Origin of the sequence: Streptomyces sp. NPDC048584 (assembly GCF_043199595.1) — a bacterium.
Taxonomy (GTDB): Bacteria; Actinomycetota; Actinomycetes; order Streptomycetales; family Streptomycetaceae; genus Streptomyces; species Streptomyces edwardsiae.
In genome coordinates this window covers 1-42002 of record NZ_JBICWF010000026.1, presented here as the reverse complement: position 1 = coordinate 42002, position 42002 = coordinate 1, and the positions used below count along the sequence as shown (strand labels likewise).

At 71.8% G+C, this 42002-nt stretch carries 38 protein-coding genes; 13 read left to right on the top strand and 25 right to left on the bottom strand.

The genetic code is table 11. The features are described from left to right. Positions 1 to 116: 116 nt before the first annotated feature. The 4 genes from ACGFR9_RS35010 to ACGFR9_RS34995 form a co-directional block, all read right to left on the bottom strand. Complete coding sequence (locus ACGFR9_RS35010; RefSeq protein WP_393216927.1) at positions 117 to 1691, bottom strand: GMC family oxidoreductase; 1575 nt, start codon at positions 1689 to 1691, stop codon at positions 117 to 119. Positions 1692 to 1872: 181 nt separating this feature from the next. Next, entirely contained in the window at positions 1873 to 2841 is a 969-nt protein-coding gene (locus ACGFR9_RS35005) for an alpha/beta fold hydrolase (RefSeq protein ID WP_393216925.1), read from the bottom strand. Between the two features lie 136 nt (positions 2842 to 2977). Continuing rightward, positions 2978 to 4417 (bottom strand): dihydrolipoyl dehydrogenase family protein, encoded by a 1440-nt coding sequence (locus ACGFR9_RS35000; protein WP_393216923.1) that lies wholly within the window; start codon positions 4415 to 4417, stop codon positions 2978 to 2980. Between the two features lies 1 nt (position 4418). Then, on the bottom strand, positions 4419 to 4979 hold the full coding sequence (locus ACGFR9_RS34995) for a hypothetical protein (protein ID WP_393216921.1): 561 nt from the start codon (positions 4977 to 4979) through the stop codon (positions 4419 to 4421). A 264-nt stretch (positions 4980 to 5243) separates the two neighbouring features. Between ACGFR9_RS34995 and ACGFR9_RS34990 the strand changes: the two genes are divergently transcribed. Then, positions 5244 to 5855: a TetR/AcrR family transcriptional regulator gene (locus tag ACGFR9_RS34990; protein WP_393216919.1), complete on the top strand. Its 612-nt coding sequence runs from the start codon at positions 5244 to 5246 to the stop codon at positions 5853 to 5855. A gap of 302 nt (positions 5856 to 6157) precedes the next feature. On the opposite strand, the gene ACGFR9_RS34985 is transcribed toward ACGFR9_RS34990, so the two are convergent. From ACGFR9_RS34985 to ACGFR9_RS34965, 5 genes are all read right to left on the bottom strand, one after another. Beyond that, entirely contained in the window at positions 6158 to 7027 is an 870-nt protein-coding gene (locus ACGFR9_RS34985) for a VOC family protein (protein WP_393216917.1), read from the bottom strand. Between the two features lie 7 nt (positions 7028 to 7034). Continuing rightward, entirely contained in the window at positions 7035 to 7853 is an 819-nt protein-coding gene (locus ACGFR9_RS34980; RefSeq protein ID WP_393216915.1) for an alpha/beta fold hydrolase, read from the bottom strand. Between the two features lie 107 nt (positions 7854 to 7960). Next, entirely contained in the window at positions 7961 to 8620 is a 660-nt protein-coding gene (locus ACGFR9_RS34975; protein WP_393216913.1) for a TetR/AcrR family transcriptional regulator, read from the bottom strand. A 393-nt stretch (positions 8621 to 9013) separates the two neighbouring features. Then, complete coding sequence (locus ACGFR9_RS34970; RefSeq protein ID WP_393216911.1) at positions 9014 to 10291, bottom strand: MFS transporter; 1278 nt, start codon at positions 10289 to 10291, stop codon at positions 9014 to 9016. Between the two features lie 309 nt (positions 10292 to 10600). Continuing rightward, positions 10601 to 12007 (bottom strand): FAD-binding oxidoreductase, encoded by a 1407-nt coding sequence (locus tag ACGFR9_RS34965; protein ID WP_393216909.1) that lies wholly within the window; start codon positions 12005 to 12007, stop codon positions 10601 to 10603. 238 nt (positions 12008 to 12245) lie between these two features. On the opposite strand from ACGFR9_RS34965, the gene ACGFR9_RS34960 reads away from it, so the two are divergent. Then, entirely contained in the window at positions 12246 to 12884 is a 639-nt protein-coding gene (locus ACGFR9_RS34960) for a TetR/AcrR family transcriptional regulator (protein WP_393216907.1), read from the top strand. A 108-nt stretch (positions 12885 to 12992) separates the two neighbouring features. Here ACGFR9_RS34960 and ACGFR9_RS34955 read toward each other — a convergent pair whose 3' ends face one another. Together ACGFR9_RS34955 and ACGFR9_RS34950 are read right to left on the bottom strand one after the other, a co-directional pair. Beyond that, positions 12993 to 13637 (bottom strand): NADPH-dependent F420 reductase, encoded by a 645-nt coding sequence (locus tag ACGFR9_RS34955; protein WP_393216905.1) that lies wholly within the window; start codon positions 13635 to 13637, stop codon positions 12993 to 12995. Between the two features lie 41 nt (positions 13638 to 13678). Continuing rightward, positions 13679 to 14488 carry an inositol monophosphatase family protein gene (locus ACGFR9_RS34950; RefSeq protein WP_393216903.1) on the bottom strand — a complete coding sequence of 270 codons (810 nt, stop codon included), beginning with the start codon at positions 14486 to 14488 and terminating at the stop codon, positions 13679 to 13681. Positions 14489 to 14612: 124 nt separating this feature from the next. Here ACGFR9_RS34950 and ACGFR9_RS34945 point away from each other — a divergent pair, with 124 nt between their 5' ends. The 4 genes from ACGFR9_RS34945 (at position 14613) to ACGFR9_RS34930 (ending at position 19546) form a co-directional block, all read left to right on the top strand. Further along, positions 14613 to 15527: a LysR family transcriptional regulator gene (locus ACGFR9_RS34945; RefSeq protein ID WP_393216901.1), complete on the top strand. Its 915-nt coding sequence runs from the start codon at positions 14613 to 14615 to the stop codon at positions 15525 to 15527. 224 nt (positions 15528 to 15751) lie between these two features. Then, positions 15752 to 16900, top strand: a complete 1149-nt coding sequence (locus tag ACGFR9_RS34940; protein ID WP_393216899.1) for an NAD(P)/FAD-dependent oxidoreductase — start codon at positions 15752 to 15754, stop codon at positions 16898 to 16900. A gap of 129 nt (positions 16901 to 17029) precedes the next feature. Next, complete coding sequence (locus ACGFR9_RS34935) at positions 17030 to 17926, top strand: RNA polymerase sigma-70 factor (protein WP_393216897.1); 897 nt, start codon at positions 17030 to 17032, stop codon at positions 17924 to 17926. Between the two features lie 102 nt (positions 17927 to 18028). Next, a complete protein-coding gene (locus ACGFR9_RS34930) occupies positions 18029 to 19546 on the top strand; it encodes an MFS transporter (RefSeq protein WP_393216895.1) in 1518 nt (505 codons plus the stop codon). Between the two features lie 23 nt (positions 19547 to 19569). Here ACGFR9_RS34930 and ACGFR9_RS34925 read toward each other — a convergent pair whose 3' ends face one another. Continuing rightward, positions 19570 to 19914, bottom strand: a complete 345-nt coding sequence (locus ACGFR9_RS34925; protein WP_393216893.1) for an antibiotic biosynthesis monooxygenase family protein — start codon at positions 19912 to 19914, stop codon at positions 19570 to 19572. Positions 19915 to 20086: 172 nt separating this feature from the next. Then, entirely contained in the window at positions 20087 to 20734 is a 648-nt protein-coding gene (locus tag ACGFR9_RS34920) for a TetR/AcrR family transcriptional regulator (RefSeq protein ID WP_393216891.1), read from the bottom strand. Between the two features lie 95 nt (positions 20735 to 20829). On the opposite strand from ACGFR9_RS34920, the gene ACGFR9_RS34915 reads away from it, so the two are divergent. Together ACGFR9_RS34915 and ACGFR9_RS34910 are read left to right on the top strand one after the other, a co-directional pair. Next, positions 20830 to 21858, top strand: coding sequence for a hypothetical protein (locus ACGFR9_RS34915; protein WP_393216889.1), 1029 nt, complete (start codon positions 20830 to 20832; stop codon positions 21856 to 21858). Positions 21859 to 21923: 65 nt separating this feature from the next. After that, positions 21924 to 22463, top strand: a complete 540-nt coding sequence (locus ACGFR9_RS34910; RefSeq protein WP_393216887.1) for a GNAT family N-acetyltransferase — start codon at positions 21924 to 21926, stop codon at positions 22461 to 22463. Between the two features lie 272 nt (positions 22464 to 22735). Here the strand turns inward: ACGFR9_RS34910 and ACGFR9_RS34905 are convergent, their stop codons facing one another. Continuing rightward, positions 22736 to 23539, bottom strand: a complete 804-nt coding sequence (locus ACGFR9_RS34905; protein WP_393216885.1) for a class I SAM-dependent methyltransferase — start codon at positions 23537 to 23539, stop codon at positions 22736 to 22738. 4 nt (positions 23540 to 23543) lie between these two features. Next, positions 23544 to 24380: an endonuclease/exonuclease/phosphatase family protein gene (locus ACGFR9_RS34900; protein WP_393216884.1), complete on the bottom strand. Its 837-nt coding sequence runs from the start codon at positions 24378 to 24380 to the stop codon at positions 23544 to 23546. A gap of 206 nt (positions 24381 to 24586) precedes the next feature. Between ACGFR9_RS34900 and ACGFR9_RS34895 the strand changes: the two genes are divergently transcribed. Both ACGFR9_RS34895 and ACGFR9_RS34890 read left to right on the top strand, forming a co-directional pair. After that, the gene (locus ACGFR9_RS34895) at positions 24587 to 25618 is read left to right on the top strand and encodes a protein kinase family protein (protein ID WP_393216882.1); all 1032 of its coding nucleotides are present in this window, start codon (positions 24587 to 24589) and stop codon (positions 25616 to 25618) included. Next, on the top strand, positions 25615 to 26691 hold the full coding sequence (locus ACGFR9_RS34890; protein WP_393216880.1) for an alpha/beta hydrolase: 1077 nt from the start codon (positions 25615 to 25617) through the stop codon (positions 26689 to 26691). The genes ACGFR9_RS34895 and ACGFR9_RS34890 overlap by 4 nt, the downstream gene beginning before the upstream one ends. A gap of 52 nt (positions 26692 to 26743) precedes the next feature. Here the strand turns inward: ACGFR9_RS34890 and ACGFR9_RS34885 are convergent, their stop codons facing one another. From ACGFR9_RS34885 to ACGFR9_RS34850, 8 genes are all read right to left on the bottom strand, one after another. Continuing rightward, the gene (locus tag ACGFR9_RS34885; protein ID WP_393216878.1) at positions 26744 to 27958 is read right to left on the bottom strand and encodes an FAD-dependent monooxygenase; all 1215 of its coding nucleotides are present in this window, start codon (positions 27956 to 27958) and stop codon (positions 26744 to 26746) included. Beyond that, the gene (locus ACGFR9_RS34880) at positions 27955 to 29406 is read right to left on the bottom strand and encodes an MFS transporter (RefSeq protein WP_393216876.1); all 1452 of its coding nucleotides are present in this window, start codon (positions 29404 to 29406) and stop codon (positions 27955 to 27957) included. Before ACGFR9_RS34880 ends, ACGFR9_RS34885 begins: the two co-directional genes overlap by 4 nt. 15 nt (positions 29407 to 29421) lie before the next feature. Further along, on the bottom strand, positions 29422 to 31917 hold the full coding sequence (locus ACGFR9_RS34875) for an ABC transporter permease (protein ID WP_393216874.1): 2496 nt from the start codon (positions 31915 to 31917) through the stop codon (positions 29422 to 29424). After that, positions 31914 to 32741 (bottom strand): ABC transporter ATP-binding protein, encoded by an 828-nt coding sequence (locus ACGFR9_RS34870; RefSeq protein WP_393216872.1) that lies wholly within the window; start codon positions 32739 to 32741, stop codon positions 31914 to 31916. The genes ACGFR9_RS34875 and ACGFR9_RS34870 overlap by 4 nt, the downstream gene beginning before the upstream one ends. A 129-nt stretch (positions 32742 to 32870) precedes the next feature. Beyond that, positions 32871 to 33545: a response regulator transcription factor gene (locus tag ACGFR9_RS34865; protein ID WP_311647157.1), complete on the bottom strand. Its 675-nt coding sequence runs from the start codon at positions 33543 to 33545 to the stop codon at positions 32871 to 32873. Next, positions 33542 to 34762 (bottom strand): sensor histidine kinase, encoded by a 1221-nt coding sequence (locus ACGFR9_RS34860; protein WP_393216870.1) that lies wholly within the window; start codon positions 34760 to 34762, stop codon positions 33542 to 33544. The genes ACGFR9_RS34865 and ACGFR9_RS34860 overlap by 4 nt, the downstream gene beginning before the upstream one ends. A 141-nt stretch (positions 34763 to 34903) precedes the next feature. Then, positions 34904 to 36511, bottom strand: a complete 1608-nt coding sequence (locus ACGFR9_RS34855; RefSeq protein WP_393216868.1) for a hypothetical protein — start codon at positions 36509 to 36511, stop codon at positions 34904 to 34906. Between the two features lie 88 nt (positions 36512 to 36599). Beyond that, complete coding sequence (locus ACGFR9_RS34850) at positions 36600 to 37364, bottom strand: SDR family oxidoreductase (protein ID WP_393216866.1); 765 nt, start codon at positions 37362 to 37364, stop codon at positions 36600 to 36602. A 101-nt stretch (positions 37365 to 37465) separates the two neighbouring features. On the opposite strand from ACGFR9_RS34850, the gene ACGFR9_RS34845 reads away from it, so the two are divergent. Then, positions 37466 to 38314: a helix-turn-helix transcriptional regulator gene (locus ACGFR9_RS34845; RefSeq protein ID WP_393216864.1), complete on the top strand. Its 849-nt coding sequence runs from the start codon at positions 37466 to 37468 to the stop codon at positions 38312 to 38314. Here ACGFR9_RS34845 and ACGFR9_RS34840 read toward each other — a convergent pair. Together ACGFR9_RS34840 and ACGFR9_RS34835 are read right to left on the bottom strand one after the other, a co-directional pair. Further along, entirely contained in the window at positions 38311 to 38454 is a 144-nt protein-coding gene (locus ACGFR9_RS34840) for a hypothetical protein (RefSeq protein ID WP_393216862.1), read from the bottom strand. The genes ACGFR9_RS34845 and ACGFR9_RS34840 overlap by 4 nt on opposite strands. 240 nt (positions 38455 to 38694) lie before the next feature. Continuing rightward, positions 38695 to 39660, bottom strand: a complete 966-nt coding sequence (locus ACGFR9_RS34835) for a LysR family transcriptional regulator (RefSeq protein ID WP_393216860.1) — start codon at positions 39658 to 39660, stop codon at positions 38695 to 38697. A 153-nt stretch (positions 39661 to 39813) separates the two neighbouring features. Here ACGFR9_RS34835 and ACGFR9_RS34830 point away from each other — a divergent pair, with 153 nt between their 5' ends. Both ACGFR9_RS34830 and ACGFR9_RS34825 read left to right on the top strand, forming a co-directional pair. Beyond that, positions 39814 to 40911, top strand: coding sequence for a tartrate dehydrogenase (locus ACGFR9_RS34830; protein WP_393216858.1), 1098 nt, complete (start codon positions 39814 to 39816; stop codon positions 40909 to 40911). Further along, positions 40908 to 41858: an NAD(P)-dependent oxidoreductase gene (locus tag ACGFR9_RS34825; protein ID WP_393216856.1), complete on the top strand. Its 951-nt coding sequence runs from the start codon at positions 40908 to 40910 to the stop codon at positions 41856 to 41858. Before ACGFR9_RS34830 ends, ACGFR9_RS34825 begins: the two co-directional genes overlap by 4 nt. Positions 41859 to 42002 lie beyond the last annotated feature (144 nt).

The following is a 42002-nucleotide window of genomic DNA, read 5'->3' as shown; positions in this document are numbered from 1 at the left end:
TACCCCGGACCAGGGCCTCCACCTCGGCTTCTGTCACAGCGGTACGCGGCTCGATACAGCCGCCTGCCGAATCGGACATAGTCGGGATCCTCCTGTGAGAGGTGCTCATGGATTCCTTACCTGCCCTGCGTGTTCGCGTTGCGCAGGATGTCACCGGCGATCCAACCGACCGCCGTGCTGGGTGCTGTCGTGTCACCGGTGGTCAGCGTCGGCATCACCGAGGCGTCGGCGACCCGCAGTCTGTGGGTCCCGTGGACCCGGAGCTCGTCGTCCACGGCCCCTCCCGGTCCGAGGGCGCACGTACCGACCTCGTGATGCGCGGTGGACCCGTGGTCGAGCACGTACCGCAGGACGCCCGCTGTGTCGGCGACTCCTGGTCCGGGAAGCGTCTCGGTCGCGACGGAGGCGATCGGTTCGGTGGCCAGGATCTCGCGCACCCGGGCGAAGGCCGCGACGGTCAGTTCCCTGTCGTACTCGGTGGACAGGTAACCCGGCACGAGCCTGGGCGGGTCCTCGAGGGCCGGTCCGGTGATGTGGACCGACCCGACGCTGGTCGGCGACTGCGGGTAGAGGGCCACGGTCGCACCGTGAGCGCCGTCCCTCCCGGGTGAGGTTCCGTCGTGGTCCGGCATCGGGACCGGGGTGAACTGCAACGCCATGTCCGGACCCGACCCCCCGGGATCCGAACTCAGTACCGCCAGGACCGCGGTGCCACCGTGCGCCGGCGGCGCCGCGGACCGCCGTAGCAACGACGTCACTCTCGGCCGCGGTCGCGCCGCAGGTGTCACCGGCTCGCGGTCGGCCCCTGGGACACCGTCCAGTCGCAGGCTCAGCACGGCGACCCGGCGTTGGCGGAGGTTGCCGCCGACGGCGGGGTTCGCCGCGACGAGATGTACACCGGCGGTGGTGAGCAATTCCGGGTCACCCACGCCGCTCCGCTGGAGCAGCAGCGCGCTTTCGATCGTCCCGGCACAGACGATGACCTCACGGCGGGCGGTGAAGCGGACCGTGCCCCTTGGGGTCTGCGCCTCGACGCCGGTCGCGGTCGTGCCGTCGAAGAGGATCCGCCGGGCCGTGCAGTGCGGGCGGACACGGACGTTGGGCCGCCGCCACACGTGCCCGCGCAGAAGTGCGCGGGCCGCACGCGTCCGGGTGCCGTTCGACGCCGGCCGCGAAGCGTACGCCGCCCGCCCGGTCAGCTCTTCGACCGCATCCGATCCCTGGCGTGCCAGCGCGTCGATCCACCATGCGCTCGCCGCGTCCGTCGGCTCCCCTGCCTCGGCCTCCCGACAGCCGTCGACGCGGAGGGAGTATCGCTCCATGGCGGTGAAGGCCGCCCGGATACGGGCCCCGTTCCAGCCGGTGACACCTGCCGCCTCCCACGCCTCGTAGCCGGCACCCCCGCCCCAGAGCATCGCGTTCACCGTCGTGGAGCCACCCGTGCCCCACTCCGTGAGCCTCTCTCCCACCCGGTCCGCCCCACATGGTCGGGGGGCGTGCCGGTACCGGTACGGACCGTACGACGCCTGGTCGAAGTGTGCGGGCGTCACATGCCGTTGTTGCCGGTCGGGGCCGCCGGCCTCGATCACCAGAACCCGGTTCTGCGGATTCGCGCCGAGCTGGTGAGCCAACGCCGATCCCGCGGCCCCGTTGCCGACGATGATGTAGTCCACGAGGTTCCTGGATGACACGACAGCTCCATACGCGCTCGGGATCGGGAAGTGCCGCGATGACCACCAGGCTCGCTGTCCCGGTGGTTCACGCGCGGCGGGCGGGAGTACGCGGAGGCGGTGGAACGGAGTACGACGCGCGGGGCGCCGGGTTGGTCGATCCGTGGGTTCGCGTCTCGCGCCACTCGTCGCGTCGGCCGGGTCAGGACGTCCTGTACCTCAGCCGGTCGAGCTGTTCGCCGAGGCCGCCTACGCCGATCGAGATGTGCCCATGGCCACTTTCGACATGGGCCCGGCTGGTCGGCAGATGTGCGGCCAGCCATTGTCCGTGCGCGACCGGCACCATCCGGTCGAGGGCTCCGTGCCACAACTCGACGGGCACGGTGATACCGCGCGGGTCGAATCCCCACGGTGCCGTCAGTGCCTGAAGGTCCTCGAGCCATCCGTCGTCCCCGGCTGCGAGTCCGTGGTTCATGTGGGTGGCGTTGTCCGCGCCGTAGACACCGGTCAGCTCGGCGGCATCCACGTGAGGGAGCAGGCTCGCCATGCCGGCAGCGAGGTCGGAAGGGTCGCCGTCCCGGACGACCGCGGCCATCTGCGACACGATCGCGCGCTCCTTCTGCTCTCCTCGGGACGCGGCCCCGAACAGAACGTGGTTCTGCATTCCCATGCCGTTGACGAACTCAAGACCTTCGGCGTCGTGCGGTGCGAAGGAGGCGATCAACAGCACGCCCGACACTCGCGGAGAGTCCGCCACCGCGGTGGCCAGGGCGTGCGGCCCGCCCGCGGACCATCCGGCGACCAGGTACCGGTGGACACCGAGGTGGTCCATCAGGGCGCGGCAGTCCTCGGCGGTGTCGGCGACCGTACGTCCGGGCAGCGGAGTCGACGCCCCGTAGCCGGCACGGGAGTACGTGACAAGGCGGTACCCCCTCTCGATGGCCGAAGCGAAAACGGAATCCATGGGGACCGCCGAACCCGGCATGCCGTGGTGGAAGAGCACGGCCGGTCCGCGTTCGGGCCCGCGTACCGCGAACTCCAGGACACGGCCCCCCTCCAGGTGCAGCGACTCCATCGCCGCACCCTGGGGGCGCTCGTCGCCCGCGGCTCGGCTGCCCGCCGCGGGCACCGGGCCACCTTCCTCGTACCGACTTGTGGAATCCGCTTCCATGAACTCTCTCCTCTTCGCGGGTCGGTTGTGCCGTGGCCCCGGACCGACACCCGGCCGGCCGGGAACGGCCGTGCATGTCGGTCCTCTGCCTTCTCGTCCCGCCGCGGTCGCTTCGGGACGAGACATCGGCGGACCGTCAGCGGCCGTAGGCTTCCAGCAGCCGCAACCACACCTCGCTGACCGTGGGATACGCCGGAACCGCATGCCACAGCCGGTCCAGCGGTATCTCCCCGACGACCGCGATCGTCGCGGCGTGCAGCAGTTCGGCCACATCGGGTCCCACCAGCGTGAAACCGACGATCACCTTGCGGTCCTCGTCGACGACCATGCGGGCGTGCCCCTGGTATCCGTCGGCGTGCAGGGCCGATCCCGCGACCGCGCCCAGGTCGTGGTCCACGACGCGGGTACGGATTCCCGCGGCCTCGGCGGCGGCGGCGGTCAGGCCGACCGACGCGATCTCCGGCTCGGTGAAGACCACCTGCGGCACCGCGCGCTCGTCGGCTGTGGAAGCGTGACGGCCCCACGGGCTGTCGTCGACCGCTTCCCCCTTGGCGCGCGCGACGATGACGTCGCCCACCGCACGTGCCTGGTACTTGCCCTGATGGGTCAGCAGAACACGCCGGTTGACGTCACCGGCGGCGTACAGCCACCCGCCGGTCAGCGCCTTGCCGTCGTCCCCGACCACCCGCAGCGTGTCGTCCACCGCGAGCCAGGAACCCGGCGTCACGCCAACGGCGTCGAGGCCGATGTCCTGGGTGTTCGGCGTACGGCCGATCGCGACGAGCACCTCGTCGGCTTCGACCTGCTCACCGGTGGTGAGCGTGATGTGCACGGTGCCGTCGCCGTCCCGCTTCACGGCTCCCGCCTCCGCGCCGAGGAGCACCGACACACCGGCCTTCCGCAGCGACTCGGTGACCCGTTCACCGGCGAACGGCTCGGCGAGGGGCAGGACTCCGTCACGCGCCAGCATGGTCACCGACGCTCCCAGGGCGGCGAAGGCCGTCGCCATCTCCGACGCCACCACGCCGCCACCGATGACCGCCAGGCGACCGGGGACCGCGCTCGCGGCGGCGGCCTCCCGGCTGCTCCACGGCTCCGCCGTGAGCAGACCGGGGATGTCCGGCAGCAGCGCGGCGCTGCCGGTCGCGACGACGACCGCGTGTCGCGCGGTCAGGGTCGTCGTGACGCCGTCCTCGCCGGTCACCTCGACGACCCGGGTGGAGCTGATCCGTCCCTGGCCCCGATGGAGCGCGATCCCGGCCGAGTCGAGCCAGGAGACCTGCCCGTCGTCCTTCCAGTGCGAGGCGAAGGAATCGCGGCGCGCGAGGACGGCGGCAGCGTCCAGATCACCGGTCACCGCCTCACGCGACCCCGGTAGCATGCGGGCCGCCCGCAGTGCGGCCGCGCTGCGCAGCAGAGCCTTGGTCGGCATGCAGGCCCAGTAGGAACACTCGCCTCCGACCAGCTCCCGCTCCACGATGGCGGCTGTCAGCCCGCCCTGCACGACCCGGTCGGCGACGTTCTCCCCGACCGGACCCGCGCCGATCACAATGACGTCGTAGGTGTTCGTACTCATGTCATTCACCCTTCGCGGCGCGGCCCAGACGCAGGGCCGAGATGAGGAAGAAGATGGCACCCGGCACGGCATAGCCGATCGCGCTGCTCAGCGCGGGCTCGTCCGCACCCGCCGACACGATGAACGACCCACCGGCCAGGACCGAGATGCCGCCGCTGAGGATCATCGGCCACTGGCCGCCCATCTTGCGCCGGGGAACGGCCACGATCAGCTGGACCAGACCGGCCACGACCGCCCAGGCGCCCCACACGCGCAGCACCGCCGGGATGCCCGACGCGCAGGCGACGGCCAGGCCGACAGCCGTGACAAGACTGACCGCGACGTTCACGTACAGCAGCACGGGCGATCCCGTGTCGCGCGACACCCTCGCGTCGTAGATCGCCGCACCCACGTCGAACAGCGGGTACAGAACCAGCAGCACAGCCCCGACCGGAGTGATCTCCTTGGCCATCGTGAACATCACGAGGGCCCAGACGAGCGCGAACGCGAACCGGACGAAGTACAGCCGCCGCAGAGCGGAGGCGGTCCCGGCGATGCCGGACGGAGCAGCGATAGTGCTCACGGTGTTCCCTTTCGATGGATATACGAACCAGGAGGAGTCCTGGGCTTGCCGTGGCCGGCCTTCTCGACCAGGCCGGCCGTCCTTCTCCCGGGCAGACACGATCGTCCTGTCCTGTCGGCGCCGGGACGACCGGTGCCTTGGGCCACCGCCGAATGCGACAAGTCGCTGGACTCACTTCGGCGAGACTGAACGTTCTGTTCGGTAAGCCTGGCAATAAGTTGGCTCCTTGTCAAGACCGAACGTTCTACCCGCTAGAATGGCGTCATGGTGCGCAGCGAATCCGACAGCCGACCGTCCGAAGCGCGGTCCCGGCTGCTCAAGACGGCCAGTCAGGTGTTCTACGCGGAAGGGATCCACGCCATCGGTGTCGACCGCATCGTCAAGGAAGCTCAGGTGACACGGGCGACCTTCTACCGCCACTTCCCCAGCAAGGAAAACCTCGTGGTCGCCTACCTCAACGAGGCTGACCGCGCCCTTCGCGGCCGCGCCGAGGCAGCCGTCGCCGCGGGGCTCCCGGCCGCCGACACCCTCCGGACCCTTGGCGCGTCCATCGCCCAGGACATCCGGTCACCCGGCTTCCGCGGCTGCGCCTTCCTCAACGCCGTCGCGGAGTACCCCGACCCCCAGCACCCGGTGCACCTGGCCGTCCTCGCGCACCGCCAGTGGCTGCTCGACACCGTCACGGAACTTCTCGCCACGATTCGGGAGCAGCCCGCCGAACGTGCCGCCCGTCACTTCGTGATGATGCGCGACGGCGCGATGGCGGCCGGGTGCCTCTTCGACCCGGTACTGGTGTGCGAAACCTTCCTGCACGGAGTCGACGGACTCCTCAGAGCCCACGCCGCACACGCACAGGCCGAACCAACCGACATCTGAGTCCGGTATCGAGCGTTGCCCGCCGTTCATCGATGAACGTGGCGCTCGTCCGCCCCATCGGGGGTGTGGGTGAACCACATCATGAACCCGGCGCCGTATGACGCGCGCGACTCCCGCGATACGGGACGCGCAGACCTACCGCCCCGCGTCGGACCTGGCCGCAGGGCGGAAGACCGGCCGCCCGTCCCCGTGCGGGGCGTCCGCGGCCAGGTCCCCCGTCCCGGCGGAGTGCTTCCCACCGTGCCGGCGCCGTCCCCGACCCGCATCCGGCGGCCAGGGCGAGCTGAACGGCAGGGTCCCTTCTACGGCGGGGAGGCGGCGAACGGATTGGCCTCGGCGTGCCGGTGCCCCCAGACGTCCGACGTCCCGAAGTCGTGCGGGGTCCAGTCGTCGCCCACCTCGATGCCGCCGTATCCGATCTCGAGATGGAAGCCGCTGGGATTCCTGATGTAGAAGGAGATCGCCTTGTCGTTCATGTGCCGGCCGAGGCTGATGGAGATGGGCACTCCATGGGCCACCGCTCGGTCGTGGGCCCGTCCGACGTCGTCGATCGAGCCGTGCTCGATCTCGACGTGGTGGATGGCCGTTGTTTCGGCCTGTGCGAGGGCGATGCTGTGGTGGGTCCTGTTGCAGCGCAGGAAGTACAGCCCCGGAGAACGGTAGTCGGTCAGCTTGAACTCGAGGACGGACTCGTAGAGTTCGCGGAGCTCATCGAGTCTGGGGCTGGCCAGCACGAAGTGGCCGAGCCCCGTGACACCGGGGCCGGCGTCGACCGGGCGGGCCGGAGCGGACCTGACCTTGCTCTCACCGACCGCCAGTTCCACACGGTGCCCGACCGGGTCGGTGAACCAGCGAAGGTGAGTGGCTCCGCGCAGCACCAGCTCGTCCGCGGAGCCGTCCTGGACGGTGAAGCCCGCGGCCGTCAGCCGTCGGGTGATCCTTTCGAGTTCGGCGGGCGAATCGACGATCCAACCCAGCTCGCGCGTGCTGTTCTCCTCGGACGGGTAGAGGGCGAGGCGGTACTTGAACTCGTCGAGTTCGAGCAGCGCGACGTCCTCCTCTCCTATCTTGTCGAAGGTGACTCCGACGCCCAGTGTGCGACTGAACAGGTCGGTCCACGCGTCGACGTCGGTGACGTTGAGGCCGACATGACCCAGCTTGCGGACACCCATGGCGGGGCTACTCCTTCGTCGCGGCGGCTGCTGCCCCACCGCCCAGGAACTCGCGGACGATGTGGTTGAACTCGGGTGCGCGCTCGTACTGCACCCAGTGCCGGCAGTTCGGCAGCACACGGAGTTCCGCGTCGGGAATGCCTTCGAGGATCTTCGGAGCCCAGGTCAGCGGGACGGTCTGGTCCTCTCGACCCCATACCAGCAGCGTGGGCGCGGCTACCCGGGCCAGGTCGGGCGTCAGGTCGCCGAAGTTCGGCGGTATCGGCAGTTCGGGGTGGGCCGCGAGGCTCGACTCGTACCGCTCGTCGATGAGGGCGTCGGTCGCGAGGGTCTCGTCGTACACCATGAGACGTACGAACTGCGCCATGTCCTCGCGCGAGGGCTCGGCCGCCGCCATGTACCCGAAGAGGTGCTCCAGCCCGATCGGCCACGGCGGTGCGTCCGCCGGGAGGACCCCACCGGGCGCCATGAGAACGAGCCGGTCCACTCGGTCCGGATGGGTCATGGCGATCCGCATGGCCACACCCCCGCCGTAGGAATTGCCGACCAGGTGAGCTCGTTCGATACCGAGAGCCGTCATCGCACGCAGCACTCGATCAGCCGCGTGGAAGATCAGAGGTTCGTCCGTCGTCGGCCTCGGGGAACGCCCCCAGCCCGGCAGATCGACCACGATGTTGCGGTAGTCCTCGAAGGCCGGCAGATTCGCACCGAAGTTGCTCATACCCGTCGCACCCGGTCCGGAGCCGTGCAGCCAGACCACGGGACTGCCCGTACCGGACTCCACGTAGGCGAGTTCCGCGTCCCCGACGTCCAACACGCTTGTCACCCTCGCACCTCCCATCCCATTGTATGTAACGCTCACTATACGCCGATGGCAAGTGAAATCAAGGAACGGACTCCGGGGTGCGCCGTGGCGTCGACGCGCCCGGGCCGTCAGGCCCCGTCTGTTTCGGAGGCGACAGCCCTGGCGCGGGCACGCTGGTCCGCGAGACCGCGGATCAGGGAGACGAACGAGTCGACGTGCGAGCTGTAACTCATGCCGTCGAAGCTGTTGGTGACCGACAGCCCGTCGGTCATGGCCCGGCCGAGAACGGCCAGTTGTGCGACGAAGGCCTCGTCCTCTTCGCCACCGTCCGGCGCGAACACCGGGGTGAGCGCCTGCACCCAGGACGTATGGGCGGAGTCACGAATACGGCGCACGGTGTTCCGTACCATCTCGGTGTCCTTGTGCGGACCGACGCTGATGGCGAGCAGGAGGCGCAGGTAGTCGGGCCGTTGGTCGAGGGATGCGCAGGCGGTCGTGAACCACGTCTCGAAACGCGGGAGCGGTTCGAGATCGTCGAAGGAGGACGGAGCCGGGAACTGGGCGTGCAACTCCTGGAAGGTGCGCTCGAGCAGTGCCGCCAGGACGCCGAGCTTGTTGCCGAAGTGGTAGTAGATCGAACTGGCCGGCAGCCCTGACTCGGTGCACAGGTCCGAGATGGCCATGCCGTCGTAGCCTCGGCTCGCGACGAGGTCACGCGCCGCGTCAAGGATGACGTCGCGGCTGCTCCGGGTGGCAGCGGGCAATGCGGAACCTCTCACCTTGTCCATGGATCAATGATAGGCCCGACACCGTGCGTGGAGTGACTGGCGGGGGACGGTGGCCGGGTGGACCCTTCCTGACGGTGCGTTCGAAGCGGACAACCCCGCGCGATCCCTGCGGCGCCGAGACCGTCGACCTCTCCCCGGCGGCCCTCCGCAGGACGGTCAGCCTTCGGAGGCCGAGGCACGGATGCGTGCACCGGGGCGATGGGTCGCGCCCCGGTGCACGCACCCGGCCGATCGGCGGCCCGACTGTCCGCAGGCCGCCGTCGCCTCGTTCACGAACCGGTCGGCGGCTCGACACTCAGTCAGCGGTGACGCCGGTGAGCACCACCGTCTCGGCGTGATCGGGACGGATCACCGCCGTTTCGCAGACGCGGGTCGTGGCGACGACCGCACGGTTCACGCCGTCGCACCTTTGGAGACCTCGGGCGTGGGAACGGGCGCCTTCACCTCGTCTCCGGCCGGCACGCCGCGCAGCAGCAGAACGGTCGCGCACGCGCCGACGAGAGCCGGTACGGCGAAGACCCGGAACATCGATTCCGGAGCCCATCCGGAGTCCAGCAGGAATCCGGTGAGCAGCGGGGCCAGTACGGCACCGAGCCTGCTCACCGCGACAGCCATACCGAGCGCTGTCGCACGGGCCTCGGCCGGATAGAGGGTCGGAATGATGACGTTGAGACCCGACACCGATCCATTGAGGAGGAATCCGACGAACACCGCGCCGACGAGCGCTCCCGCCAGCGTCCCGAGCGCCACGGAGAAGAGGACGAGCGCGAGAGCGGCAACGAGGAAATAGGAGGCGGTGAGCCGACGGGATTCGACACGGGACAGCAGCACTCCGAGCGACACCGCGCCTATGACACCGCCAAGACTGAAGAGCACGCCGCCGCTGATGCCTTGCCGATTGGACATGCCCGCTTCCAGGAGCAGCGTGGGCGTCCACGAACTCGCGAAGTAGAACACCGTCATCGCCGCGGTGAAAGCGACCCACACCAGCACCGTCCGGAGGGCGTTGCCTCCACGGAACAGGGATTCGACCGCCACCTTCCGCGAAGGCGCGCTCTTCTCGGGCAGTTCGTCGACCCGGGCATGGCCCATCGAGACGAGGATCCGGTTGAGCCTGGTCAGAGCGTCCCGGGGGCGGCAGGCCACGAGGTAGTCCATGGACTCGGGCAGGAAACGCAGTCCGAGTACGAAAAGGAGTGCCGTGGCGATGCCTCCGAACACGAAGACGGACCGCCAGCCGAACGGGCCCAGCAGAAGGGTCGTCGCGATGCCGGCCATGACCGCGCCCAGGCCGTAGCCCGTCGTGATCAGCGCGACGACCAGCCCCCTGCGCCTGTTGTTCGCGTACTCGGAGGCGAGCACAGGAAGACTCGCCGCCATGACTCCCACGGCCGCGCCGGTCACCAGCCTGCAGGCGAGGAGCTGGCCGAAGTCCTGGGCCACGGAGGCACCCAGCATGCCCAGTGAGGCCATCGCGAGGCCACCGAGGGTCAGGCGGCGGCGTCCGACGCGGTCGGCGAGCGGAGCGAGGAAGAGCGCCCCGAACGCCATACCCGCCAGGCCGCTGCTCAGGAGAACACCCACCTGCGACGAGGACAGGGACCATTCCTTGGTGATGGAGGGGCCGACGAAAGAGGTCGCCAGGAGATCGAACCCGTCAAGCAGGTTCATCCCGAGGCACAACACGACGGCTTGGATCTGAGCGCGACTCATGGGCGCGCGTTTGACCTGCTCAACAATGCTCATGGGAACCTCGCCTCGTTGCGACGCCGACTCGGCCTTCGTCGAAGGCCGATGAGCTGAGGAGGGAGAGCCTGGCGGTGCGGGGCACCCACGACGGCTCGTGTATGTAACGCTCACTCTACAGCTCGGTAGACGGGCTGACCAGATCCGTGCGGGCACTTCGCGGAGCGACCGCGTCCGACGCGCCCGCCCCACTTCCTCCCGGACACCGTCGCCCCACCGGGCGAAGAAGACGCGTCACCAGGCCGACGCGCGGTCGCGAGACCTCCATGGACTCAAGGGCAGGGGAATCGCACGGAAGGCATCGTCCGGATCGAACCGGTGCTTCAGCGCGAGGATCCGCGCGGTGTTCGGACCGTAGGCATGAGCGATCTGCGCGACCTCGCCCCTGCCCAGCAGGTTGGGGTAGCTGCCCCGCAGCGCCTCGGGCTCGAGGGCACTGGTCAGGTTGCTGGCCCAGGCCCGGTGATCCGACGCCCGGGGATCACCCGGCTCCCAGCAAGCGATGATCTCGATCATGAGGTGGGGGTCACGGTTGCCGAACGCCGTGTCCCGCACAGGGACGCGGGCCGCGGCTCCGTGCAGGCTGTGCAGGGACACGGCCGAGCGGGGTGAGGTGAGCGTCGAGCCTGCGAGGCGCAGCACGTCGCGCACTCCCGCGGTGAGTGACGGTACGGAGCGGGGGCGGATCTCGGCATGCCGGCCGAAGGGGAACTGCGCGTCGACGGCCGCGAGCATCCGGCGCGTGGTGGTGGGGGCGATCTGGGACACGAGCGGTGTGCCGAGGGGATCGAGCCGTGCCATGGCCCGTCCTCCGGCCACGCCGTCGTCGCCGCTCCAGGTGGGTGCGAGGAACACCACGGGATCGTCACCCCCGGGGCCGGGCAGGACGCCGGACTGCACGGTCAGTTCGTCAGGGCTCTCGGCCAGGACGTCCGACAGCCCGGTCAGGACCTTTTCGGCCTGGTCCCACGGATACATCACCATGCCGGACAGCAGTGCGGGCACACGGTGCAGGCGCACGCGCATCGAAGTGACGACACCGAAGTTGCCGCCACCGCCGCGCACTGCCCAGAACAGGTCCGGTTCCCGTTCCGGGTCGGCGGTGACGATCGAGCCGTCGGCGAGCACCACGTCCGCGGACACCAGGTTGTCCAGTGCGAGTCCGAAGCGTCCGCCGAGCGGTCCGTAGCCGCCGCCGAGAGTCAGCCCGGCCATGCCCACGGAGCCGGCGGAGCCGGTCACAGCGGTCAGCCCGAAGGGCTCGGCGGCGGCGGCGAGATCGGCGGCCGTGGCCCCGCCCGAGACCACGGCGACCTGGGCCACGGGGTCCACCGTCACCTGGCGCATGCCGGAGAGATCAAGAGTCAGGCCGCCGTCGCTCAACGCCCGTCCGGCCCAGTCGTGACCACCGCCGCGCACCGAGAGAGGTACACCGAACTCACCCGCCGCCAGGACTGCGGCCCGGACCTCGGCCGGGTCGACGCACCGCACGATGACAGCGGGACGGGAGGACACAGCACCGTTCCAGAGCCTGCGGCCCGCCTCGTAATCCGGCCCCGCGGTGACCACCCGCCCCGCACGGACGCTCCGCCGCAGGGCGTCGGTCAGACGGACGAGTTGTCGGTTCGTCGCCACAGCCATGGCGCCTCTCCGTTCGCTTGGTGACGGACTGGCACGCGGTGCCCTGTCGAACGCGGCCCGGAGCGACGTCGCCGCGTGGCCGCGGCGGCCCCGGCGAGGCCGGTCGGACGGAGGTGCGGGTGCGGCCGCGCCTCGACCGACGCGGCCAAGGGAGAACGTTCGGTTACGTCATTAGAAGGGCTCAGCACCTCCTTGTCAATACCGAACGTTCTATCTCGTTTTCGGCTAGCCTGGAGGGATGAACGCAAGCCCAGAGGGCAACAGCACCTCCGAAGCGCGAGCACGGCTGCTCAGCACAGCGACCCGGATCTTCTACTCGGAAGGAATCCACTCCGTCGGCATCGACCGGATCACAGCAGAGGCGAAGGTGACCCGAGCCACGTTGTACCGACACTTCACGGGGAAGGAAGACCTCGTCCTCGCCTACCTCGACCAGGCCGACCAGGGCATACGCCGACAGGTCGCCGCCGCCCGGGCGAGCAGCCGCTCCGCCGTCGACAAGGTCCATGCCGTCGCCGGATCCATCACCCAGAGCATCCAGACTCCCGGCTTCCGCGGCTGCGCCTTCCTCAACGCGGCAGCCGAGTACGCCGACCCCGCCCACCCGATCCATCAGTTCGTCCTGGCCCACCGTCAGTGGTTCCTGAACACCGTTACGGAGATGCTGGCAGAGAGCAGTGACGCGCACGCCGGCGCGGCCGCCCGACATCTTGTCATGCTCAGGGACGGCGCGATGGCAGCCGGTTGCCTCTTCGACCCCACTCTGGTCTCGGAGACGTTCCTGCGAGGCGTCGAGGGCATCCTCCTCGCGAGCACCGGCTCGGCCACCGCGTCAGCAACGGTCCCCTCCATCACCACCACGGACCAGGCACCCTGAGCCGCCAGGACTCGTCCGTGCCGACTGCCGCTTCCGGTCGAACCCGACGCCGGCTCCCTCATCCACGCGTTCCGCAGTGTCCGGGTGTCGGGGCCGGGCTCACCGGGCTCACCGGGCGAGAGAGACGGCGAAGGGTGTGAAGCCGTTGCGGCGCACGATGTGGGGGACGACGAGGATCATGGCCTCGGTCGCGCGGGCGCTGGTGATACCGCCCAGGTCCTCGATCCAGTCGGGCTGCCAGCCCAGGTCACCGAGGAGGCCGGCCACGGTCCTCCTGGCCTGCTCGTCGTTTCCGGAGAGGTAGGCGGTGGGCGGAACGGCCAGCGTTCCGGGGGCGGTCATGACCATGAACAGCATGGTGTTGAGGGTCTTGACGACGCGGGTTTCGGGCAGAGCGGCCTGAAGTCGTTCGGCGAGGCTGTCGCCGGGATAGCACAGGTCGCCGGGCAGACCGTCGGCGGCCTCGAGAGTGGCGTTGGAGACATCGATGAGGATCTTGCCCGCCAGTTCGGCGCGCAGGGCGGTGAGCCGGTCCAGGGTGCTGTCGCCGGGGGTGGCGTTGATCACGACGTCCGCGGTGCGGGCGGTGGTGGAGTGATCGGCGTGGCGGCTTGCGGTTCCCGCCGCGGGCGGCGTGCCCGTCTCGTCACCGCTCGCGCGGTGGCCGAGCGTGACGCGGTGTCCCGCCGTGGTGAGGGCGCGGGCGAGGTTGGTGCCGACGCGGCCGGCGCCCAGGATGCCGATGTTGGTCATGACGGTGTGCTCCTTGTGGACCGGGTTTCGGGTGGGGCGGGTCAGATCGACGACAGGACGTCGAGCGCGGCGGTGTGGATGTGCGGCGCGGCAGCCAGGACGTCGCGTCCGGCCACACTCCAGGGCTTGCCGTCCAGGTCGGTGACGGTGCCTCCGGCCTCGGTGACCAGCAGCGCGCCGGCGACGAGACCCGAGCGGACGTCGGAGAACTGCCAGAAGGCGTCCATGCGTCCGGCGGCGACGTGGATGAGCTGCAGCGTGGCCGGGACGGACACGCGCACGACCAGTCCGGCGGTGAGCATGGCGGTGACCGATGCGCCGATCCGGCGGAAGGTGTCGGCGCTCTCACCGGGCCGGGCCTGTCCGGTACCGATCAGCGCGGCACTCAGGTCGCGCTTGGCCGACACGGACAGGGGACACCCGTTGAGCTGTGCGCCGCCGCCCGCGGTGGCGGTGTAGGTGTCGCCGGTCAGCGGAAGGTGCACCACCGTAAGGACCGGCTGGTTGTCGCGCACCAGGGTGGCGGTGACCGCCCAGTCCGGCATGCCGTGGACATGATTGATGTTGCCCTCGGCCGGGTCGACGATCCACCACTCACCCGGCGGGAGGGCGCCGCCGGCCAGTTCGTCCTCCGCCCACTGCGAGCCCGGCCTCGCCTTCAGCAGGGGCTCACGCATGACGGCGAGGACCGCGTCGTCGTTGGCGTGGATCTCGGCGACGACCTCCGCCAGGCTCACGCCCCGGGCATGGGCCGTGTAGCGCTCCCGCAGGGTCACCCCGGCGTTCGTCACCACGGCGGTCACCGCGGGCAGGAGCGTGGTGTGGAGGTCGAAAGGCGTGGCTGTGGTCATGGCGTACCCCTGGACTCGATGGAGAGCGGGGCGATCGTGAGTGCTGCTCCGGCCCCGCACCTCGAAGGTAGAAGCCATGTTCATTACCAACAAGTGCATGGTTGTCACTCCTATAGTTACTCGCATGCAACTGGATCTGAATCTGCTCACCGCTCTGGACGCTCTCCTGGAGGAGGGCAGCGTGACCGGGGCCGCGGCCCGCCTCCATGTCACCGCCCCGGCGATGAGCCGCTCTCTGGGGCGTATCCGCAAGGCCACCGGTGACCAGATCCTGGTCCGCACCGGACGCCGCATGACTCCCACCACCCGCGCACTGGCCATGCGCACCGAGCTCCACGCCCTGGTGCGGCAGGCCCACCACCTGCTGTCCGCTCAGACGGAACTCGACCTCGCGACACTGCGGCGGGTGTTCACCGTCCGCTGGCACGACGCCCTCACCACCACCTGCGGGACCGCCCTGATCGCCGCGGCGCACCGCGAGGCCCCGGGGGTGCAACTGCGGCTCACCGCCGAGCCCGGCGACGACACCCCCGAGCTGCGTCGAGGCGAGGTCGACCTCGCCTCCAGCGCCGGCCCGCCGTCCCTTCCCGACATCCGCCACCGCCTCATCGGCCGTGACCGGCTCGCCGTCGCCGTCCGACCAGGTCACCCTCTGACCGGGCAACCCGTGACCGCCGGGAGTTACGCGGCGGCCGATCACCTCACCGTCTCCCGTCGCGGACGCCTGCGCGACCGGATCGACGACGCCCTGGCCGCACTCGGCCACGAGCGCCGCGTCATCGCCTCCGCCCCCACCACGGCCACCGCACTGCAACTCGCCCGTGACACCGATCTCGTGGTCACCCTGCCCGAGGCGGCAACCCGCTCCATCCGCCGGCAGTTCGGCCTGACCACACTGCCGCTACCGCTCGAGTCGCCCGAGGTGGCCCTCTACCTGCTCTGGCACCGGCGCCACGACGACGACCCCGCCCACGCCTGGCTGCGCGACACGGCCACCCGGACCTCCCAGGCCCTGTTCACCCCGCCCCCGAACCCTTGACCAGCAGCCCGGCAGGTCCCGCCCGGTGGGGCCGGAAACCGTCACGAGCTCCGCGTCCGCGGTCGGCGACGGCCCGTACCGCGCCGTGTGGGGGCCGACGGGGCCGACGGGGCCGACGGGGAGATCTCGCCCGCCACCGTGTGCGCCACGTCTCACCCGCCGCTTGTTAGCCCTCGTACCCGGCCGGTGTCTCCATGCCGAGTTCACTACGCGAGGGAGACATGATGAACGAGAACGTGCACGTGGTCGTGGTCGGCGGAGGCTACGGCGGTGTGACGGCGGCCAACCGACTGGCCCGGCGCGACGGCGTGTCGGTGACCCTGGTCAACCCCCGCCCCGACTTCGTCAACCGGATCCGCCTGCATCAGCTCGTGACCGGCTCCGACGACGCGGTCGAGGACTTCCGGAAGGTCATGGGCGGCAACGTCCGGCTGGTGGTCGACACCGCGACCCTGATCGACGCCGCCGGACGCCAGGTGTCACTGGCGGGGGGCGACTCGCTCCCCTACGACTATCTCGTCTACGCGGTGGGCAGCGGCGCCTCCGTTTCGGGCGTGCCCGGAGCGGACGAGTTCGCCCACCGGGTGTCGGACCTCGAGGGGGCGTCCGAACTGCGCGCGGCTCTGGCGGCGACGCCCCCGCCGGTTCCGGTGACCGTGGTCGGCGCCGGTGCGACCGGCCTGGAGACCGCCGCCGAGCTGGCGGAGACGGGCCGCAGGGTGACCCTGGTCTGCGGCGATGTGCTCGGCCCCTCCCTGCACGCCCGGGGCCGCCGCCCGGTCGCCCGCCGGCTCGCCACGCTGGGGGTGACCGTCCTCGAAGGCGCGCGGGTGGCGGAGGTGACGCGGGACGCCGTACGGCTCGACGACGGCCGCGAACTGCCCAGCGCGGTGACGATCTGGACCGCGGGATTCCGGGTTCCTGATCTGGCGGCCCGCAGCGGACTGCGTACCGACCCCGACGGCCGTCTGATCACCGACACGACATTGACCAGCGTCGACGACGAACGCATCGTCGCGGCCGGGGACGCGGGGGTGATGCCGGACCACCCGTTCCGGATGAGCTGCCAGGCCGCCGTACAGCTGGGTCCGGCGGCCGCGGACACGATCCTGCGCCGGATGGCGGGGAAGAAGGGCGCCTCCGTCCGGATGTTCTTCGCCGGGCAGTGCCTCAGCCTCGGCCGGGACGAGGGCGTCACGCAGTTCTCCTACCCCGACGACAAGGTGAACGCGCTGCGCGTCAGCGGGCGGCCCGGCGCCGGCGTGAAGGAGATCGCCTGCCGGTTCACCCTCGGCAAGCTGGTGTCCGGGGCGCGCAAGGCCGGTTCCCGCGCACCTCGGGCGCAGAGCACCAGTCCCGTCCGTACGTCGTAGCCGGACGGTACGGGGCGGCGACACCGGTCCTTGTACGGGGCCGGACCATCGCGGGCCTCACCTCATCGGGCGGGTATGCGGTATTCGACCCGTGTGTGAGGCCCGCCCCGAGAAAGCGAAACGCGCGATATGAACGACAGCGTGAACGACCCCGCGACCGAGGCGTTCGTCGCCCATCGCGATCTGCTGTTCACCGTCGCCTACGAGATGCTCGGTTCGGCGGCGGACGCCGAGGACGTCCTCCAGGAGACCTGGCTGCGGTGGGTGAAGGCCGACATCGCGGAGGTGCGGGACCCGCGTGCCTATCTGGTCCGCATCGCGACCCGGCAGTCACTCAACCGGCTGCGCACCCTCAAACGGCGCAAGGAGGACTACGTCGGTCCGTGGCTGCCCGAGCCCCTGCTCACGGCCCCGGACGTGTCCGAGGACGCCGAACTGTCGGAGAACCTGTCACTGGCGCTCATGTACGTCCTGGAAACCCTCTCGCCGACCGAACGCGCCGTGTTCGTGCTGCGTGAGGTCTTCGACTTCGGCTACGACGACATCGCCGCCGCGATCGGCAGGACCACCGCCGCCACCAGCCAGATCGCCTACCGTGCCCGCCGGCACGTCGACGCCCGCCGGCCCGGGACACCGGCTTCCCCGCAGGATGCCCGGGCCGCCCTGGAGTCGTTCCGCTCGGCCCTGGAGACAGGGGACCTTCAGGGCCTGCTGGACGTGCTCGCCCCGGACGTCGTCTTCGTCAGCGACGGCGGCGGTCTCAGGCTGGCGGCGCTGCGGCCGGTCGTCGGGACCGACAAGGTCCTGCGCTACATGGCCGCCAGCGTCGTCAAGGCCGGCGGTACGTTCACGAGTGAGCCCACGACGGTCAACGGCAACCCGGGACTCCTCCTGCGCGTGGACGGCGTACTCGACGGCGTGCTGGCCCTCCGTGTGGAGAACACCCGGGTCGCCGGCCTCTACTACGTGCGCAATCCCGAGAAGCTCACCCGCGTGGCGTCCGAGACCCCTCTCACCTCCCGCTGAGCCCGCGTCATCTCCTCAGGTGATTCGCCGGCCGTCGGGTGTGCGCACACCCCGGCCGGGGAACCTGTTCGCCCGGGCCGGGCCCTGCGGAGAGGACCACTTGTGACAGCGTCGGAGTCGGGGGCGGACGACCACAGCCCTGGTGACCGCGAGGACGGGTACCAGCCGGATCCGCACCGGTGGCGGGCCCTCTGGGTCACCTTGGTGGCCGGCTTCATGAGCCTGCTGGACGTCACGATCGTGGCGGTGGCGCTGCCCACCGTCCAGAACGATCTGCGCGCCTCTCCCGCGCAGGCCCAGTGGGTGGTGTCCGGTTACGCCCTCACCTTCGCCCTCGCCCTGGTCACCGCGGGCCGGCTCGGTGACGCCCTGGACCGGCGTCGTATCTTCCTGGTCGCGCTCTGCGGTTTCGTGGTCTTCAGTGCCGCCTGCGCGGCCGCCCCGGACATCGACCTGCTGATCGTGGCCCGGCTCGCCCAGGGGCTGGCGGCGGGATTCATGGCACCGCAGAACTCCGCGTTCATCCAGCAGCTGTTCCGCGGCGCCGAACGCGGCCGCGCCTTCGGCTACTTCGGCGCGACCGTCGGCATCTCCTCCGCCTCCGGTCCCCTCATCGGCGGCACCATCCTCGCGCTGGCCGACCACCCGGGCGGCTGGCGCTGGATCTTCTACGTCAATGTCCCCATCGGTGTCCTCGCCGTCCTGCTGGGACTCCGTCTGCTGCCGCGGAGCCGGCGGTCCGGCCGGGGGCAGGTGGACGTGCCGGGCGTCCTGCTTCTCGGCCTCGGCGTCTTCGCGCTCATGTATCCGCTGGTCCAGGCGGAGTCCGGCGGACTGTCCAGGCTGTGGTGGCTCTTCCCCGCCGGGGGCGCGCTTCTCGTGGTCTTCGTCCGCCGGCAGTACCGTCTCGTCGCCCGGGGCGCCGGTCCGCTGCTCGACCCGCGTCTGTTCACCACGGTGCGCGGCTACGCCGTCGGCGCCGGTGTCGGCACCCTCTACTTCGTCGGTTTCAGCGGTGTCTGGCTCGTGTTCGCCCTCTTCTACCAGCACGGCCTCGGCTTCTCGCCGCTGCGGTCCGGCCTCGCCGTCACCCCGTTCGCGCTCGGTTCGGCGGGCGCGGCCGTCGTATCGGGACGGCTGGTGGACCGGTTCGGCCGGCTGCTCACGGTGTGCGGGCTCGCGGGGGTGCTCGCCGGGCTGGGCGGCACCGCGGTGCTGCTGCGCTTCGCGCCGCTGGACATCGCTCCCTGGCTGGCCGCCCCCGCGCTGTTCGTGGGCGGTGTCGGCGGGGGCTTCGTGGTCTCCCCCAACATCACCATGACGCTGCGGGACGTACCCGTGCGGATGGCGGGCGCGGCAGGAGGGGCCCTGCAGACCGGGCAGCGGCTCGGCGCGGCGGTGGGCACCGCCGCGCTGCCCGGTCTCTTCTACCTGGTACTCGGCGGGAACGAGGGCTACCGTACGGCCGTGGTCGTCGCGCTGGGCGCCGCCCTCACCATGATGCTGACGTCGCTCGCCCTCGCGGGCTACGACTGGCGGCGCGACCGGCGAAGGCGCGAGCCGCACCGGAAGTGTCCGGAGGAGGTCGCGAACAACCCCGTGCACGCACGGCAGAGCTGACCCGACCGTCACGCGCAGCGCACCTACGCTCGCGTGAACCCGTGGCTCCGCTCCACTCTCGCCACGTGCAGCGTGTATGTCTCGTACCACTCGGCTCGCCCGCGCTTTTGCGCCGCGCGGTGCTCGGCGTTGTCGCGCCACTCCGTGAGCGCGTCGGCGTCCCGGAAGTACCCGACGGTGATGCCCAGCCCGCCCGGCGTCTGCGCATGGTCCATCCCCAGGTACCCCGGGATGTCCTTCACCAGGGCTTCCATGCGGGCGTTGGTCTCGCTGTAGCCGCTCTGCTCCTGGGTTCGCACCGTGGTGAAGACAGCCACGTAGTAAGGGGGTTCAAAGGCTTCGACAGGCCCGTCCGAATGATTGCTCATGGCCCAACTCTAAGGCCGTACGGGCCTGTTCCCACGTCTCGCAGTCGGCCGGGCTCCACGCGGCGGTCCTGGCCTGACGGCGGCTCACCTGGGCCTGGCTCGCTTGTTCTCCATGCGTTTCGGGCACAGGAGAGTGGGTGTCGGTTACGCGGGAGCCGCCGGTGGCCCGGACTCACTCGCGCGAGTGCTGCCGTGCCTGCTCTTCGGCGGCGTCAAGTGCGGGCGTGAGCGCGGCGAGGGCGGAGCGGAGCAGGTCGGGCAGCGAGCCGGACGGCACGACGAACCCGCCGGTCGGGTGGGGTGCGCCCGGAGGCTGGATCCACTGCTGGAGTGCGGTGCGCACCGCGGCTGCCACGCTCGCCGCGAGCACCCGGGCCGTGAGCGTGTCGGTGTCGCCGAGGCGCCGGCCGATCGCGGCGGTGAGGGGATCCTCGATCGCCGCCGCGGTGTCGAGGTACGCGGCACGCAGGGCGGGGCTGCCGGTGATCAGCAGCAGCTCGCCGGGGTCACGCGGTGCGATGTGCTGGTCCAGGACCGCCTCGGTCAACGCGTCGGCGAGGCGGACATGGGCGGGCCCGGACGCGACCGCCGCGGCGACCCTTGATTCCCGCTCGGCGGTGACGGCGGCGACGATCGCGTGTTCGCGACTGGAGAAGTAGTTGTTGTAGGTCCTCGGCGAGACCCCGGCGGCCTCCGCGATGTCCTCGACGCGGACAGCGTCGGGCCCCCGCTCGAGAGCCAGCCGCAGTGCCGCCTCCCGCAGGGCCACTCGGGTGGCCTGCTTCTTCTGCTCACGCAGCCCGGTCCGCCTTGTCGTCACCCTCGCAGTATTCCAGTCGTTTTGCGTGCCCGCAAACTTGCGTGCACGCAATTTCCGCCTCTACTCTCAGGCCCCCCGACAGAAGGGTCCAACGCATGCGAGCCAAAGGCATCTGCTACGACACCGGCTTCGTCCGCGACGGTGGCAACTCCCGGGCACGCTTCGACCCCGCCGTGGTCGGAAGAGAGCTGGCCATCATCCGCGACGATCTCCACTGCAACGCCGTCCACATCACCGGCGGCGACCCGGAGCGCCTGGAGCTCGCGGCCCGCCACGCCGCCGAACTCGGGCTGGAGATCTGGTTCTCGCCCTACCCGCTGGAGCTGACGCCGGACGAGATCCTCACGCTGATCGCCGACTGTGCGGAGCGGGCCGAGCGGCTCCGGGCCCGGGGAGCCGAGGTCGTGTTCGTCACCGGCGTCGAACTGAGTGTCATGAACCGGGGGTTCCTCGAAGGCGCCAGCACCGACGAGCGACTCGGCCGGCTGCTGGGCGACCCGGCCCGCCGGCCCGAGAGGATCGCCGCAGCCGGGGCCCGGCTCGACTCCTTCCTCCGCGAAGCCGTGGCGGTGGTCCGCGAGCGCTTCCACGGCAAGGTCACGTACGCCGCCATCCAGTTCGAAGGCGTCGACTGGGACCTGTTCGACTTCACGACCTACGAACTCATCCGGTCCGCGGAGGTGGCCGACCGGTTCCGCGACGGTGTGCGCGGCCTCGTCACCCGGCCCGGACCGGTCGCCATCACCGGTTTCGGCACCGCCACCTGGCGCGGGGCGGGTGACGTCGCACCCCGCAGCATGGAGGTGCTGGACAGCGACGAGGTCACCGGCGCACCGCTCCGGCTGACCCGGGAACTCGAGCGCGACGAGGAGGGGCAGGCGGCGTATCTGAGCGAGCTGCTGGAGATCTTCGACAGTGAGGGCGTCGACAGCGTCTTCGTGTTCCTCTTCGCGCTCTACAACCTGCCCCACCGCCCCGACGGAGATCCTCGCGACGACCTCGACCTCGCCAGCCTCGGCATCGTCAAGGTCTTCGAAGACCGCAACGGCGACACCTATCCCGATCTGCCCTGGGAGCCCAAGGCCGCCTTCGCCACGGTCGCCGACCACTACCGCGGCGGCTGACCTCCTGCCGTTGGCAGGGCCGGCAAACTCCCGCCGGTGGCAAGTCCGTTGGGTAGGTTGGCCGCATGACAGACCTCGGCCCCGTCGCCTGGCCACCGTCCCCGATCAGAACCACGCGTCTCGTACTCCGTGTGCCCGAAGCGCGGGACCGGGCGGCGTTCGTGGAACTGCTGGCCTCGCCGGAGGTGCACGCCTATCTCGGCGGACCTCGTCCCCGTGCCGATCTGGAGCGCGAGCTGCCCGAGGTGCCCGAGCGGTGGCCGGGCAGTTTCGTCGTCGATCTCGACGGGGCGATGATCGGCCAGATCCTGCTCAGACGAGCGACGCGGCACCTGCGCCCGACCGCCGTGGGAAAGGCCGACCTCGGTTATCTGTTCCTGCCGCGGGCGTGGGGATTCGGGTACGCGGCCGAAGCGTGCGAGGCGGCACTCGGCTGGTTCGACGGCGCCCTTCCCGGCGAGCCGGTGGTGCTCACGACGCAGACCGCCAACGCCGCCTCGATGCGCCTCGCGACGAAGCTGGGCTTCGCCGAGGTGGAGCGGTTCCGTGCCTGGGAGGCCGAGCAGTGGCTCGGTCTGCGGTCAGGCGTCGGACGTCGCGGGTGAAGGCCGGGCCGATCCGGGTGGCGATCCCGAAGTAGTCCTCCGGATGCCAGGTCCGTACGACGCGGCCGCCGGCCACCTGGTGGAAGTCCGACGTGGAGGACGGTGTGGCCGCCGGAGGAGGGGCGCAGGTTGCGGCCGGGAGTGTGGAGCACGCGGCGCAGGCCGGGGACCGGGAACCGGGCGTAGCCGAGGAGGCCGACGGCCCGGCGATCCGCGGCCGGTCCCATGGGGACGTCGGTTCCGGCCGGGCGGCCACGGTCGCGAAGCTGTGCTCAGCCGTCCCCGGCCGCTTCCGACCGGGCTTCCCGGAGGCGCAGCACACCGGTCAGCATGGGGAGGGTGAACTCGCCGTGGGCGGTCTCCGGTCCGCTCGCGAGGAAGGCGCGGATCCTGCCCAGCGTGGCCTGCCGTTCCTGTTCCGGCATGACCAGCATCCCCGCGCGGGTGGCGAGGGTCGCGACGAGGGAGTCGGCGGTGCGGCGCTGCCCGTGCGGGAACACGGCCTGTTCCGGTGAGCCGAACCGGGCGGCCGCGCCGTTCCCGGGAAGGTACGCGCCGGCCGTCTGGGCGCGCCACGAGGCGGGCGTGTCACGCGGCCCGACGGACGCGCTCCCGCTGATCCGTGCGAGGCCGGCGACCCACTCGACCTGGTCGTCCAGGACGTTCCACAGGCCGGCCAGGATGCCGCCGGGTACGAGGACCCTGGCGATCTCGGGTCCCGCGACGGCCATGTCGAACCAGTGCATGGCATTGCCGGCGAGTACGGCGTCGACGGATCCGTCCGGGAGCGGTATCGCCTCGGCGCTGCCCTCCAGGGCGCGGACGGCCGGCAGTGCGCGGCGCAGTTCGGTCAGCATCGCCGGGTCGGGCTCGACCGCGACGACGTCGGCGCCCAGCGCGACCAGGGCGGCGGTGAGCTTGCCGGTTCCGGCACCGAGGTCCAGTACGCGCGGGCCGGACGCGGGCTCCAGCGCCCAGCGTACGGCGGCCCGTGCGTAGGGGGGACGGTGCTCGGCGTACGCGGCCGCCGCGGCGCCGAACGACGAGGCGTGGAGGAGCCGTTCGTCCTCGTTCATGCGGTCACCGCAGGTCCAGGTCGGCGTGCACGAGGTCGTGGTCCGAGTACAGGCTGGGTTCCACTCGCTGGTTGAGCGCGGTGACGTCCCTGAGGAAGATGTAGTCGAACTTGCTCTGCCAGTCGGTGGTCGTCTCGCAGGTGCCGCTGGACGAGGGACGGCAGTCGGGGTCCGCGTCGTCGGCCAGGGACCACATCGGGGCGAGCTCGGGGGCGGCCGGTACGGCGTTGAAGTCGCCGAGGACGATCGTACGGTCGTGGCGTGCGACCTCCTCGGCGAGTACGGCGGCCTGGTCCACGCGGATCTCTTCCTGGCGCCGTTCGGCGAAGTGGGTGTTGAAGACCCGTACGGACCTGCCGTCCACCGTGGTGGTGACGGCCATGTACCCCCGGTCCTCGGAACCTCCGTCGGGGTACTCCACGTTGACGGCGTCCGTCATCGGCGCGGCCGAGAGGATCGCCTGGCCGTAGCCTCCCGGATTCCACGGCGCTCCCCCGCAGCGGCCCCAGTTCCGCAGAACGGAGCCGTACTTGACGTGGTAGACCAGCCCGTGCAGGTGTTCCAGATGCTGCCGGATGCTCTCGACGTCACGCACGCACGCTTCCTGCATGCCGATGACCTGCGGGGCGTGCTCCGCGATGTCCGCCGCCCGGCCGACGTTGCTCGCGTCGCAGGGGTTGCAGAGGTTCCATGTCGCCACCCGGTTCGGTACGACGTCCTCGGCGGCGTCCGCGGGAAGGGACCTCGCGGAGGGGGTGCCGAACGGTGTGCTGGAGCCGAGGAACACCATGCAGGCGACCAGCACGGCACCCGCGAGCAATCGCGTGCTCCTTCCGAGCACCTTCGCCTCCTCACCGTCGGCACACCGGGCGTCCGACGTCGCCGTGCACGAGCATATGTGACGGCGTCGCCGGCAGCCGTCGATCCGCTCGACGGCGGCCCACCGGGCAGCGGCGGCGGGGGCTGCCCGGGATGTGAACGGGGCGGACGACGGCCCTCGACGTGAGAAGGTGGCGGCGACCGGAGGTGGCGGTGCGGAGTCCTGAGATGTCCCGTGGTGCTCGACTGGCGGCGTACGGTGCCGTCTCCACGTCGTTGGCACTGTGCGGTGATCGCGGACTGCGCGACGCCGTGGACGCCGCCGAGCCGCTCGGTTCCGGTATCGGCGGCAGGTCGGCGCTGATGGAGGTCGAGGGGATTCCGGTCTTCGTCAAGCAGGTACGTCTGACCGATCTGGAGCGACGGCCGGAGAACATCCGCTCCACGGCGAATCTGTTCGGGCTGCCGGTCTTCTGCCAGTACGGCATCGGCGGCGTCGGCAGCCCGGGGTTCGGCGCGTGGCGGGAGCTGGCCGCGCACACGATGACGTCGGACTGGGTGGTCGCGGGAGATCACGAGGGCTTCCCCCTGATGTACCACTGGCGGGTGCTGCCCGACGCCGGCCGGCCGCTGCCCGGGGAACTGGCCGATGTGGAGCGGGCAGTCGCCTATTGGGGAGGCGGAGCGGGGGTACGCCGCCGGGTCGAGGCGCTCCGGGAGTCCTCGGCGAGTCTGACGTTGTTCCTGGAGTACCTGCCGCAGAACCTGCACGACTGGCTGAACACTCAGGTCGAGGCGGGCGGCGAGGCGGCGGAGCGGGCCTGTGCCATGGTGGAGAGCGAACTGGACGCGGGTCTCTCGTTCATGAACGCCCGCGGGCTGGCGCACTTCGACGTCCACTTCCAGAACATCCTCACCGACGGCCGCCGGCTCTTCCTCACCGACTTCGGCCTCGCCACGTCCTCCCGTTTCGAACTCGCGGAGGACGAGCGCGAGTTCCTCGACGCGCACCGCGAGTACGACCGGCGTTACGCGTTCACGCATCTGGTGAACTGGCTGGCCGTCGCCCTGTTCGGCCACGAACCGGAGGAACGCAGGGCCTTCGTGCACGCCTGGGCGCAGGGGGCGGACCCGCCGCCGGGTGTTCCGGCGGGGGTGGCGGCGGCCCTGTTGCGGCACGCGCCGGCCGGCGCGGCGATGGGAGACTTCTCCCACCGGTTCGTCCACGAGAGCCGGGCGACGAGGTGGCGGGCGGGATGACCGGGTTCATCACGTCCGTCGTACTGCTGACGCTGTGCACGTTCGCCGCGGTGCGGCCTCCGATGCCTCGGCATTCGAGCCGGTCGAACGTGTGGTTCTGGCTGGGGTATCTCATCAACGAGCAGCCGTTCCCCGGCCTGGTCGTGCTGGCCGCGAGCACGGTTCCCACCCTGTCGGCCGGGGTCGGCACGCCCGCGTGGTGGCTCGCGGCAGCGCTCACCGCCGTCCCTGCCTGCGGCATGGTCGCGCTCGCGGTCCGCGCACGCTCGGCACGAGGAGTTCTGGAAGGCGCCCTCGCGGACGGGCCCGGCATCCGGATGGTGCGCCGCCGACTGCCGCTCCTGCGCGTACTGTTGCTGCCGTTCGTTTCATGGCGGCCGGGCGTACGCCGGCTCCGCAACCGGCGGTACGGCGACGCGCGAACCCAACGCCTCGACGTCTACGTGCGCCGGAGCCGGCCGCGCGGTGCCCCCGTCCTGCTGTATCTGCACGGCGGGGGCTTCGTGACGGGCGGCAAGCTGCTCGGCGCGCGGCCGCTGCTCCACCGCCTGGCCGGGCAGGGCTGGGTCTGCGCGAGCGCCAACTACCGTCTGCGGACGTCGTACGGCGACTCGCTCGAGGACGCCAGGCAGGCGATCGCCTGGCTGCGCCACCACGCCGGCGAGCTCGGCGCCGACCCGTCCCGTGTGGTCGTGGCCGGCGGGTCGGCGGGCGCCCACCTCGCCGCGACCGTCGCGCTGACCGACGACTCGGTCTCGGGTGCGATCGGACTGTACGGCTACTACGGTCCGGCGGGCGAGGGCGCGTCGCCGCACGCCGTTCTCCACGCCGAAGCACCGCCCTTCCTCATCGTGCACGGCAGCCGGGACACGCTGGTGCTGTCCGCGGACGCCCGCCGCTTCGCGGACGAACTCGCCGCCGTCTCCGACGCACCGGTCGCCTTCGCCGAACTGCCCGGCACCCAGCACAACTTCGACTACTTCCACTCGCTGCGGCTGCACGCCGTGGGCGACGCGGTCGAGAGCTTCGCGTGCTGGGTGACCCGTACGGGTCCCGGTCAGCCCGGCGGCTGACGATCGGCGGACGGAGCAGTGCCTCGGGACACCGGCGCCGGGCCCATCCGGCTCAGCTGCTCCCTCGCCGGTCCCCGAGGTCTTCGGGCAGGGTGAGGGCCGTGTGGGCGGCGCGGCCGGCTCGGGGTGGTGAGGTGGTGAGGGCGCGCAGGGCGTTGTTGCGCCTTTCGAGGGCTTCGGCGGTGGTGGGGAACAGGGCCGCGTCGCCCTTGCCGGCCTGGGACTGGTTCAGTTCCACGAATCCGCGGGTGTCGCGCTCGTAGGCGGCGAAGGCCTCGGCGTGGTCGCGGTGGGTGGCCAGGGAGTGGGCGAGCATGTAGGCGCCGACGAGGGCGAGGCTGGACCCCTGTCCCGTGAGGAACGACGGGGCGTAGGCGGCGTCGCCGACGAACGCGACCCGGCCGCTCGACCAGCGCGGCAGGTGGATCTGGCTCACGGTGTCGAAGAACCGGTCGTCGGCGTCTCGCATGGCGGAGACCATGGCCGGGATCTCCCAGCCGTCGTCGGCGAACACGGCGGTGACGAGGTCGCGTTGCGCCTCCGGGTCGCGCAGGAACTCGTACGAGGGCTGCGAGTGGGTGAAGTCGAGGAAGGCGTGCAGTTCGTCGCCGTCCCCCACCGCGTAGAGCGCCGCGGCCCTTCCGGGAGTGTTCCAGATGAGTACCTCGTGGGAGAGACCGAAGGTGTTGGGCATGGTGAAGATGGCGAAGCAGTGGCCCAGATGGCGGTGGAACCGCTCCTCGGGGCCGTGGACGAGCTCCCGCGTGTGCGAGTGCAGCCCGTCCGCGCCCAGGACCAGGTCGAAGTCACGCCGGGCGCCGCTGCGGAAGGTGACGTCGACACCGTGCTCGTGTTCGGTGAGGGTGTCGATGGAGTCGTCGAAGACGAACTCCACCTCGTCGCGGACCGTCCCGTACAGGATGTCCGCCAGATCGCCGCGCGGCACCTCGACGTCATGTCCCCCGACGCCGCCGGCCACCGCCCGCGGGTGCACCACCGCCGCCGTACCGCCGTCCGCGTCGAGGAAGGTCATCCGGCGCAACTCGACGTGTGCCTGCTGAAGTCGCGGCAGGATTCCCATACGGCGGGCCACCTCGACGGCGGTGCCGCGCACGTCGATCGGGTACCCGCCGCCCCGCGGTCCCGTGGCCTTCTCGACGACCGTCACCGTGAATCCGTACCGGTGCAGCCAGAACGCCACGGCGGTACCCGCGATGCTGGCGCCGGACACCAGGACCGTGCCTTTCGAAGCGGTGCTCGCGTTCATACGTCAACTCCTGAGGTCGTTTCCGTCGTCGGGCGGTCATGGCGCGTGCCGCGTACGAGGAGGAGGGCCAGTACCGCGGCGACCGCGAACGCGCCGGAGGCGATCGCTATGCAACTGAACACGCCCGTGGCCGAGTTCACCGTCTCGCCGTCGACGGACACGGAGGTCGACTCGAGCACCGCCGCGCCCACGAAGTTCAGCACCACCGAACCGATCGACACCATGACCATGACGAGGCTGGACACGATGCCCTGGCGCGCGGGGGACGCGAGGTTTCCCGCCATGTTGAAGCCGGATGTGCCGAGCGCTCCCACCGTGACGCCCAGCAGGAAGCCGCAGCAGAGCGCGGCGGCGAGCTGCGAGGCGCCGAGGAACATGCCGATGGTGACGACCGTGCCGAGCACGATCGACCCGGCCAGTGTCCTGGCCGGTCCGATGCGTGCGGAAAGCCATCCGGCCGTGGGGCCTCCGAGGGTGACGCCGAGCCCCGGCGCCGCGAGGAGCAGTGCCACCGATCCCTGGTCGGCCAGTCCGTAACCGAGGTGCCGGCCGGCCGAGACGTCACCGATGAGGGGGATGAGCTGCAGCATGCTCTGGTACGAGCCGGCGGCGAGAAAGACGACAAGGAGCGTGAGGATCAGGGGACGGCCGAGGTTCCTCACGTCGATGAGGGGGTCGGGCTTCCGGCTCGAGACCAGGAACCACCTCACCAGTGCCGTGATGCCGCCGGCGAGGAGGGCCAGGGGGCCGGGGCCGAACCAGCCGAACTCCGCGCCGAGGCTGACGTGACCGAGCACCCCGGCGAGACCACCGCCGAGAAGGAGGGCACCACCGACGTCGATCCTGCCCGGTGTCCTGATCGGGGACTCGGGAAGGAGGTGATGCGCGCAGACCGCCATGACGGCCGCGACGAGCGCCGATACGAGGAAGAGGACCTGGAAACCGAACTGCGAGGCCAGTTCCTCGATGAGGAAACGGGACGCGATGTTGAGGACCGCGGAGCCGGAGGTCACGATGCCGACGACGATCATCGCGGTGCGGGGTGCGCACACACCCCGCACGATCGCGACGGAGAGGAAGACGGTGGCCAGAGCCGCACCTTGTAACATGCGCCCCGGCACGAACACCCAGAGGCTGGGCGCCACGGCGCACACCAGGGCACCCGCGCTGCTGAGGAGCAGCGCCAGTACGAGCACCTTGCGTCTGCCGTGGATGTCGGCGCTTCTGCCGAGCAGGGGTGCCCACATCACTCCCGCCAGCATCGCGGTGGCGTTGAGCCATGCCGCCTGGCCGGTGCCGAAATGGTCGAGCATCTCCGGGAGGACGAGCAACGGCGCGGTGACGGCCGAGTCGACCACGAAGTTCACCAGCGCCAGGACGGCGACCAGGCCGATCAGCCGGCCGTTCCCTCGCGTGTGGAGTCGTACGTCGGTACCGCTCTGCCGCATCGGGGTCTCCATTGTCTACGCCTTCCGGTCGCGCAGGGCCCCACGGGCGGGGAGGGTGACGGCGACGAGGCCGAGGGACACCGCGGCCGCGGCGAACGCGGCGTACAGCAGCGGCGGTACGTGGGGGGACTCGCCGGTCAGGCCGCGCATCATCGGGGTGAGCGTGATCATGGCGATGGCGGTGCCCAGGACGACGCCCGCCGCCGACACCAGCAGGCTCTCCCAGCCGAGCATGCGCAGCACCTGGCGGCGGGTGGAGCCGACGAGGCGGAGGGTGATCAGTTCGCGGCGGCGGTCCAGGACGGTCATCACCAGGGTGTTGGCCGCGGCGACGGCGGCGAAGCCGCCCAGGACGCCGGCCATCACGTAGTTGGCCCAGGCGCCGAACTCCCGGTCCACGTTCTGTGCGAGGGCGTAGCCGGAGGCGTCGGTGACCTCGCCGAGCGCGCCGAGCGGCTCGGCGTCGCCGCCGCTGACCAGGAGGGTGCCGGCGAAGGGCGATGTGACGTGGCCGTCCAGGGACGCGCGGTCCATGGTCACCGCGGGCAGGCCCAGACCGCGGCCGTAGATCGCGACGACCTCCGGGGACGCCTTCGTGCCGTCGGGAAGGAGGAGCGCCAGCCTGTCGCCGAGTCCGGTCCTCGTGGCGGTGGCGAGCGTGGTGTCGACGGCGATACGGCCGGGTCCCACGCGGTTCAGGCTGCCGTCGCGTACGTCCAGGTCCTGCACCTTCGCGAGCTGGGCGCCGGAGCCCGAGACGCCCTGGGTCGCCGTGCCCTGCAGCGACGTCTCGCCGCCGCCCCGGACGGGGACCAGCACCTGCGTGTGCAGCAGCGCCACGGCCGCGTCGACGCCGGGGAGGCGGGCGGCACGGGGGGCGGCGTCGGCGGGCAGGCCGGACGGGCTGGTGACGACGTGGTCCGCGGTGATGCCGTCGCGGAGCTGTTCCGAGGCGACGTGGCTCTCGCTGGTGTGCATGAAGACGAGCGTCGAGGCGAAGGCCATCGCCAGCACGATCGGGGTGATCGCGGAGGCCAGCCGGCGGGCGTTGGTGCGGGAGTTGGCGGCGGCCAGCGACGCGGACGCGCCGCCGCCGCGCAGCAGCAGTCCGAAGAGCGCCGCGCACAGCCGGGCCAGGACCGGCCCGAGCAGGGCGACGGCCAGCATGAACAGCATGACGACGCCCAGGGAGGCGTTCGCGGCGTCGGAACCGGCGGCGGAGGCGGCGACACCGGCGAGCGTCGAGCCGCCGGCGACCGCGGCCAGCCCGAGGACCGTACGGACGACGCCCGGCCGCAGCCGCTCCACCGAGGCCTCGGCCAGCGCCTGCCCCGGCTTGATCCTCGCCGGCCTGCGCCCGGCCGCCCACCCGGCGCCGAGCGCCGTGAGCAGCCCCACGCCGACGGCGGCCAGCAGCGGGAATCCGGAGACGTGCAGGTCGACCGCCTGCGGGACGGCCCCGCGGTCCTGCATCTGCCCGAACCACCAGTGCGCCAGTCCGATGCCCGGCAGGCAGCCGAGCAGCCCGGCGAGCGGGGCGACGAGGAGTGCCTCGGCGGCGACCGCGCGGCGGATCTGGCGGGGGGTGGCGCCGACTGCGCGCAGCAGCGCGAACTCGCGGGTGCGCTGGCCGACGGAGAGGGCGACGGTGCCGGCGGCGGTGAAGACGGCGACCAGGGTGGCGATGCCGCCGAAGGAGCCGCCGACCGCGAAGAGGGTCTCCTTGGCGTAGGCCAGGCCGTGGTCCTCGACCTCGCCGCGGTCGTCGCCGGTCAGCGCCTGTGCGCCGGAGCCGGTGAGGGCCTTGCCGACGGCGGTGGCGAGGGTGTCCGGGTCGACGCCGTCCTCGGCCATGACGGCGATGGCGTCGGCCTTGCCGGGGTGCCCGGCCAGCACGGACGCCTCGGCGTCCGCGAACCAGGCCGTGGCCCCGCCGGTGGTGTCTCCCGCGCCGGCCTCGGCCAGCCCGGACACCCGGAAGCCGGTACGGCCGTCGGCCGTCTCCAGTACGACGGTGTCGCCGACGCCGGCCTTCGCGGTACGGGCCGCGGTGGCGCCGAGGACGACCTCGCCCGCGTGCGGCGCGGCGCCCCTGGTCAGCGCGGTCCCGGTGAAGGCGTGCGAGCCCCAGCCGTGGCCGGTGAGCGCACCGGAGGCGCCCTGGCGGACCGGGAAGGTGAAGTCGGGTACGGCGGTGGCCGCGCCCGGCACCGTGGCGGCCTTCGCCGCGAGCCCCGTGTCCACGCGGGCGGTGTCCGGCAGCGGGTACGCGGTCTCCTCGGGGCCGTCGATGGTGTCGGCGACGACGCGCGCGGACTGGTCGGCCGCCGCGACGACCGGCGCGTCCGCGTACCGCTCGGCCGGCACGGAGGCGCGCAGACCGGTCTCCAGGAGGACACCGCAGGCCGCGACGATCAGCGCCGACATCATCAGCGCGACGAACGTGCCCGCGAACGAGGCGGGTTTGAAACGCACGGCCGCGCGGGCGAGGCCGTTGGGCTTGACGCTCATGCCGCCGCCCCCGCCCCGGCCATCGTCCGCGTACGGCCCGTGAGCGCCGTCATCCGCGCGGCGATCCGCTCCGCCGAACCACGCTCGAGCCGGTCGGCGAAGACGCCGTCGGCGAGGAACAGCACACGGTCGGCCCAGGCGGCCGCGGCCGGGTCGTGGGTGACCATGACGACGGTGGCACCGAGGGTGTCCACCGCGTTCCGCAGCAGTCCGAGGACCTCGGCGGCGGTGCCGGTGTCGAGGGCGCCGGTGGGCTCGTCGGCGAAGATCACGTCGGGGCCGGTGACCAGGGCGCGGGCGACGGCCACGCGCTGCTGCTGGCCGCCGGACAGTTCGCCGGGCCGGCGCCGCGCCTTGTCGGCGAGCCCGACCTGGGCGAGCACCTCGGCGGCCCGGCCCCGGTCCTGACGCTGCCCGGCCAGCCGCATGGGGAGCAGGACGTTCTGCTCCACGGTCAGCGACGGCAGCAGATTGAACGCCTGGAAGACGAAGCCGAGGCGGCTGCGGCGGAGTTCGGTGAGTTCGTTCTCGTTCATGCCGGTGATCTCCGTACCGCCGAGGCGTACGGATCCCGCGGTGGGCCGGTCGAGTCCGGCCGCGCACTGCAGGAAGGTGGACTTGCCGGACCCGGAGGGGCCCATGACCGCGGTGAACGTGCCGTGGGGGAGGCCGAGTTCGACGCCCGCGAGGGCGTGTACGGCGCTCGCGCCACGGCCGTACTGCCGCCGGACACCGCGCAGTTCGACGGCGAGACCGGGGGTGGCGGCCGGTGCGGCCTCCGTCCGGTCGTCCGCCTTCTGTCGCCTGCCGCTGCGTAGCCTCATGTTCCGTCCTCTCGCACTGTTCTCCTGCTGACGGGGGAGAGAGTGCGGGGGCGGCCGGCCGCCGGGCGTCATACCCGGGAGCCAATGTGGGGGTGATACCCCGGTAGGGGGTGGAGGAGGCCGGGAGTCCTACTCGCCCGGGACCACCAGCCCCGATTCGTAGGCGAAGACGACCGCCTGGGCGCGGTCGCGCAGGTCGAGTTTGGTGAGGACGCGGCTCACATGGGTCTTCACCGTCTGTTCGGCGAGCACCAGCAGCGCCGCGATCTCCGTGTTGGACCGGCCGCGGGCGACCAGGGTGAGGACCTCGGTCTCGCGTTCCGTGAGGGCCTTGAGACGCAGTGCGGGCTTGCGCCGGGCGGCGGGGCGCTGCTGGGCGAAGTCCGCGATCAGGCGGCGGGTGACGGAGGGGGCGAGCAGCGCGTCGCCCGAGGCCACGACGCGTACCGCCGCGATGAGGTCGGCCGGTGGCGCGTCCTTGAGCAGGAAGCCGCTGGCGCCCGCCCGCAGTGCCTCGTAGACGTAGTCGTCGACGTCGAAGGTGGTGAGCATCAGGACCCTCGGCCGGTGGGTCACGCCCTTCGGAGGGTCGAGGAGGCGGCGCGCGGCCTCGAGTCCGTCCATCTCGGGCATCCGTACGTCCATCAGCACGACGTCGGGACGGGTGCGCCGGCTCAGTTCGACGCCCTGGGCACCGTCGGGGGCCTCGCCCACCACGTCGATGTCGCTCTGGGCGGCCAGGAGGGCGGCGAAGCCGGCCCGCACCATGGCCTGGTCGTCGACGATGATGACGCGGGTCGTCACGTGAGGTCCTTTTCGGTGAGAGGGAGTTGCGCGGCGACCCGGAAGCCGCCGTCGGGCAGCGGGCCCGTGTCGAGGGTGCCGCCGACGAGCCGGACCCGTTCGCGCATGCCGACGAGGCCGTGCCCGGTGCCGCCGGTTTCGAGCGGGGCGGCGGGCGGCCGGGGCGGCGGCCCGTTGACGACGAGGACGGTGATCCGCGCGCCGGTCTCCGACACGGAGACCCGGGTCGGGGCGCCGGGCGCGTGACGGACGACGTTGGCCAGTGCCTCCTGGACGATGCGGTAGGCGGAGAGGCCGACCGTCTCGGGCACGTCGGTGTCGCAGGGGGTGAACTCCACGGGTGTGCCGGCCCTCGCCGTCGCCTCCACCAGCTGGCCGATCCGGGTCAGGCCGGGCTGGGGCACGAGTTCGCCGTGCGTCTCCTCGTTCCGCAGGACGCCGAGGAGGCGTCGCATCTCGCCGAGCGACTCGCGCGCGGTCGCCGCGATGGAGGTGAACTCCTCTCGCACGTCCGGCGGCAGACCGTCGAGGCGGTAGGACGCGGTGTCCGCCTGCACGGTGATGACGGACATGTGGTGTGCCACCACGTCGTGCAGTTCGCGTGCGATGCGGGCGCGTTCCTCCAGCAGGGTCCGCCGCTCGCGTTCGGCCTCGCTGATGGTCTCCTGCTCGGCGAGCCGACGCTGCACCTCGTACCGTTCGCGGAGTGCGGCGGCGAGCAGGAGGGCGACGCCACCGAGGATGGTCAGCAGCAGGTTCCTGGCGCTGGTGCCGTGGGGCGCGACGAATCCCAGGCCGATGTTCGCGGCCGCCGTGGTCAGCCACACCAGTACCAGGGTGCGGCGCCGCTCGCGCAGGCCGAGGGCCAGGCAGAGGCCGATGTAGCCGACGATCTGCATGGGCGGGAACGGCCACAGCAGCCGCTCCTCGAAGTCCACGGTGAGCAGGGCGAGCGCACCGGACACATCCGCGGCGAGGACGACGCACCAGGCCCGCAGGGGGCGTACGACGGCGAGGAGCAGCGGCGCGGCCTGGGCGACGGCCAGGGCGCTCGCGACACTGCCGTTCAGACCGTAGTCGGCGGTGAGGACGACGATGGTGGTGGGCAGCAGGGCGACGCACAGCACGAACGCCACGCCCCACGGCAGCAGCCGTACCCAGCGGCGCGAAGCCCCCGCGAGCAGGGCGCGCGGACGTTCTTCCTCCACCGGGGCCATGGTCACCACCCTATGTGCGGCGGCCGGACGTCATGACCCGCGTGGGCTCACTGCCGGTCGCGGACGATCACTGATCGGCCATGGTCTCTCCTCGACGCCGCGGAGGGGGACTGCCGCGGGCTCCGGTGGCCCGCGACCGCATCACCGCACTTCACCTCCGGCCTCGGCCCGACGGCCCCGGCCGCTCAGCCCCGCGGCGACCGGGCGGGTGGACGGTGCCGGTGGCCACGGCTGTTCAGGGAGGGCGGACCGTATCTCGCGCAGGAGGGTGGGGTGGTCCTCACCGTAGGCGGCGACGGCCGCGAACACCGCGTCGAGGGCCGCCCGCAGCGGGTCGGGGTCGGCGGCGCCGAGGAGTGCGGGGAGGGCCATGTGCGGCTGGGACATCCGCAGGGAGGGATCGGGTTCGCCGATGGTGACCCTCACCTCGTACGACGTCGCCTCACGGGATTCCGGCACCGGCGGGCCGGGCGCCGCCCGCCACTTCAGCACGCCGGCCGCGGGGCCCACGATCGGTGCGGGTGGCCGGCGGCGGGGCGCGGGAACCTCGTCACCGGCGCGGGGCGCGGGTGCCGGGGCCCTGCCGCGGTCGCGGGGCCGGGGCGCGGGTGCCGGGACCTCCTCGCGGGCGCGGGGCCGGGGCTCGGGTGCCGGGACCTCCTCGCGGGCGCGGGGCCGGGGCTCGGGTGCCGGGACCTCCTCGCGGGCGCGGGGCCGGGGCGCGGGTGCCGGGACACCGGCACGGGTGGCGAGCCGGAGTACGGGCGTCGTGCCTTCGGCCCGAGTGAGCGGCTGTAACGGGGGCAGCCGGGGCGGGACCGCTCGGGCGACGGTCCGGTCGGGGACGTCGGGGTCGGATGCCAGGGCCCGCCACATCTCCTCGGTGTCGTCGAAGGGCGGTGGCAGGGGGCGTCCCCCGGTCAGGGCGGTGAGGCCTTCGGCGATCCAGCCGACCTCCGTGAGGCCGGCCGTCGAGCAGGCGAGGCGTGCGGCCAGCAGGGCGGTCGCACGCTGGGCCTCGGGGCCGGCGGCGTCGATGGCGTGGACCAGGCCGGGGTCGAAGGCGACCAGTCCGCGCACATTGCCCCCGACGTCGCGCAGGGCCTGGCTGGGCGGTTGGCCGCCCCACTGCCGCTTCTCGTGGGCGAGCCGCCGCTCCGCCGCCGCTCGTTCCTCCGCGAGGCGGGCCTGCCGTTCGGCCTCGGCGCGCTCGGCGGGGGTGGGAGGGGGTGGCTGCCGGCGGGCGTGGCCGTGCCAGTAGGCCGCGATCTCCGAGGTCTGTCCGAGGATGCGGTCCGGGGCGGGCGGGGCGGGCCAGAACTGCAGGAGGTACTCGTCCAGCGGGGGCTCCTCGCTCAGCCGCGTGTCCTCACGATGTCCCGCGTCCATGCCCTTCGCGCAGTAGCGCACCCGGTAGTCGGTCTCCTCCAGATCCAGCGGCCACGCGGCCTCGCCCGCCCATTGCACGAGAGAGCTGTCGTCCGAGAGGGGGCGGAAGGACACCTCCACGGCCTCCTCCCAGGAGGGGTCCAGCGGCGGGGCCTGGTCGTGCACCTCGACGGTGAAGCCGACGTTGCCCGTGTGCAGTCCGGTGCTCAGCCACAGCGCCCCGGGGACCGCCGCCCCGCACAGCCCGGCGCCCTGCCCGGCGAACGCCTCCGCGAGGCCGGGGCCGAAACCGTCCGGGTCGCTCTCGACGTGGATCTGACCGTAGTGAACGTGCACCTCTCCCGCGACCGGCCTGCGCACGGTGAACCCCCTCGGTTGTCAGAACCGCACCTGCCTCCGGCAGCGTACGGCGCGGCACTGACAACCCGTCATGGACGCGTCCGGCGGTCTACTTGCCGTGCGGGTCGGAGCCGTTGAGCGTTGCGACGACCTGGTCGTAGTCCCCGCGTGCCTCGCCGTAGCGCAGGAACTTCACCCGCTCGACCTGGATCTCCTCGGCGTCGGGCCTGGTTTCGAGGAGGCCGACGGCCTCCTCGATGAACTCGTCGAGGGGCATGGCGAGTTCGTTGGTCTCCTGGCCGGGCAGCAGCGCGGTGCGTACGGACGGCGGTTCGAGTTCCACGACCTTCACGGAGGTGCCGGCGAGCTGCAGCCGGACGGATTCGCTGAGCATGTGGATCGCCGCCTTCGACGCGTTGTAGCTCGGCGTCGCCCTGAGCGGCGCGAACGCCAGGCCGGAGGAGACGGTCATGAGGGTGGCGTCCGGCCGGCCCCGCAGATGTTCGACGAACGCGGCGATGAGGCGGATCGGGCCGAGGACGTTCGTCGTCACCGTGGCCTCGGCGGTGGCGAGGAACGACGCGGGGTCGCGCCAGTCCTCGACGTGCATCACACCGGCCATGGTGACGAGGACGTTGAGGTCGGGGTGATCGGCCAGGACCTGCTGCGCGGCGGCGGTGACGCTCGCGGCGTCGGTGGTGTCGATGCGTACGGTGTCGATGCCGGGGTGTTCGGCGGCGATCCGTTCCAGCCGCTCGGTGCGCCGGCCGCCGACGATGACGGTGTTGCCCCTGGCCCTCAGTTCCAGGGCGAGGGCGAGGCCGATGCCGCTGGTGGAGCCGGGGATGAAGACGGTGTTTCCGGAGATGTTCATGCACCGATCGTCGCCACTCCCCCGCGGCGGGGGCAGAGACCGGTTGTCGGGGGATCGGCGATCCCTGGCTGCGCCACCCGCGCCGGTCGATAATCGACCGTATGGACCGTGCAGCTCTGGCCGACTTCCTGCGCCGCCGCCGCGAGGCGCTGCGGCCGGAGGACCTCGGTCTTCCCACCGGCGCTCGCCGCCGGACCCAGGGTCTGCGGCGCGAGGAGGTCGCCTCGCTCGCCGTGATGTCGACCGACTACTACACGCGGCTGGAGCAGCGGCGCGGGCCGCAGCCCAGTGAGCAGATGCTGGCCTCGCTCGCCCGGGCGCTGCGGCTGACCGGTGACGAGCGCGACTATCTGTACCGGGTGGCGGGGCACAACGCGCCGGCGTCGCTGTCGGCGTCCCCGCATGTCGCACCGGCGCTGCTGCGGGTGCTGGACCGGCTCGACGACACGCCGGCGCTGATCCTGACCGACCTGGGCGAGACGCTGGTGCAGAACCGGATGGCCGCCGCCCTGTTCGGGGACGCGTCGCGGCATACCGGCCCGGCGCGCAGCGCGATCTACCGCTGGTTCACCGATCCGGCGGACCGGCTGATCTATCCGGAGGCCGACCGGGACCGGCAGAGCCGCGCCCAGGTCGCGAACCTGCGTGCCGCCCATGGGCTGCGGGGTCCGCGCTCGCGGGCCGGTGAGCTCGTACGGACACTGCAGCGGGCGAGTGAGGAGTTCGCCGAGTTGTGGGCGCGGCACGAGGTGGCGCAGCGCTTCGAGGACCACAAGACGCTCGTCCATCCGGAACTCGGCCCGATCGAACTGGACTGCCAGGCACTGTTCACGGAGGACCAGTCCCAGACCCTGCTGGTGCTCACGGCTCCGCCGCGCACCGAGGGTCACGAGAAGCTGCAACTGCTCGCCGTGCTGGGGCTGGACCGCTTCACCGGGGCGGAACGCTAACGACGGCTCAGGGAGCGGTCCGCCGCGCACACCAGCAGGAAGGCGGCGGCCACGCCGAGCAGCAGCACCCCGAGTACGCCGCCGACGTGCCGAAGCCGAGATCGAGACGAGCCTGCGGCGGCCGTCGTCGGGGTCGTCACTGCGGTCGACCGGTCGGGCCTTCTCCAGGGCGATGACGGTCTTCCCCACTGACTGGGGGCGTACGCCCTCGGCGGCGGCGAGGGCGCTGGCGCAGACGGGGCCGCGAAGGCGAGGCGGTGCAGCACCGGGCCGCGTCGGGGTGAGTTCCGTGGCCTCCGCCGTCTCCAGCGCCATCAGCCGGTGTCTCAGCCGCGCCTGGACGACCCCGATGTCACCGGCCGCCCGGACGGCGGTCTCCGTCAGGGGCCCCGCACACTCTCGTCATCGATAGGCACCCTCGACTGCACGCCCTGGGCTGTCTCATTCCCCCGCAGCCGGTCCGGCAGCCCGGCGGCGAGGTGTTCGATCAGCTCGGTCACCCGGCGCGGGACGTGTCCGTCGTCCTCGTACAGGGCGTACACATCGGCCGCGGGTGTGGGGACATGGGGCAGCACCCGGACCAGCTCGCCGCTCTCGACGTGGGGCCGGACATGCCACTCGGAGCGCATGATCACCCCTCTGCCCTGCCGTGCCCAGTCGGTCACGATGCCTCCGTCGTTGCTCGACAGGGAGCCACGCACCCGCACCTGGCGGACGTCACCGGCCTCCCCGAACCGCCAGAGCGCGTAGTCCCCCTCGTTCTCGCGCAGCACGATGCAGTCGTGGTGCGCGAGGTCCTCGACCCGCTCGGGTGTGCCGCGCCGCTCGAGGTACGACGGCGCCGCGCACGGCACGCGGCGGTTCTCCGCCAGCCGGCGCATCCGCAGGGAGGAGTCGGACGGGCTGCCGACGTGCACGGCCACGTCGAACTCCCGCCGGTGCGGCCGCAGGGGCAGCGCCGAGGTGTGCAACTGCACCTGGAGGTGCGGATGCCGCGCCGCGAACTGTGCGACGAGCGGGGCGACATGGTCGCGGCCCAGACCGAGGGTCGCCTGGACGACGAGCGAGCCCCGCAGCTCCCCGGAGCCCTCGGTGACGATGTCCTCGAGCTCCCGCAACCGGGCGAGGATCGAGTCGAGCCCGCGCGCGTACAGCGTGCCCTCCGAGGTGAGCACCAGCCTGCGGGTGCCCCGCTGGACGAGACGCACGTCGAGGCGCCGCTCGAGCGCGCTCAGCCGCTTGCTGACCACCGGCAGCGAGCTGCCGAGCCGGCGCGCCGCCGCCGTGAGCGTCTCGCTGGCCGCCACGGCCTGGAAGAACCGCAGGTCGTCGATCGACGTGTTCATGCCGTGCCCGCCTCTCACAGGGCTTTCCGCCAGGGAAAACCCATGTTGCCCGGTGACTCGTTGTGGCGGCTCACCCAGCGGTCGACAGTGGGAGTCCGCACAGGCCACCGGGTGTGCCGGTGTGCTCGGCGAGCAGAGCGAGGAGCAGCAGTCGTGCCACAGCGTTACCGTATCGCCGCCGTGCCCGGAGACGGCATCGGCAAGGAGGTCGTACCCGAAGGACTGCGGTGTCTGCGCGCCGCGGCCGACGCGTACGGCTTCGCCCTCGACGTGGAGGAGTTCGGCTTCGCCAGCGCCGAGTACTGGCTGCGGCACGGCGAGATGATGCCGAAGGACTGGCGTGAGGTGCTGGGCGGCTTCGACGCGATCTTCTTCGGTGCCGTGGGGTGGCCGGAGGCCGTGCCGGACCATGTGTCGCTGTGGGGCAGTCTGCTGCAGCTGCGGCGCGGGTTCGACCAGTACGTCAATCTGCGGCCGGTCCGGCTGCTGCGCGGGGTGCGGGGTCCGCTGCGTGACCACGGGCCCGGGGACATCGACTTCTACGTGGTCCGGGAGAACACCGAGGGCGAGTACTCCAGCATCGGCGGGCGCATCTTCGAGGGCACCGAGCGGGAGACGGTGCTGCAGGAGACCGTGATGACCCGCACGGGCGTCGACCGGGTGCTGCGTTACGCCTTCGAGCTCGCCGGCTCCCGCCCGGAGCGGCATCTGACCTGGGCCACCAAGAGCAACGGTATCTCGATCTCCATGCCCTACTGGGACGAGCGCGCGGCCGAGATGGCGCTGCGGTATCCCCAAGTGACCGCGGACAAGGACCACATCGACATCCTGGCGGCCAAGTTCGTCCTCCAGCCCGAGCGTTACGACGTCGTGGTGGCCAGCAACCTGTTCGGCGACATCCTCTCCGACCTGGGCCCGGCCTGCACCGGCACCATCGGTATCGCGCCCAGCGCCAACATCAACCCCGAACGCGAGCACCCGAGCCTGTTCGAGCCGGTGCACGGGTCCGCGCCGGACATCGCGGGACTCGGCATCGCCAACCCGGTCGGGCAGATCTGGAGCGGGGCGATGATGCTGGAGCACCTCGGCGAGACGGCGGCCGCGGCAGGGGTCCTCGCCGCCGTGGAGTCGGTCCTGGAGCGGCGGCCGGACGTGCTCACGCCCGACCTCGGCGGCACGGCGACGACGACGGCGCTGGGCGCGGCGATCGCCGAACACATCACGTCCGGGCAGCACCGGAAGGAGGGATGAGCGTGCCGCGGGTCCTGATCACCACCGACTATCTGCGCCCCGGCGACGAGGTGGACGCCTACCTCGTCGCGGCGGGCCTGACGACCCACCACGCGCCGATGGCCGGGCGGCACGGTCCGGAGGAACTCGTGGCAGCGCTCGCCGGAGCGCAGGCGGCGCTCATCGGACACGATCCGATGACCGCCGATGTCCTCGGGCGGGCACCGGAGTTGCGCGTCGTGGTGCGCACCGGCGTCGGCTACGACTCCGTCGACGTCGGGGCGGCGGCCCGGCTCGGGATCAGTGTGAGCAACCTGCCCGGCATCAACGCGGGCGCGGTGGCCGAGTACACGATGGGGCTGCTGCTCGCCGCGGCGCGCCGGCTCGTCGAGAGCGCCGTGGGCGTGGCCGCGGGCGGCTGGCCCCGCGGTGACGGTCGGGAGCTGCGGGGAGCGACCCTCGGACTGGTCGGCTATGGCGCGGCCGCCCGTGCCGTGGTTCCGCTCGCCCGGGCGTTCGGGATGGACGTCGTGTGCACGACGGGTGTTCCCGCGGGCCTGCGCGATGACGGCCCGGTGCGCTTCGTGCCCTTCACCGAGCTGCTGGCCGTGTCCGACTACGTCTCGGTCCATACGGCGCTCACCGACCGGAGCCGGGGCATGTTCGACGCCTCCGCCTTCGCGCGGATGAAGCCGACGGCCGTGCTGGTCAACACCGCCCGGGGAGCCGTCGTCGACGAGCGGGCGCTCGCGGACGCCGTACGGAACGGCACCATCGCGGGGGCGGCGCTCGATGTGGTGGTGTCGGAACCGCTCCCGGCGGACAGTCCGCTGCGGGGCGTCGAGGGGATCACCGTCTACTCCCATCTCGCGGGCCAGACCGCGCAGGCCCGCAGGGCGGCCGGTCTGGCCGGTGCCGCCGAACTCGTGGCCGCGCTCCGGGGCCGGGCCCGTTTCGCCGTCACCTGACGGACAGTCCCGCACACCAACAGCCGGGGGGGCGCCCCCCCGGGGGGGGGGCCCCCCCCCCCCGGGCGGGGGCCCGGGGGGGGGGGGGGGGCCGCCCCGGGGGGGGGGGGCCGGGCCCGGGGGGGGGGGCGGCCCGGGAACCCC

Bases quoted from the DNA above. Each gene is read 5' to 3' on its own strand.
- ACGFR9_RS35005 (WP_393216925.1), bottom strand. From the start codon at position 2,841: ATGGAAGCGGATTCCACAAGTCGGTACGAGGAAGGTGGCCCGGTGCCC.
- ACGFR9_RS35000 (WP_393216923.1), bottom strand. From the start codon at position 4,417: ATGAGTACGAACACCTACGACGTCATTGTGATCGGCGCGGGTCCGGTC.
- ACGFR9_RS34990 (WP_393216919.1), top strand. From the start codon at position 5,244: ATGGTGCGCAGCGAATCCGACAGCCGACCGTCCGAAGCGCGGTCCCGG.
- ACGFR9_RS34985 (WP_393216917.1), bottom strand. From the start codon at position 7,027: ATGGGTGTCCGCAAGCTGGGTCATGTCGGCCTCAACGTCACCGACGTC.
- ACGFR9_RS34975 (WP_393216913.1), bottom strand. From the start codon at position 8,620: ATGGACAAGGTGAGAGGTTCCGCATTGCCCGCTGCCACCCGGAGCAGC.
- ACGFR9_RS34970 (WP_393216911.1), bottom strand. From the start codon at position 10,291: ATGAACCTGCTTGACGGGTTCGATCTCCTGGCGACCTCTTTCGTCGGC.
- ACGFR9_RS34965 (WP_393216909.1), bottom strand. From the start codon at position 12,007: ATGGCTGTGGCGACGAACCGACAACTCGTCCGTCTGACCGACGCCCTG.
- ACGFR9_RS34960 (WP_393216907.1), top strand. From the start codon at position 12,246: ATGAACGCAAGCCCAGAGGGCAACAGCACCTCCGAAGCGCGAGCACGG.
- ACGFR9_RS34955 (WP_393216905.1), bottom strand. From the start codon at position 13,637: ATGACCAACATCGGCATCCTGGGCGCCGGCCGCGTCGGCACCAACCTC.
- ACGFR9_RS34950 (WP_393216903.1), bottom strand. From the start codon at position 14,488: ATGACCACAGCCACGCCTTTCGACCTCCACACCACGCTCCTGCCCGCG.
- ACGFR9_RS34945 (WP_393216901.1), top strand. From the start codon at position 14,613: ATGCAACTGGATCTGAATCTGCTCACCGCTCTGGACGCTCTCCTGGAG.
- ACGFR9_RS34940 (WP_393216899.1), top strand. From the start codon at position 15,752: ATGAACGAGAACGTGCACGTGGTCGTGGTCGGCGGAGGCTACGGCGGT.
- ACGFR9_RS34935 (WP_393216897.1), top strand. From the start codon at position 17,030: ATGAACGACAGCGTGAACGACCCCGCGACCGAGGCGTTCGTCGCCCAT.
- ACGFR9_RS34925 (WP_393216893.1), bottom strand. From the start codon at position 19,914: ATGAGCAATCATTCGGACGGGCCTGTCGAAGCCTTTGAACCCCCTTAC.
- ACGFR9_RS34915 (WP_393216889.1), top strand. From the start codon at position 20,830: ATGCGAGCCAAAGGCATCTGCTACGACACCGGCTTCGTCCGCGACGGT.
- ACGFR9_RS34910 (WP_393216887.1), top strand. From the start codon at position 21,924: ATGACAGACCTCGGCCCCGTCGCCTGGCCACCGTCCCCGATCAGAACC.
- ACGFR9_RS34905 (WP_393216885.1), bottom strand. From the start codon at position 23,539: ATGAACGAGGACGAACGGCTCCTCCACGCCTCGTCGTTCGGCGCCGCG.
- ACGFR9_RS34895 (WP_393216882.1), top strand. From the start codon at position 24,587: ATGTCCCGTGGTGCTCGACTGGCGGCGTACGGTGCCGTCTCCACGTCG.
- ACGFR9_RS34890 (WP_393216880.1), top strand. From the start codon at position 25,615: ATGACCGGGTTCATCACGTCCGTCGTACTGCTGACGCTGTGCACGTTC.
- ACGFR9_RS34885 (WP_393216878.1), bottom strand. From the start codon at position 27,958: ATGAACGCGAGCACCGCTTCGAAAGGCACGGTCCTGGTGTCCGGCGCC.
- ACGFR9_RS34880 (WP_393216876.1), bottom strand. From the start codon at position 29,406: ATGCGGCAGAGCGGTACCGACGTACGACTCCACACGCGAGGGAACGGC.
- ACGFR9_RS34875 (WP_393216874.1), bottom strand. From the start codon at position 31,917: ATGAGCGTCAAGCCCAACGGCCTCGCCCGCGCGGCCGTGCGTTTCAAA.
- ACGFR9_RS34870 (WP_393216872.1), bottom strand. From the start codon at position 32,741: ATGAGGCTACGCAGCGGCAGGCGACAGAAGGCGGACGACCGGACGGAG.
- ACGFR9_RS34860 (WP_393216870.1), bottom strand. From the start codon at position 34,762: ATGGCCCCGGTGGAGGAAGAACGTCCGCGCGCCCTGCTCGCGGGGGCT.
- ACGFR9_RS34850 (WP_393216866.1), bottom strand. From the start codon at position 37,364: ATGAACATCTCCGGAAACACCGTCTTCATCCCCGGCTCCACCAGCGGC.
- ACGFR9_RS34845 (WP_393216864.1), top strand. From the start codon at position 37,466: ATGGACCGTGCAGCTCTGGCCGACTTCCTGCGCCGCCGCCGCGAGGCG.
- ACGFR9_RS34835 (WP_393216860.1), bottom strand. From the start codon at position 39,660: ATGAACACGTCGATCGACGACCTGCGGTTCTTCCAGGCCGTGGCGGCC.
- ACGFR9_RS34825 (WP_393216856.1), top strand. From the start codon at position 40,908: ATGAGCGTGCCGCGGGTCCTGATCACCACCGACTATCTGCGCCCCGGC.